At 38.4% G+C, this 57,671-nt stretch carries 60 protein-coding genes and 1 other annotated feature (2 of these 61 cut by a window edge); of the genes, 53 read left to right on the top strand and 7 right to left on the bottom strand.

All coding sequences use genetic code 11. The features are described from left to right. The 7 genes in view from yqeH to D1953_RS02725 are tightly spaced (at most 16 nt apart) and all read left to right on the top strand, a layout consistent with a single transcriptional unit that may run on beyond the window. Positions 1 to 999: the 3' portion of a ribosome biogenesis GTPase YqeH gene (gene yqeH, locus D1953_RS02755; RefSeq protein WP_425454239.1), read on the top strand. It extends 111 nt beyond the left edge of the window; only the last 999 of its 1,110 coding nucleotides appear in the window; its start codon lies beyond the left edge, outside the window; the stop codon is at positions 997 to 999. Between the two features lie 16 nt (positions 1,000 to 1,015). Further along, positions 1,016 to 1,858, top strand: coding sequence for a shikimate dehydrogenase (gene aroE / locus D1953_RS02750; RefSeq protein ID WP_119115602.1), 843 nt, complete (start codon positions 1,016 to 1,018; stop codon positions 1,856 to 1,858). Continuing rightward, positions 1,852 to 2,142, top strand: a complete 291-nt coding sequence (gene yhbY, locus D1953_RS02745) for a ribosome assembly RNA-binding protein YhbY (protein WP_119115601.1) — start codon at positions 1,852 to 1,854, stop codon at positions 2,140 to 2,142. The genes aroE and yhbY overlap by 7 nt, the downstream gene beginning before the upstream one ends. Positions 2,143 to 2,152: 10 nt before the next feature. Continuing rightward, the gene (locus D1953_RS02740; protein WP_119115600.1) at positions 2,153 to 2,725 is read left to right on the top strand and encodes a nicotinate-nucleotide adenylyltransferase; all 573 of its coding nucleotides are present in this window, start codon (positions 2,153 to 2,155) and stop codon (positions 2,723 to 2,725) included. After that, a complete protein-coding gene (gene yqeK / locus D1953_RS02735) occupies positions 2,712 to 3,284 on the top strand; it encodes a bis(5'-nucleosyl)-tetraphosphatase (symmetrical) YqeK (RefSeq protein ID WP_119115599.1) in 573 nt (190 codons plus the stop codon). The genes D1953_RS02740 and yqeK overlap by 14 nt, the downstream gene beginning before the upstream one ends. Further along, a complete protein-coding gene (gene rsfS / locus D1953_RS02730) occupies positions 3,284 to 3,640 on the top strand; it encodes a ribosome silencing factor (RefSeq protein WP_119115598.1) in 357 nt (118 codons plus the stop codon). Before yqeK ends, rsfS begins: the two co-directional genes overlap by 1 nt. After that, on the top strand, positions 3,637 to 4,380 hold the full coding sequence (locus D1953_RS02725) for a class I SAM-dependent DNA methyltransferase (RefSeq protein ID WP_119115597.1): 744 nt from the start codon (positions 3,637 to 3,639) through the stop codon (positions 4,378 to 4,380). Before rsfS ends, D1953_RS02725 begins: the two co-directional genes overlap by 4 nt. Positions 4,381 to 4,458: 78 nt before the next feature. On the opposite strand, the gene comER is transcribed toward D1953_RS02725, so the two are convergent. Further along, positions 4,459 to 5,301, bottom strand: coding sequence for a late competence protein ComER (comER, locus tag D1953_RS02720; protein ID WP_119115596.1), 843 nt, complete (start codon positions 5,299 to 5,301; stop codon positions 4,459 to 4,461). A gap of 100 nt (positions 5,302 to 5,401) precedes the next feature. Here comER and D1953_RS02715 point away from each other — a divergent pair, with 100 nt between their 5' ends. The 3 genes from D1953_RS02715 (at position 5,402) to D1953_RS02705 (ending at position 9,001) form a co-directional block, all read left to right on the top strand. Then, on the top strand, positions 5,402 to 6,043 hold the full coding sequence (locus D1953_RS02715; RefSeq protein WP_119115595.1) for a helix-hairpin-helix domain-containing protein: 642 nt from the start codon (positions 5,402 to 5,404) through the stop codon (positions 6,041 to 6,043). A 74-nt stretch (positions 6,044 to 6,117) separates the two neighbouring features. Further along, positions 6,118 to 6,678, top strand: a complete 561-nt coding sequence (locus tag D1953_RS02710; RefSeq protein ID WP_119115594.1) for a ComE operon protein 2 — start codon at positions 6,118 to 6,120, stop codon at positions 6,676 to 6,678. Between the two features lie 13 nt (positions 6,679 to 6,691). Then, the gene (locus D1953_RS02705; RefSeq protein ID WP_119115593.1) at positions 6,692 to 9,001 is read left to right on the top strand and encodes a DNA internalization-related competence protein ComEC/Rec2; all 2,310 of its coding nucleotides are present in this window, start codon (positions 6,692 to 6,694) and stop codon (positions 8,999 to 9,001) included. Positions 9,002 to 9,102: 101 nt separating this feature from the next. On the opposite strand, the gene D1953_RS02700 is transcribed toward D1953_RS02705, so the two are convergent. Continuing rightward, positions 9,103 to 9,237: a YqzM family protein gene (locus D1953_RS02700; RefSeq protein WP_119115592.1), complete on the bottom strand. Its 135-nt coding sequence runs from the start codon at positions 9,235 to 9,237 to the stop codon at positions 9,103 to 9,105. 364 nt (positions 9,238 to 9,601) lie between these two features. Between D1953_RS02700 and holA the strand changes: the two genes are divergently transcribed. Next, on the top strand, positions 9,602 to 10,618 hold the full coding sequence (holA, locus tag D1953_RS02695) for a DNA polymerase III subunit delta (protein ID WP_119115591.1): 1,017 nt from the start codon (positions 9,602 to 9,604) through the stop codon (positions 10,616 to 10,618). A 138-nt stretch (positions 10,619 to 10,756) separates the two neighbouring features. Here the strand turns inward: holA and rpsT are convergent, their stop codons facing one another. Then, positions 10,757 to 11,023 carry a 30S ribosomal protein S20 gene (gene rpsT, locus D1953_RS02690; protein WP_119115590.1) on the bottom strand — a complete coding sequence of 89 codons (267 nt, stop codon included), beginning with the start codon at positions 11,021 to 11,023 and terminating at the stop codon, positions 10,757 to 10,759. A 269-nt stretch (positions 11,024 to 11,292) separates the two neighbouring features. On the opposite strand from rpsT, the gene gpr reads away from it, so the two are divergent. The 13 genes from gpr (at position 11,293) to deoC (ending at position 26,739) form a co-directional block, all read left to right on the top strand. Continuing rightward, positions 11,293 to 12,411 carry a GPR endopeptidase gene (gpr, locus tag D1953_RS02685; protein WP_119115589.1) on the top strand — a complete coding sequence of 373 codons (1,119 nt, stop codon included), beginning with the start codon at positions 11,293 to 11,295 and terminating at the stop codon, positions 12,409 to 12,411. A gap of 211 nt (positions 12,412 to 12,622) precedes the next feature. Next, positions 12,623 to 13,822 carry a stage II sporulation protein P gene (gene spoIIP, locus D1953_RS02680; RefSeq protein WP_119115588.1) on the top strand — a complete coding sequence of 400 codons (1,200 nt, stop codon included), beginning with the start codon at positions 12,623 to 12,625 and terminating at the stop codon, positions 13,820 to 13,822. A gap of 18 nt (positions 13,823 to 13,840) precedes the next feature. After that, on the top strand, positions 13,841 to 14,164 hold the full coding sequence (locus D1953_RS02675) for a DUF3679 domain-containing protein (protein WP_119115587.1): 324 nt from the start codon (positions 13,841 to 13,843) through the stop codon (positions 14,162 to 14,164). A 297-nt stretch (positions 14,165 to 14,461) separates the two neighbouring features. Then, a complete protein-coding gene (gene lepA / locus D1953_RS02670; protein ID WP_119115586.1) occupies positions 14,462 to 16,297 on the top strand; it encodes a translation elongation factor 4 in 1,836 nt (611 codons plus the stop codon). A gap of 78 nt (positions 16,298 to 16,375) precedes the next feature. Continuing rightward, on the top strand, positions 16,376 to 17,527 hold the full coding sequence (gene hemW / locus D1953_RS02665; RefSeq protein ID WP_119115585.1) for a radical SAM family heme chaperone HemW: 1,152 nt from the start codon (positions 16,376 to 16,378) through the stop codon (positions 17,525 to 17,527). Between the two features lie 114 nt (positions 17,528 to 17,641). Continuing rightward, positions 17,642 to 18,673: a heat-inducible transcriptional repressor HrcA gene (gene hrcA / locus D1953_RS02660; protein ID WP_119115584.1), complete on the top strand. Its 1,032-nt coding sequence runs from the start codon at positions 17,642 to 17,644 to the stop codon at positions 18,671 to 18,673. Between the two features lie 95 nt (positions 18,674 to 18,768). Further along, the gene (gene grpE / locus D1953_RS02655; RefSeq protein WP_281271517.1) at positions 18,769 to 19,350 is read left to right on the top strand and encodes a nucleotide exchange factor GrpE; all 582 of its coding nucleotides are present in this window, start codon (positions 18,769 to 18,771) and stop codon (positions 19,348 to 19,350) included. 29 nt (positions 19,351 to 19,379) lie between these two features. Further along, positions 19,380 to 21,212, top strand: coding sequence for a molecular chaperone DnaK (gene dnaK, locus D1953_RS02650; RefSeq protein WP_119115582.1), 1,833 nt, complete (start codon positions 19,380 to 19,382; stop codon positions 21,210 to 21,212). 441 nt (positions 21,213 to 21,653) lie between these two features. Further along, positions 21,654 to 22,778 (top strand): molecular chaperone DnaJ, encoded by a 1,125-nt coding sequence (gene dnaJ / locus D1953_RS02645; protein ID WP_119115581.1) that lies wholly within the window; start codon positions 21,654 to 21,656, stop codon positions 22,776 to 22,778. A 21-nt stretch (positions 22,779 to 22,799) separates the two neighbouring features. Further along, positions 22,800 to 23,741, top strand: a complete 942-nt coding sequence (gene prmA / locus D1953_RS02640) for a 50S ribosomal protein L11 methyltransferase (protein WP_119115580.1) — start codon at positions 22,800 to 22,802, stop codon at positions 23,739 to 23,741. Between the two features lie 57 nt (positions 23,742 to 23,798). Beyond that, the gene (locus D1953_RS02635; protein ID WP_119115579.1) at positions 23,799 to 24,551 is read left to right on the top strand and encodes a 16S rRNA (uracil(1498)-N(3))-methyltransferase; all 753 of its coding nucleotides are present in this window, start codon (positions 23,799 to 23,801) and stop codon (positions 24,549 to 24,551) included. Between the two features lie 5 nt (positions 24,552 to 24,556). Beyond that, the gene (mtaB, locus tag D1953_RS02630) at positions 24,557 to 25,897 is read left to right on the top strand and encodes a tRNA (N(6)-L-threonylcarbamoyladenosine(37)-C(2))-methylthiotransferase MtaB (RefSeq protein ID WP_119115578.1); all 1,341 of its coding nucleotides are present in this window, start codon (positions 24,557 to 24,559) and stop codon (positions 25,895 to 25,897) included. Positions 25,898 to 26,067: 170 nt separating this feature from the next. After that, positions 26,068 to 26,739, top strand: coding sequence for a deoxyribose-phosphate aldolase (gene deoC / locus D1953_RS02625; protein ID WP_119115577.1), 672 nt, complete (start codon positions 26,068 to 26,070; stop codon positions 26,737 to 26,739). 295 nt (positions 26,740 to 27,034) lie between these two features. Here deoC and D1953_RS02620 read toward each other — a convergent pair whose 3' ends face one another. After that, entirely contained in the window at positions 27,035 to 27,955 is a 921-nt protein-coding gene (locus tag D1953_RS02620; RefSeq protein WP_119115576.1) for a Na/Pi symporter, read from the bottom strand. Positions 27,956 to 28,182: 227 nt separating this feature from the next. Here D1953_RS02620 and rpsU point away from each other — a divergent pair, with 227 nt between their 5' ends. The 26 genes from rpsU to D1953_RS02490 all read left to right on the top strand — a co-directional run bounded on the left by rpsU (position 28,183) and on the right by D1953_RS02490 (position 52,193). Then, positions 28,183 to 28,356 (top strand): 30S ribosomal protein S21, encoded by a 174-nt coding sequence (rpsU, locus tag D1953_RS02615; protein ID WP_119115575.1) that lies wholly within the window; start codon positions 28,183 to 28,185, stop codon positions 28,354 to 28,356. Positions 28,357 to 28,370: 14 nt separating this feature from the next. Continuing rightward, positions 28,371 to 28,814 carry a GatB/YqeY domain-containing protein gene (locus tag D1953_RS02610; RefSeq protein ID WP_119115574.1) on the top strand — a complete coding sequence of 148 codons (444 nt, stop codon included), beginning with the start codon at positions 28,371 to 28,373 and terminating at the stop codon, positions 28,812 to 28,814. Positions 28,815 to 29,017: 203 nt separating this feature from the next. Continuing rightward, positions 29,018 to 30,325, top strand: coding sequence for an NfeD family protein (locus D1953_RS02605; RefSeq protein ID WP_342769208.1), 1,308 nt, complete (start codon positions 29,018 to 29,020; stop codon positions 30,323 to 30,325). A 41-nt stretch (positions 30,326 to 30,366) separates the two neighbouring features. Continuing rightward, positions 30,367 to 31,335: a flotillin-like protein FloA gene (floA, locus tag D1953_RS02600; RefSeq protein ID WP_180319852.1), complete on the top strand. Its 969-nt coding sequence runs from the start codon at positions 30,367 to 30,369 to the stop codon at positions 31,333 to 31,335. Positions 31,336 to 31,357: 22 nt separating this feature from the next. After that, positions 31,358 to 31,858, top strand: coding sequence for a hypothetical protein (locus D1953_RS02595; protein ID WP_119115572.1), 501 nt, complete (start codon positions 31,358 to 31,360; stop codon positions 31,856 to 31,858). Positions 31,859 to 31,995: 137 nt separating this feature from the next. Beyond that, positions 31,996 to 32,280: a sporulation protein YqfC gene (yqfC, locus tag D1953_RS02590; protein ID WP_119115571.1), complete on the top strand. Its 285-nt coding sequence runs from the start codon at positions 31,996 to 31,998 to the stop codon at positions 32,278 to 32,280. Positions 32,281 to 32,296: 16 nt separating this feature from the next. Then, a complete protein-coding gene (gene yqfD, locus D1953_RS02585) occupies positions 32,297 to 33,484 on the top strand; it encodes a sporulation protein YqfD (protein WP_119115570.1) in 1,188 nt (395 codons plus the stop codon). A gap of 3 nt (positions 33,485 to 33,487) precedes the next feature. Then, positions 33,488 to 34,450 carry a PhoH family protein gene (locus D1953_RS02580; RefSeq protein ID WP_119115569.1) on the top strand — a complete coding sequence of 321 codons (963 nt, stop codon included), beginning with the start codon at positions 33,488 to 33,490 and terminating at the stop codon, positions 34,448 to 34,450. A 146-nt stretch (positions 34,451 to 34,596) separates the two neighbouring features. After that, positions 34,597 to 36,753 (top strand): HD family phosphohydrolase, encoded by a 2,157-nt coding sequence (locus D1953_RS02575; RefSeq protein WP_425454238.1) that lies wholly within the window; start codon positions 34,597 to 34,599, stop codon positions 36,751 to 36,753. After that, the gene (gene ybeY / locus D1953_RS02570) at positions 36,750 to 37,226 is read left to right on the top strand and encodes an rRNA maturation RNase YbeY (RefSeq protein ID WP_119115568.1); all 477 of its coding nucleotides are present in this window, start codon (positions 36,750 to 36,752) and stop codon (positions 37,224 to 37,226) included. The genes D1953_RS02575 and ybeY overlap by 4 nt, the downstream gene beginning before the upstream one ends. Further along, complete coding sequence (locus tag D1953_RS02565; protein WP_119115567.1) at positions 37,198 to 37,578, top strand: diacylglycerol kinase family protein; 381 nt, start codon at positions 37,198 to 37,200, stop codon at positions 37,576 to 37,578. The genes ybeY and D1953_RS02565 overlap by 29 nt, the downstream gene beginning before the upstream one ends. Positions 37,579 to 37,603: 25 nt before the next feature. Further along, positions 37,604 to 38,002 carry a cytidine deaminase gene (locus tag D1953_RS02560; RefSeq protein ID WP_119115566.1) on the top strand — a complete coding sequence of 133 codons (399 nt, stop codon included), beginning with the start codon at positions 37,604 to 37,606 and terminating at the stop codon, positions 38,000 to 38,002. Then, a complete protein-coding gene (era, locus tag D1953_RS02555) occupies positions 37,995 to 38,924 on the top strand; it encodes a GTPase Era (RefSeq protein ID WP_119115565.1) in 930 nt (309 codons plus the stop codon). Before D1953_RS02560 ends, era begins: the two co-directional genes overlap by 8 nt. A 100-nt stretch (positions 38,925 to 39,024) precedes the next feature. After that, complete coding sequence (locus tag D1953_RS02550) at positions 39,025 to 39,168, top strand: YqzL family protein (RefSeq protein WP_119115564.1); 144 nt, start codon at positions 39,025 to 39,027, stop codon at positions 39,166 to 39,168. 35 nt (positions 39,169 to 39,203) lie between these two features. After that, positions 39,204 to 39,956, top strand: a complete 753-nt coding sequence (gene recO, locus D1953_RS02545) for a DNA repair protein RecO (RefSeq protein WP_119115563.1) — start codon at positions 39,204 to 39,206, stop codon at positions 39,954 to 39,956. 48 nt (positions 39,957 to 40,004) lie between these two features. Then, positions 40,005 to 40,183 (top strand) — a binding site (T-box leader). A 143-nt stretch (positions 40,184 to 40,326) separates the two neighbouring features. Beyond that, positions 40,327 to 41,223, top strand: a complete 897-nt coding sequence (gene glyQ / locus D1953_RS02540; RefSeq protein WP_119115562.1) for a glycine--tRNA ligase subunit alpha — start codon at positions 40,327 to 40,329, stop codon at positions 41,221 to 41,223. Beyond that, a complete protein-coding gene (glyS, locus tag D1953_RS02535; protein ID WP_119115561.1) occupies positions 41,210 to 43,279 on the top strand; it encodes a glycine--tRNA ligase subunit beta in 2,070 nt (689 codons plus the stop codon). The genes glyQ and glyS overlap by 14 nt, the downstream gene beginning before the upstream one ends. 282 nt (positions 43,280 to 43,561) lie before the next feature. Beyond that, positions 43,562 to 44,206: a transcriptional regulator CcpN gene (ccpN, locus tag D1953_RS02530; protein ID WP_281271519.1), complete on the top strand. Its 645-nt coding sequence runs from the start codon at positions 43,562 to 43,564 to the stop codon at positions 44,204 to 44,206. A gap of 26 nt (positions 44,207 to 44,232) precedes the next feature. Continuing rightward, positions 44,233 to 45,045, top strand: coding sequence for a pyruvate, water dikinase regulatory protein (locus tag D1953_RS02525; protein WP_119115646.1), 813 nt, complete (start codon positions 44,233 to 44,235; stop codon positions 45,043 to 45,045). 436 nt (positions 45,046 to 45,481) lie between these two features. Further along, positions 45,482 to 45,964, top strand: a complete 483-nt coding sequence (locus D1953_RS02520) for a YaiI/YqxD family protein (RefSeq protein WP_245979835.1) — start codon at positions 45,482 to 45,484, stop codon at positions 45,962 to 45,964. Positions 45,965 to 46,012: 48 nt separating this feature from the next. After that, positions 46,013 to 47,821 (top strand): DNA primase, encoded by a 1,809-nt coding sequence (gene dnaG, locus D1953_RS02515; RefSeq protein ID WP_119115559.1) that lies wholly within the window; start codon positions 46,013 to 46,015, stop codon positions 47,819 to 47,821. 36 nt (positions 47,822 to 47,857) lie between these two features. Then, on the top strand, positions 47,858 to 48,988 hold the full coding sequence (rpoD, locus tag D1953_RS02510) for an RNA polymerase sigma factor RpoD (RefSeq protein WP_119115558.1): 1,131 nt from the start codon (positions 47,858 to 47,860) through the stop codon (positions 48,986 to 48,988). A gap of 120 nt (positions 48,989 to 49,108) precedes the next feature. Next, complete coding sequence (locus D1953_RS02505; RefSeq protein ID WP_119115557.1) at positions 49,109 to 49,645, top strand: hypothetical protein; 537 nt, start codon at positions 49,109 to 49,111, stop codon at positions 49,643 to 49,645. 221 nt (positions 49,646 to 49,866) lie between these two features. Further along, positions 49,867 to 50,238 (top strand): cytochrome c550, encoded by a 372-nt coding sequence (gene cccA, locus D1953_RS02500; RefSeq protein ID WP_119115556.1) that lies wholly within the window; start codon positions 49,867 to 49,869, stop codon positions 50,236 to 50,238. A 132-nt stretch (positions 50,239 to 50,370) separates the two neighbouring features. Further along, positions 50,371 to 51,075, top strand: a complete 705-nt coding sequence (locus tag D1953_RS02495) for a tRNA (adenine(22)-N(1))-methyltransferase (RefSeq protein ID WP_119115555.1) — start codon at positions 50,371 to 50,373, stop codon at positions 51,073 to 51,075. Further along, the gene (locus D1953_RS02490; protein WP_119115554.1) at positions 51,075 to 52,193 is read left to right on the top strand and encodes a Nif3-like dinuclear metal center hexameric protein; all 1,119 of its coding nucleotides are present in this window, start codon (positions 51,075 to 51,077) and stop codon (positions 52,191 to 52,193) included. Before D1953_RS02495 ends, D1953_RS02490 begins: the two co-directional genes overlap by 1 nt. 41 nt (positions 52,194 to 52,234) lie before the next feature. Here the strand turns inward: D1953_RS02490 and D1953_RS02485 are convergent, their stop codons facing one another. Both D1953_RS02485 and vrrA read right to left on the bottom strand, forming a co-directional pair. Further along, entirely contained in the window at positions 52,235 to 53,179 is a 945-nt protein-coding gene (locus D1953_RS02485) for a 4-hydroxy-3-methylbut-2-enyl diphosphate reductase (RefSeq protein WP_119115553.1), read from the bottom strand. A gap of 85 nt (positions 53,180 to 53,264) precedes the next feature. Next, entirely contained in the window at positions 53,265 to 53,939 is a 675-nt protein-coding gene (gene vrrA, locus D1953_RS02480) for a VrrA/YqfQ family protein (RefSeq protein WP_119115552.1), read from the bottom strand. Between the two features lie 272 nt (positions 53,940 to 54,211). Between vrrA and D1953_RS02475 the strand changes: the two genes are divergently transcribed. Both D1953_RS02475 and D1953_RS02470 read left to right on the top strand, forming a co-directional pair. Then, positions 54,212 to 55,528, top strand: coding sequence for a DEAD/DEAH box helicase (locus tag D1953_RS02475; protein WP_119115551.1), 1,317 nt, complete (start codon positions 54,212 to 54,214; stop codon positions 55,526 to 55,528). A gap of 36 nt (positions 55,529 to 55,564) precedes the next feature. Next, positions 55,565 to 56,458, top strand: a complete 894-nt coding sequence (locus tag D1953_RS02470) for a deoxyribonuclease IV (protein ID WP_119115550.1) — start codon at positions 55,565 to 55,567, stop codon at positions 56,456 to 56,458. Between the two features lie 188 nt (positions 56,459 to 56,646). Here D1953_RS02470 and D1953_RS21105 read toward each other — a convergent pair whose 3' ends face one another. Beyond that, a complete protein-coding gene (locus tag D1953_RS21105; protein WP_182480472.1) occupies positions 56,647 to 56,907 on the bottom strand; it encodes a DUF2624 family protein in 261 nt (86 codons plus the stop codon). Positions 56,908 to 57,060: 153 nt separating this feature from the next. Between D1953_RS21105 and D1953_RS02460 the strand changes: the two genes are divergently transcribed. Continuing rightward, positions 57,061 to 57,671: the 5' portion of a metal ABC transporter ATP-binding protein gene (locus D1953_RS02460; RefSeq protein WP_119115644.1), read on the top strand. Its footprint extends 151 nt past the window's final position; the window shows 611 of its 762 coding nt (coding positions 1-611); its start codon is at positions 57,061 to 57,063; its stop codon lies off the right edge, out of view.

Genomic DNA, 57,671 nt, shown 5'->3' with positions numbered 1-57,671 from the left:
ATTTGTCAGCGCTGTTTTAAATTAAAGCATTATAATGAAGTCCAAGATGTTTCGTTAACAGATGATGACTTTTTGAAAATTTTAAATAGAGTAGGTGAAACGGATTCATTAATTGTAAAAATTGTTGATATTTTTGATTTTAATGGCAGCTGGCTTCCAGGATTGCACCGTTTTGTTGGTCGGAATGATGTGTTATTAATCGGTAATAAAGTGGATTTATTGCCGAAATCGGTAAAACATAATAAATTAATCAATTGGATGAAGCAATCCTCAAAAGAGTTAGGTCTACAGCCGGTTGATGTATTATTGGTGAGTGCGGAGAAAGGAAAATACATTGCGGAAGCTGCGGAAGCTATTGAGCATTACCGTCAAGGTCGTGATGTGTACGTTGTAGGTTGTACAAATGTCGGCAAATCTACGTTTATTAATCGCTTAATTAAACAAGTAAGTGGGGAAAGCGATATTATTACAACTTCTCATTTTCCGGGCACAACACTTGACATGATTGAAATTCCGCTAGATGATGGACAAGCGATAATTGATACACCAGGTATTATCAATCATCATCAAATGGCTCATTTTGTGGATTCACGTGATTTTAAAATCATCATGCCTAAAAAAGAAATTAAGCCAAAAGTATATCAGTTAAACGAGGAGCAGACGCTCTTTTTTGGCGGCTTAGCACGATTAGATTATGTATCAGGTGGAAGACGTTCTTTAACATGTCATTTATCAAATGAATTACCTATTCATCGTACGAAATTAGAGAAAGCAGATGAATTGTATAAAAATCACGCGGGTGAGTTATTAACGCCGCCGCGGCCGGAACAAATGGGTGAGTTTCCAGAGCTTGTACCGCATGAGTTTTCATTAAAACAACCGAAAATGGATATTGTCTTCTCGGGACTTGGTTGGGTAACAGTAAATGAACCGGGAGCGAAACTTGTTGCTCACGTTCCAAAAGGAGTCAATGTTATTGTTCGTAAGTCGTTAATTTAATAGTAGGGTGATGAAGGTGAAGAAAATATATGGAGTAATCGGAGATCCTATTGCGCATTCCATGTCTCCAGCTATTCATAATGATGCGTTTGACCAAGAACAAATGGATGCGGTGTACCATCATTTTCATGTAACGCCGGAGTGCTTGCAGGATGCAGTAAAAGGGATGAAGGCGATTGGAGTGTCTGGCTTTAACGTCACAATTCCACATAAGACAGCTATCATTCCATTGCTGGATGAAGTGGATGAATTAGCACAAGCAATTGGTGCGGTGAATACGGTTGTCTATCGAGATGGTCGTTATATTGGGTATAATACAGATGGGAAAGGGTTTTATAAAGCTTTAGCTGAAGAGGTCTCTGGAGATTTAGCTTCTAAAAAGACGTTAATCATCGGAGCGGGTGGTGCTGCACGTGCCATTTATTTCACCCTTGTGAAAGAAGGCGTGAAGCAAGTGGACATTGCCAACCGAACAAAGGAGAGAGCGGAGACCCTTATTTCAGAATGCCCATATGAGAAACAGTCTACAGCCTTAACGATGCTTGAAGCAGAAGCAAATATTATGGCGTACGATTTAATTATTCAAACGACATCTATTGGCATGAGTCCAAAAGTTGATGATACACCACTGGATGTTACAGCTATTAAAGCTTCTGCTGTTGTAAGTGATATTATTTATAACCCGTTGAAGACGAAAATTCTTATGGAAGCAGAGCAAAATGGTGCGAAAACGCAAAATGGATTGGGGATGTTTGTGAATCAGGCAGCTCTTGCTTTTCAAATATGGACAGGCGTAATGCCTGATACATCTAGAATGGAACAGATTGTGTTAAATAAATTAGGAGGTCAGACATGCTGACAGGTAAACAAAAAAGATTTTTACGATCAAAAGCACATCACTTGAATCCTATTTTTCAAGTAGGAAAAGGTGGAGTAAATGATAATTTAATTAAACAGATTGGTGAAGCATTGGAAGCGCGTGAATTAATTAAAGTGAGCGTTCTGCAAAATTGTGAGGAAGACCGTGACGATGTGTCAGTAGCCCTTGCAAAAGGTGCAAGAGCAGAGCTTGTGCAAGTTATCGGTAATACAATTGTTTTATATAAAGAATCACGAGAAAATAAGCAAATTCAATTACCATAAGGTGATTGTTATGAAGAAGATTGGAATTTTAGGCGGAACGTTTAACCCTCCGCATATTGGGCATTTAATCATTGCTAATGAAGTGTTAGATGCACTGGAATTAGATGAAATTAGATTTATGCCAAACTATGTTCCTCCTCATAAGGAGCAGACGGAAGCGGTGACCGCTTATGACCGTTTAGCGATGCTTAAGCGTGCACTTTATGATCATCCTTCTTTTAGCATTGAAGGAGTAGAAATTGATAGAAAAGGTACTTCTTATACGTTTGATACGATGAAGCTGTTGACAGAGCAAGAGCCGGACGCGTCCTTCTACTTTATTATTGGTGCGGATATGATTGAGTACTTACCTAAGTGGCATCGAATTGATGAACTGCTTCAGCTTGTTCACTTCGTAGGTGTGAAGAGACCCAATTATAATGAAGAGACAGAGTATCCAATTATTATGGTGGATGTTCCTCAAATGTTCATTTCGTCTTCCGCAATTCGACGGAAGCTGCGGACAGGAAAAACTGTTAAATATTTAATTCCTGATTCTGTCGTAAACTATATAAAAGGGAATGGTTTATATGAATCGAAATGAAGCGTTACAACTTGTGAAAGCACAGCTGACTGAAAAGCGGTATGTGCATACATTGGGGGTAGCGGAATCAGCCGTAGAGCTTGCTGAACGATATGGAGCAGATATAAAAAAGGCAGAGCTTGCCGCCATTTTTCATGATTATGCGAAATTTCGTCCGAAAGAGGAAATGAAGCAAATTATTATGGAGCAAAATATAACAAAAGACTTATTAGATTATCACTCGGAATTGTGGCATGCACCAGTTGGCGCGTATCTTGTTGAACAGGAAGCAGGTATTACAGACCAAGAAATTTTAGATGCCATTGCTTACCATACATCGGGTCGAATTGGAATGACGCTGTTGGATAAAATTGTGTATTTAGCGGATTATATTGAGCCAGGTCGTTCGTTTCCAGGTGTAGAGGAAGTGCGGAAATTGGCTGAACAAAATCTCGATGCAGCTGTCATTCAAGCTGTTCGAAATACAATTAATTTTTTAATGATGAAAAAGCAAGTAATTTATCCAGCTACATTTCATACGTATAATGACCTCATTAAGAATTTGAAGGAGAAGATGTAATGACTGAAAGAGAACTTCTAGTATTAGCAGCAAAAGCAGCAGATGATAAAAGGGCAGAGGATATTGTTGCCTTAAATGTGCAAGGAATTTCATTAATCGCTGATTATTTCCTTATTTGTCATGGTAACTCAGAGAAGCAAGTTCAAGCCGTTGCGCGTGAAATGAAAGAAAAGGCTGAAGAAGCAGGCGTGAATGTAAAGCGACTTGAAGGGTTCGATGAAGCGAAATGGGTATTAGTGGATATGGGAGATGTGGTGGCTCATATTTTCCATCGTGATGAAAGACTGTACTACAATCTTGAACGTTTATGGGGAGATGCCCCTCGAGAAGATGTGCAAAGTGAATTAATGCCATGAGCTATGAACGCTTTGCTTACGTATACGATGAGCTGATGAAAGATGCTCCGTATGAAAAGTGGCTTGCGTTGTTAACAGCAAAGCTTGAGCAATATGGAGTTCAGGAGAAACGGCTGTTAGATCTTGCTTGTGGAACGGGAGAGATGACTATTGAGCTGGCACGAAATGGCTTTGATGTAACGGGTGTTGACTTATCTGATGAAATGCTCCTGGTGGCTCAAGAGAAAGCGTCTAGGCAAGGGGTATCCATTCCGTTTTATCAGCAAAACATGGCCGAACTTGAAGGATTGGGCAGTTATGACTGTATCACCATTTTTTGTGATTCACTGAACTATCTTAAAACGGAAAACGAGGTCCTTCAAACTTTTCGCGGTATATACCACCACTTACGTGAGGGTGGCTTGCTATTGTTTGATGTGCATTCGATTTATAAAATGGAACATATTTTTCATAATAATACGTTTGCAGTTAATGAAGAAGAAATAGCCTATATTTGGAGTTGCTTTCCCGGAGAGGCTCCATATAGCGTTGAACATGATTTGAGTTTTTTTGTACAGGATGCGGAAAATGGCTTGTATGAACGTTTTGATGAGTTTCATTACCAGCGTACGTATATGCCTTCTCAATATACGGATTGGCTAGAAGAGGTGGGCTTTGAAGTGCTGGAGGTTCTTGCTGATTTTGAGGAAGCGTCTGTCGAAGATCAAGCGGAGCGTATTTTATTTGTAGCAAGAAAATGAAACGGAGACTGACTAAATTTAGTCAGTCTCTTTTCTTAGGAGAAAAAATTTTTAAAAATGAGGGCAGGAGTTCGTTAATTAGTTGCGAATATTATAATCATATCGAAATTGTTTTTCGATTTCCTCGATGTCTTCATCAAATTTCTCGTGCGTTGCTTTCAACAATTCGCTAAATACCTCATGTAGTTTTGCTGCTTCTAACACTTTAATCCCTTCGCCTGTAATTCCCCCTTTTACACTCACTTTTTCCTGTAAAGTGGGTAATGTGTAGATTCCTTTACTTAATAAATCTCCAAGCCCCATTAACATTTTTTCTGTTAAAATCGTTGCTGTTTTTCTGTCAATTTCCGTTGATTGGCAAGCAGCGTCAATAAACGACTGTGCGAAAAAACTGAAAAAGGCAGGTCCGCAACTAACGATATCCGAGCTAACTCTTGTAATGTTATTGTTAATAACAACGGGTGTCGAAATCTTTCTTGCTAGTTCATGTAAATAGCTCCTCCACTTTGGCAAACAAGCTTTACTATAGCTTAATAGAGAAACTCCAGAGCAAGCTCGATTAGTGATACTTGGGATAAACCGCGCGCATGAACATGGAACTTCATGTTCAAGTTGAGCGACCGAGAGCGGACTTGTAATAGAAACAAGTAGTTGGTCTTTGTTTATATATGGTTTAATGACCTGTAATAGGTTGTGAATTTGTAAAGGCTTTACACATATGAAGATGACATCTGCTCGTTTTGCTATATCTACAGCTGTTTCGGTGACCTCGATACAGGCATATTTTTCTTGCAGCGCCAAAGCTTTGGAGAGCGTGCGATTTGTAATAAGTAGATTGGCAGGCTCCAATGTCTTGGTTTCGAGCCATGCTTCGATTAAGATCGTCCCCATGTTTCCAGTTCCTATGACACCGATTTTCATACTTTCAACTCCCCTCACGTAAAGCGGAACCACTTCTAAACATTATGTAAAATCTGCTTGTATTATTCCGGATATCCATTTTTATAAGGAGAGATAACCTATGGACATGTTCAGAAAAAAGAAAACGGCGGTTATTGCAGTTGTCATCTTAATGAGTTTTATAAGCTGTTTGATGTTCTTGTTCTCATCGAAACCGCAGCAAGCAGAGCAGGAAAAGATGTTTGTTGAACTGGAACAACAAGAAGAGCAAGAGGTTGCTCAAGAAATAGATGAGCCAGTCGTTATAAAAGTTGATGTAAAGGGCGCTGTTCAAAGTCCAGGTGTATTTATTGCCGAACCAGGTGATCGAGTCATTGATGTGATTGAAGCGGCAGGTAATTTTAAGAAAGACGCCGATTTAGATAAGGTAAATCTTGCTCAGCTCGTAGAAGATCAAATGGTGATTTATGTACCTAATATAGGAGAAGAAGATATAGGTTTACCAGAGAACATAGATGTAATAGGCGGAGGAGCGACAACAGTGTCAGGTAATGGGGGAACGGATGGTAATAAAGTAAACTTAAATACAGCCACGAAGGAAGAACTAGAGACATTATCGGGGATCGGTCCAGCAAAATCGACAGCCATTATTGAATATCGAGAAAAGACGGGGAAGTTTGAACAAATTGAAGACTTAAAAAATATTTCAGGAATCGGGGATAAGACATTTGAAAAACTACAAGATTCGATTACTGTCAAGTAAATGGACTACCCAAATAGACGGGAAGAGAGTAAAATTGAGAGAAAAGATAGTTGGTTAAGGGGAGAATAAACATCATGAATCGAATTAGTTGGGATCAATATTTTATGGCACAAAGTCATCTATTAGCGTTAAGAAGCACATGTAATCGATTAGCGGTTGGTGCAACAATTGTTCGAGATAATCGCATTATTGCGGGAGGTTACAATGGTTCTATTGCTGGTGGGACACATTGTATTGATGACGGCTGTTATGTAATTGATAACCACTGTGTGCGTACGATTCACGCAGAAATGAACGCGATTATTCAATGTGCGAAATTTGGGGTACCGACAGCAAATGCTGAAATTTATGTCACACATTTTCCTTGTTTACAATGCTGCAAGTCGATTATTCAGGCGGGTATTCAAGCTGTTTATTATGCCGAAGATTATAAAAATCATCCATATGCGATTGAATTATTTGAACAAGCGGGCGTGAAAATGGAAAAAGTTAAAATGATTCAGCCGATTGATGTATACGGCAAACAAAAACAGGACTTTGTCCATTCTCTATTACAGCAATTAGAAGCAACGGGTGTTGACCAAGAAGAGCTGAGCAAACTGCAACAAAAAGCGTACCAATTATTTAATGATTAAATAGGAGGTTTGCATGCCGACACACATCCTCTTTTTAGCCGTTTCTGCCACTTTAGGCGTTGCGGCTCATTCTTCTTTTCAAGTGACATTTATTCTCTATATTCTCCTCTTTTTCTGTTTTCTTTTCTATCGTTTTAACGGACAGTTAAATATTTTATTGATGAATGGAGTCGTCTTGTTAGTATTTTACATGGCAGCCTACTTATCAGATATGTACCATCAAACAGGATATACAGGCGAGGAGTCAAGCTTTGAAATTACGTTTAGTAACCAGCCAAGCGTAGACGGTAATCTGTTAAAAGCTGCTGTGACGACGAGTACAAAGGAAATTCTCCAGTTACGTTATACCATTCCCTCTGAAATGGAAAAGAAAGCGATTGAAACTAATCTACAAATTGGTTTAATTTGTCCTGCAACAGGGGCATTACTTGAGCCGGAGCAAAATCGAAATGAAAATAGCTTTAATTATAAACTTTATTTACAACAACAGCATATTTATTGGATTTTAAAAGCGAATTCTATCGTTTGGGCGGATTGTCGTGCAGGAAAAAAATCGATTGTTACAACATTTCAACAGGTGCGGCAAGCGGGCATTACTTATGTGAATGTCCATTTTCCACCTGAAGCGGGCAGCTTTGTTAATGCTCTTTTATTTGGAGATCAAACGTATATTGATGAAGAGGTATTAACGAATTATCAACGACTTGGAATTGTTCATCTGCTTGCGATATCTGGTTTGCATGTCAGCTTTTTAACAGGGCTGCTGTTTTATGGAGGGATTCGAATTGGCATCACTCGTGAGAAAATGATGATGGTTATTCTAGTATGTTTACCCATGTATGCGATTTTATCTGGAGCGGCTCCTTCTGTGTTACGAGCTTGTTGTATGGCTATGTTATTCTTTTTGCTCCTTTTGTGGAAAAAGAAGGTGTCAGCTAGTGGAACGATTGGAGTTGTTTATTTACTGCTGTTATTCATTCAGCCTTCTATGCTCTATAATATCGGCTTTCAGCTTTCATTTGCGGTAACGTTAGCCATTATTATGTCGCTTACGATTGTTCAAAGCTATCCGCACAAAACGATGCAGCTTCTTATTGTTAGTATTGTATGTCAACTAGCAGCTGTCCCTATTTTGCTTTATCACTTTTATGAAGTGTCTGTCCTCGGGGTATTGTTGAATGTGCTTTACGTTCCTTTGTATTCTGCCTTTTTGCTCCCTTTTTCTTTAGTTGCTTTTTTTACACACCTTATTTTCCCCTCCATTGGTCAACTGATGATAGCCTTATTGGACCAAATTTTTCTTCTCTGTAATGAGCTGGCTGCTTATATTTCTCGTTTACCACTGGCGTCGATTGTTTTTGGAAAACCTTTTCCTATTATTATGCTGCTGCTCGTTTTCGTCATTATTTCCTTACTTATTCAATGGGAATCCGTTTCTTTATTTAAAAAGAAAATATCGATCGTGGTTTTAGTATGTATTTTATTCTTTCAATATCATATTCAGAAATTGAATCCTTATGGTGAAGTTGTATTTATTGATATTGGTCAAGGTGATGCAATTTTGATTAAGCTTCCATTTAATCGAGGTAATTATTTAATTGATACAGGTGGAGCGATTACGTTCCCGGTAGCAGATTGGCAAAAGAAGCGTAAAACATATAACACGGGTGAAGATGTTATTCTTCCATTTTTGAAGAGTAAAGGGATTCATGAAATTGATAAGCTGATTTTAACCCATCCTGATGCCGATCATATTGGAGGTGCAGCAGAAATCATTGAACATTTTAACGTGAAGGAGGTAGTAATTGGAGAAGGCGGCGAGAGGATGTATCGGGATAAGGAATGTATTAAATGGGCATTAGCCAAACATATTCCGATTTCTACAGTGAAAAGGGGAGATAATTGGTCGGTTGCGGGTGCTCAATTTTATATTTTACACCCTTATCAAAAGGACAAAGATGTAAATGAATCGTCTATTGTATTAGCTGCTAAAATGGGCGGGTTAACGTGGCTGCTGATGGGAGATGCGGGAGAGGTCACGGAACAAGAGTTATTGAGAGCTTTACCAGGGCTTCGAGTGGATATTTTAAAAGCAGGTCATCATGGAAGTAAAACATCTTCGTCAAAAGGTTTTTTGGAGAAAGTTCAACCGAAAGTGGCGATTATTTCAGCAGGGAAAGGGAATCGGTACGGACATCCGCATCAGCAAGTAATAGAGGAGATGGAAGCATTACACGTGACGATACTGCGAACAGATAAAAAAGGCGCTATATCTTATAAATATCGTCATGAATCAGGAACCTTTCAAACCGTCTTGCCATAGGATGTATCGAGCTGTTAACAGAAAAGCAGGCGGGGTCAGCTATAAAAAAGAGACTGCCATTGCAGCCTCCGCATCATGATTCGAGTGTGCTAGGAGAATACTTAAGATCCGATAGCTTGGATAACAACAGCGATGATGAACATAGTAGCAAAAAATCCAAATGAAACAACGAAACCGATTGCAGAATCAGCTACATCGTCCGTTTTTGATTGGACGTCTTTTTCAAATTCGTTCATTGTTCATCCCTCCTATTTATGGTAATAGTATAAAACATTTCCAAAAATAAATCCACATGGCACAATTTCGATTTCCTATACTGACAAGAGTTGTCACAAATAGTTTGAATGTGTACGGTCAAAATAAATGTACAAACAAGACAGCTTCACCTTTCGCTTTAACCGCTGGATAGGAAAGTAACCCGGGCCTTTCTTAACAGCGTTAATATAGATTGGGCAAACGGCTCTAATGGCAGAGCCGTTCCCTTATAGCTTGTCAAATCGCTCTTTCAGCTATACCATAAGGAATAGAATACATAGAAAAGCGGAATGCCTTGTCAGCTAGGCGTTAGAGCTAGATATAGAAAAGCGAGGACGAGTTCTATTGGTATTAGACGTTTGGAAGAATATAAAAAAAGGGCAATTTTCCCCTGTTTATCTTCTGTATGGAACAGAGGCGTATTTAATAAACGAAACGAAGCAATTATTGCTTGAACACGCATTGCATGAGGATGAGATTGATTTCAATTTTTCACAATTTGATTTGGAGGAAACGCCGATAGAAACCGCTCTTGAGGATGTAGAGACGCTCCCCTTTATGGGAGAGAGGCGTCTTGTTTTCATGCAAAATCCTTTTTTTCTTACAGCAGAAAAGACAAAGTCTAAAGTGGAGCATAACGTGAAGCGGTTAGAAGCCTATTTAGCAGACCCTGCTCCGTATTCCATTGTTGTTTTTACAGCACCATATGAAAAACTTGATGAGCGAAAGAAAATTACGAAAGAATTAAAGCGGAAAGCAACTGTTGTAGAGGCGAAAAAATTAAACGAACATGAATTAAAAAAATGGATTCGGGAACGAACAACTGCAGCTCATGTTGAAATGGAAGAAGCGGCAATTGAACGATTGCTAGAGCTCGCGGGAACAAACTTAATGATGCTTACGAATGAAATTGATAAATTAGTACTATATGTAGAAGAGACGAAACGAATTAATGAAGACATTGTTGAGGAATTAGTCGCTAAATCGTTAGAACAAAATATTTTTACCCTTGTGGATTCAGTGTTGCAGCGGAATGTAGAACGCATGATGACAATTTACCGTGACCTAATGAGACAAAATGAGGAACCGATTAAAATTTTAAGTGTGATGGCTGGACAAGTTCGTCTGATGTATCAGGTAAAAGAGCTTTCACGCCAAGGGTATAGTCAGCAAAAAATAGCGACTGTATTAAAGGTGCATCCATTTCGGGTAAAATTAGCGCAAGAAAAAGTCAATCAATTTCATGAGGGAGAGTTATTACAGTTGATTCGGGAGCTTGCTGATGCAGATTATAAGATGAAAACGGGTCAGGGAGATAAAGTCATGACGCTTGAATTATTGCTCTTGAAAATGAAAAGGTAATGCATAGTTATAATCTTTTTCATATAGAAGGCTAGCGGTGTTTGGTTCATTTCCGTACGGGTGAAATGAACTGAACATCGTTTAATTTGCAAAGAAAAAAGCACCTTGGTATCCAAGGTGCTTTAATTTCTTATTTCATTACGCGTTTAGAGCGTTAAGTCTTTTCGCTAAACGAGATTTTTTACGGGCTGCCGCATTTTTATGGATTAATCCTTTAGATGCAGCTTTATCTAATTTCTTAGACGCCGTTAATAAAGCTTCTTTAGCAGCTTCAACGCTTTCACCAGCTAGTGCAACTTCAGCAGTTTTCACAGCAGTACGCATAGTAGATTTTACTGTAGCGTTATGAGCGCGGTTTTTATCGTTTACTTTTACGCGTTTAATAGCAGATTTAATGTTTGGCATTCCGTTCACCTCCTACACAGAAATCGAGATTATATGAACTCGACTTTTCAAATCCATACCAAATAGCACAAGTGATATTGTATCAGACTGTCCTACATTATGCAATACTCAGATTGAGAATCGAAAAGGAATTATAGTATCCAAAAAGATTTATCTCGTTATACATGATTGTACCAAAAAAATGAATAATACAAAAGATAAATCGGGCACAATGTTTATAGAGATGATGGAAAATACTAGAGTGAATACAGCAACACGAGGAGGAAGTCATGAAAAATGAACTAGATTTAAGTCAATACAGTGTGCGAACAGATTTAGCAATTGAAGCCCGTGAACTAGCGCTTGAACATAAAGGGGTTGAAGGAGAAAAAAATATTTCGCAAATAGAAGGCGTCATTATTAAGGAAAGAGAAATCGATGATATAAAAGTGGCATTAGTAGAAGTGACAGAAGCAGGGGAGAAGGAAATTGGCAAGAAAAAAGGGAGTTATTTAACAATTGAAGTACAAGGTATTCGTGAGCAAAATACAGAAGTGCAACAAAAGGTTGAAAAAGTATTAGCAACTGAATTTTCTCATTTTTTAACAAGGAATAATATTTCGAAGGAGAGCAGCTGTCTAGTTGTAGGGCTGGGAAATTGGAATGTGACGCCGGATGCACTGGGACCGGCAGTTGTTGAAAATCTAGTAATAACACGGCATTTATTTGAGTTGCAGCCGCATGCTGTAGAAGAAGGTTTTCGTTCGGTCAGCGCAATTTCTCCAGGAGTTATGGGTATTACGGGCATTGAGACGAGCGATATTATTCTTGGTGTGATTGAAAAAAGTAAGCCTGACTTTCTCATCGTTATTGATGCGCTGGCAGCTCGTTCTATTGAAAGAGTAAACTCAACGATTCAAATTTCAGATACTGGCATTCATCCTGGCTCCGGTGTAGGTAATAAGCGGAAGGAATTGAGTCAGGCAACACTTGGTATTCCTGTCATTGCAATAGGCATTCCAACTGTGGTCGATGCCGTTTCTATTACGAGCGATGCAATTGATTTTATTTTGAAGCATTTCGGCAAAGAGTTAAAAGAAGGAGATCGTCCATCCCGTTCGCTTGCACCAGCGGGTTTTAGCTTCGGTAAACGAAAGAAACTGACGGAGGAAGATTTACCAGGCGAACAAGAACGTCAAACATTTTTAGGGATTGTCGGCGGCCTGTCGGATGAAGAAAAACGAAAGCTCATTTATGAAGTGTTGTCACCTATTGGTCATAATTTAATGGTTACTCCAAAGGAAGTGGATGTATTTATAGAAGATATGGCTAATTTAATTGCCAACGGTTTAAATGCAGCGTTGCATGGATCTGTTAATCAAGACAATGCAGGTTATTATACACGTTGAATCTGCCTTTTTGTCGAACTCCAGGCGTCGTCTGTTCAAGGCCGGCATCAATCGCTTCGGAAGGCAAAGAACATATCTGCCAGCCGCGTGCCTTATGCTTGTTGCCGATAAGCAGGTGCCCTACGCTTTTTTAATCTGCCGAAAAATGGTGTTCTACCCTCTCTAGTAAAATCATATTTATGAAGTAGCAAGCGATAGAGAGGGTGAAAGAATGAAAAGAAGATATTCGACAGAAATCATTACCGTAATTCATGGTTCAACAATTATAAAAAGCTTTCTCATTGTATTTTCCTTACTTCTTTTTGTTTTTTCCTTAAGTGCGGTGATGACTTCGTTAAAGCCGGAATATCGACTATCCTCGAAGTCTGTTCATACTGTCACCAATCAGTTTACTGGTAAAATGTTATTTATCTTATTGGCGAATGAGAATCATTATTTTTTTTCTGTGCTACCGAAAGAAAAAGAATCATCAGGTCTTTCTAAGGGCTTGTTAAAACTATCCACGAATATTTCCCTTGATGATCCACGAAGCTTGCTTGGACGAGAATTGCCAGGCTTCTCTATTTTTGATAATGAAATTTTAGTAGCAGGTGAAGGAACGGATTATACAAATATGCCGTATGAATCGTCTCCTCCTAGTGATGTCTTGAATGAAGAGCGAGAGGCGGACTTGCAAAATGTCGATAGAATCAAAGAGCCGCAAGCAGATGCGAAAGAAACACCTGCTCAGACAACTAAAGGTAGAAAGGTTGTTCATATTTATCACAGTCATAACAGGGAATCTTTTTTGCCTTATTTAAAAGGAGTTACGGATCCTAATTTAGCCCACCATTCCCAAATTAATATTACGAAGCTGGGGATGAAATTACAGGCCGATTTAGTGGACAAGGGTGTCGGGGCTTTCCATGATACAACGGATATTATGGCTAATTTAAATAAAAAGGGGCTGACGTATCCTAAATCCTATCAAGAATCGCGACTAGCCATTCAAGCAGCTAAAGTGGAAAATAAAGATTTAGAGTACTTTATCGATATTCATCGAGATTCCCGCAGAAAGAAAGATACGACTATCACTTTAAAAGGAAAATCGTATGCCAAAATCGCCTTTGTTGTTGGGCGGAACAATCCAAATTACGAAAAAAATGCAGCGCTTGCAACAAAACTTCATAACGCATTGCAAAAAAAATATCCAGGAATCTCTCGGGGGGTTATGAAACAAGGCGGTGCTGGGCATAACGGAGTATATAACCAAGATATTTCTTCAAATGCAATGCTGATTGAAATAGGCGGAGTAGATAATACATTTGAAGAGATGTATTTAACCGTAGATGCTTTTGCGGATGTGTTTAGTGAATATTATTGGGAGGCAAAAGCAGTGGATAATGTGAAAGGTAATTCAGAAGCGCAGTAACAGAAAGGAGCTCCACTTATGGTTCGATTTACATTAAAATGTACGTTTGTTCTACTTGTCTTATTTTTAGGGGTCCTAATTGGCATGCAGACAGCAAACGATGGGATTAAGAAAATGAAAGGATACGATGATCCTGCGTTGGCAAGTGCTTTTGAAGTAAATCAATCCGACCAAGGTGAGATGGAGGCATCGGTTCTCGGTGAAAAAGTAACAAGTCATGATTTAGAAAAGAAAAAGGAACGATTAGAAGAAATGAAAGCTTATAATGTCTTCTCTGCAATTGGAAAAAAGCTTGGAGACGCTTTAACGAGTTTTGTAAACAATATAATCGATTTGCTGTAAGGGAGCAGAAAAAGAAAATGATATCTAAAAAACAAGCATTCGGCATAAACTGTAGAGATTCAAGCTGAATTCAACAATCCCCCATGTTGAGTTCGGCTTTTTTTAATGGCTTTATTATATTTTTAATTCACCATATTCTATTACATAGATTTATGTAGAGGTAAAAGGGGATTTTATTAGCAACTCAACAAATTTCTTCAAGAAGAAGAGTTGTTGTCACTCTTTTATTGAATCTTGCATTTTCTATTGATATAATTAAAATTAGTGTATTGTGTCGATAAGTAGGAGTGAAACGTTATGAATAGAGAAGAAAAATTAAAAAGACAATCGAAAATTCGTAACTTTTCCATCATTGCTCACATTGACCATGGTAAATCAACTTTGGCGGATCGTATTTTAGAAAAAACGAACGCATTGCAGCAACGCGAGATGAAGAATCAGTTGCTAGATTCTATGGATTTAGAGCGTGAACGGGGAATTACGATTAAATTGAATGCTGTTCAATTAAAATATAAAGCGAAAGATGGAGAAGAGTATATTTTCCATCTTATTGATACACCGGGACATGTCGATTTTACCTATGAGGTATCGCGAAGCCTAGCTGCATGCGAAGGGGCGGTTCTTGTTGTGGATGCGGCTCAAGGGATTGAAGCGCAAACATTAGCGAATGTATATTTAGCGCTCGATAATAATCTTGAAATCCTTCCGGTTATTAATAAAATTGATTTACCAAGTGCTGACCCAGAGCGAGTTCGTAATGAAATTGAAGAAGTAATTGGTTTAGACGCTTCTGATGCGGTACTAGCTTCGGCAAAAGCGGGTATTGGAATTGAAGATATTTTAGAGCAAGTTGTTGAATTAGTTCCACCGCCGCAAGGAGACCCTGATGCTCCGCTAAAGGCGCTTATTTTTGACTCGTTATTTGATGCGTATCGTGGAGTTATCGCCTATATTCGAGTTGTTGAAGGCTCTGTTAAAGTGGGCGATAAAATTAAAATGATGTCTACAGGAAAAGAGTTTGACGTAACAGAAGTCGGGGTATTCAATCCGAAAACTCAGCTTCTTGATGAGTTAAACGTTGGGGATGTAGGATTTTTAACTGCTTCAATTAAAAATGTGAGTGACACAACAGTCGGGGATACAATTACAAGTGCGAAGAATCCAGCGAGTGAACCTTTAGCTGGTTACCGTAAAATGAACCCGATGGTATATTGTGGTTTATATCCAATTGATGCATCGAAATTTAATGATTTACGTGATGCACTAGAAAAATTAGAATTAAATGATTCAGCGCTGCAGTTCGAACCGGAGACATCACAAGCGTTAGGTTTCGGCTTCCGCTGTGGTTTCCTAGGACTTCTTCATATGGAGATTATCCAAGAGCGAATTGAACGTGAATTCAAAATCGATTTAATTACAACAGCACCAAGTGTTATTTACGATGTGATTAAAACAGATGGTACACTGGTGAAAGTGGATAATCCTTCTAATATGCCAGATCCTCAGAAAATCGAGCGTGTGGAAGAGCCTTACGTGAAAGCTACGATGATGGCACCGACAGAGTTTGTAGGAGCTATTATGGAGATTTGTCAAAACAAACGAGGAAATTTCATTGATATGCAATACATTGACGAAACACGTGTGAGCATTCATTACGAAATTCCACTATCAGAAATCGTTTATGACTTCTTCGATCAATTGAAGTCGAACACAAGAGGGTATGCGTCATTTGACTATGAGTTAATTGGTTATCAGCCTTCGAAGCTTGTGAAGATGGATATTTTATTAAACGGTGAAACAGTCGATGCTCTAAGCTTTATCGTGCATAAAGATTTTGCGTATGAACGTGGTAAAGTCATTGTAGATAAGCTAAAAACGTTAATTCCAAGACAGCAATTTGAAGTGCCGATTCAAGCGGCAATTGGACAAAAAATCATTGCACGTTCAACGATTAGTGCGATGCGTAAAAACGTATTGGCGAAATGTTACGGCGGTGATATTTCCCGTAAGCGTAAATTGTTAGAAAAACAAAAAGAAGGTAAAAAGCGGATGAAGCAAGTAGGTTCCGTTGAAGTACCGCAAGAAGCTTTCATGGCTGTATTAAAAATGGATGATACGACTCCAAAAAAATAAATGATAGATAGAAAAAAGAGGATAGATTCGGTTCTAGCCTCTTTTTTCTATCCGAACATGATAAAGGTAGTGAACGTAATGATTAAGAGTGCCTATATTCATATTCCGTTTTGTGAGCATATATGCCACTATTGCGACTTTAATAAAGTTTTTTTACAAGGTCAGCCGGTAGATGAATATATACAGATGTTAAAGGAAGAAATGAGGCTTCAGCTTGCGGTCTATCCTACAGATGAATTAAAGACAATTTTTGTTGGTGGAGGTACCCCGACGTCGCTTAACGAAAAACAACTAGCGATTCTTTGTGAAACGATTGATGAGATGCTGCCGCTAAACAAACCATTTGGAGAATATACATTTGAAGCAAACCCTGGAGATTTATCAAGAGAGAAATTGGAGATTTTATATAATGCTGGAGTGAATCGTCTCAGTTTTGGGGTGCAAAGCTTCAATGATCAATTATTGCAGAAAATTGGTCGTACACATCGCGCTGCTGATGTGTATGAAACGATTGAACTGGCTCAAAAAGTAGGATTCTCGAATATTAGTATCGATTTAATTTATGGATTGCCGGGACAAACGATGGAAGATTTTCAAGATACGCTGAATCGAGCATTAGCTCTTGATTTACCTCATTATTCTAGCTATTCCTTAATTGTTGAACCTAAGACGGTTTTCTATAATCTAATGCAAAAAGGGAGGTTAAATCTGCCTCCGCAGGAACTTGAGGCATCCATGTATGAGCAAGTGATGGAAGTGATGGAACGCCATGGATTGCATCAATATGAAATTAGTAATTTTGCTAAAACTGGTTTTGAAAGTCAGCATAATTTAACCTATTGGAATAATGCTGAATATTACGGGATTGGTGCGGGTGCACATGGATATACGCAAGGAAAAAGAATAGCCAATTACGGTCCGTTAAAGAAGTATATAACACCCCTTCAAGCAGGTAAGCTTCCTGTTTTAGAGGAGCACCTTGTTTCATTAGGTGAAAAAATGGAAGAGGAAATGTTTTTAGGATTAAGAAAAACAGAAGGTGTTGCACTTGAGTTGTTTAAAGAGAAGTATTTTGTCGAAATGGAAGAGGTTTTCTCGCAACCCCTTAAACAGCAAGTGGAGAAAGGGCTGCTCACAATTGAGGATGGCTTCGTCCGGTTGACGAAACAAGGCAGGCTACTTGGGAATGAAGTATTCCAGGCTTTTTTAGGAATTGTTGAAAATTCCTAATCGAATTTATCTCGCTCTAAACGGTTTTTTTTCGTTGACATCAATAGCTTCATTTGATAATTTATTAATATATTAGCACTCATTGATGTAGAGTGCTAACAGAGGTGATCATATATGCTAACTGATCGTCAATTATTAATTTTACAAGTAATTATCGAAGATTTTATCCAATCTGCACAACCAGTTGGATCACGAAGTTTGTCGAAAAAAGAAGAAATTTCTTTTAGCTCAGCGACGATTCGCAATGAGATGTCCGACCTTGAGGAACTAGGGTTTATCGAAAAAACACATACGTCTTCAGGGCGTGTACCATCTGAATTAGGGTACCGTTACTATGTGGATCACCTGCTTTCACCTCAAGCGTTAAAGAAAAATGAGATGCAGTTGTTAAAGTCTGTCTATGCTGGGCGTATTTATGAGCTGGAAAAGGTCGTTCAAAAAGCGGCGAAGATTCTTTCTGAATTAACGAATTATACGGCCATTGTTCTCGGTCCAAAAGTAAAGGATCATAAGCTTAAAAAAATTGAAATTGTTCCTTTGAATTCAGAAACAGCTATTGCCATTATTATTACAGATACAGGGCATGTTGAAAATCAGTTAATTACTTTACCATCATCGATTGATATGAGTGAAATCGAGAAAATGGTTAATATTTTGAATGATCGTTTAACAGGTGCTTCTATGTCTGATTTAAAAGATAAGATTTATAAAGAAGTGGCTGTTTTGCTAAGTCAACATATTCGTAACTACGGAGCCCTTGTATCTACCCTTGCGGAGTCTTTAACATCGACGAGGCCTGAAAAGTTATTTTTCGGCGGGAAAACGAATATGTTTCGACAGCCAGAATTCCATGATATTCATAAAATTCATTCGTTGATGTCAATGATTGAGCAAGAACAAGGGTTTTACGAGTTGATTAAACAAAACCCGGCAGGCATTAATGTTAAAATTGGACGTGAGAATCAAATATCGGCTCTTGAGGATTGTAGCTTAATTACAGCAACTTATTCCATTGGAGCGGATCAAGTGGGGACTTTGGCTGTCTTAGGACCAACACGAATGGAATATTCGAGAGTCATATCCTTGCTATCTACGTTTTCTAATGATTTAACTGCTTTGCTTACAAAGTTGTATCAAAAACCATAACAACGGCAATATTGATAGAGGGCAAGAGGGGTTTTGTGCCCTCTATGATTGCGCGATTTGAAACATGTAAATACTCTTTTAGGGAGGTGAAATTTGTGACAGAAAACAAAAATACTGAGCAAACGATAGAAAAGGAAACAGCTGAAGAAACAGTCGTTGAGGAGGTTTTTGCTGAAGAGGCAGAACAAACTCCTGAGGAAACGGAAGTAGATGAACTTCAAGCTGCACAACAAAAAATCGCTGAACTAGAAGCTAAGATTGAAGAAATGGATAACCGTTATCTTCGTCTTCAAGCGGATTTTGATAATTCACGCCGTCGTGCCAAGTTAGATATGGAAGCGGCTCAAAAATATAGAGTTCAAAGTCTTGCTACAGATTTACTGCAAGCTCTTGATAACTTTGAAAGAGCGACAAAAATTGAAGCAGACAATGAACAAACAAAGTCTTTACTTCAAGGTGTAGAAATGATTTATAACGGAATTGTCGAAGCGTTGAAAAAAGAAGGCGTTGAGGCGATTGAAGCTGTCGGTCAAGAGTTTGATCCACACTTACACCAAGCCGTTATGCAAGTTCAGGATGAAAACTTTGGTTCTAATATTGTTGTAGAAGAGTTCCAAAAAGGATATAAACTGAAAGACCGCGTCATTCGTCCAGCGATGGTAAAAGTAAACGAATAAACGCTTACATATAGTAGGAGGTAATAAAAATGAGCAAGATTATTGGTATTGACTTAGGTACAACAAACTCATGTGTATCTGTACTCGAAGGTGGAGAACCGAAAGTAATTCCAAACCCAGAAGGTAACCGTACTACTCCATCTGTTGTTTCATTTAAAAATGGTGAAAGACAAGTTGGGGAAGTAGCGAAACGTCAAGCAATCACAAACCCAAACACGATTATCTCTATTAAACGTCATATGGGTACAAATCATAAAGTAACAATTGAAGGAAAAGAATACTCTCCACAAGAAGTATCTGCAATCATCCTTCAATATTTAAAATCTTATGCAGAAGAGTATCTTGGTGAAAAAGTAACGAAAGCGGTTATTACAGTACCTGCATACTTTAATGATGCTGAGCGCCAAGCAACTAAAGATGCTGGTCAAATTGCTGGTCTTGAAGTAGAACGTATTATCAACGAGCCAACAGCTGCTGCTCTTGCATACGGTTTAGATAAAACGGAGGAAGATCAAACAATTCTTGTATTCGACCTTGGTGGTGGTACGTTTGACGTATCTATCATGGAACTTGGTGATGGTGTATTTGAAGTTAAGTCAACTGCTGGTGATAACCGTCTAGGTGGGGATGACTTTGACCAAGTGATTATCGACTACTTAGTAGCTGAATTCAAAAAGGAAAATGGAATTGATCTTTCACAAGACAAAATGGCTGTTCAACGCTTGAAAGATGCAGCTGAAAAAGCGAAGAAAGATCTTTCTGGTGTAGCTTCTACACAAATTTCATTACCATTCATTACAGCAGGAGAGGCTGGTCCACTTCACTTAGAAGTAACGTTAACTAGAGCGAAATTCGATGAATTATCTGCTGGATTAGTAGAACGTACAATGGGTCCAACTCGTCAAGCATTAAAAGATGCTGGTCTTTCTGCATCAGATATTGATAAAGTGATTCTTGTCGGTGGGTCAACGCGTATCCCTGCTGTACAAGAAGCAATTAAAAAAGAACTAGGCCAAGAGCCATCTAAAGGTGTAAACCCTGATGAAGTTGTAGCAATGGGTGCAGCAATTCAAGGTGGTGTGTTAACAGGAGATGTAAAAGACGTTGTTCTTCTTGACGTAACACCACTTTCTCTTGGTATTGAAACAATGGGCGGCGTATTTACAAAATTAATCGATCGTAATACAACAATCCCAACAAGTAAATCACAAGTCTTCTCAACAGCTGCTGATAACCAAACAGCTGTAGATATTCATGTGCTTCAAGGGGAACGTCCAATGGCGAACGACAACAAAACACTTGGTCGTTTCCAATTAAGCGACATTCCACCAGCACCACGCGGTATTCCGCAAATTGAAGTATCATTTGATATCGACAAAAATGGTATCGTAAGTGTTCGTGCGAAAGATCTTGGTACAAACAAAGAGCAAACAATTACGATTAAATCATCTTCAGGTTTATCTGAGGAAGAAATCGAACGTATGGTACGTGAAGCAGAAGAAAATGCTGAAGCAGATCAAAAACGTAAAGAAGAAGTAGAGCTTCGTAACGAAGCGGACCAACTTGTCTTCCAAACAGAAAAAACATTAAAAGACTTGGAAGGAAAAGTGGACGAAGCGGAAGTTGCAAAAGCAAATGAAGCGAAAGATGAGTTAAAAGCTGCAATCGAGAAAAACGAATTAGAAGAAATTCGTGCGAAAAAAGACGCGCTTTCTGAAATCGTTCAAAACTTAACGATGAAGCTTTATGAAGAGGCAGCAAAAGCGCAGCAAGCAGCTCAAGAAGGCGGAGCACAAGATTCTGCTGACGACAATGTCGTAGATGCTGAATTTACAGAAGTTAAAGATGACGATAAAAAATAATTAAGCTTTACTAAAGGCAATGTATTATTTGCCTAAGTGTACGAAAAAAGTCAAAGTCAGGTTTTCTTGACTTTGGCTTTTTTTGAATCGGAAAAGTGAATGAAGCCGGTTACGCTTTTCTTATTGTCTAGCTCCGGTGGCTAGCTCGCTGTGAAAAAGATAAGAGTCACCAAAAGGCAAAGACCGCCTTTATGGGCCTCTTCCTATTTTCTTCACGAGCTGTTCGAGCCACCTGCGCTTTTCTTATTGTCTAGCTTCAGGCGCCATCGGTTCGAGGTCATAAGTCAATCAATCTGATGGGAAGAAGTTCACTTCCCATTCAGCTTGCTCGCCTTATGCTTGTCACCGATAAACGGGCGCCCTACGCTTTTCTTATTGCTTTACAGCTTGAATCAGTGATAATATAAAATTTATGTGAAACGAATCGGGAGTGGATAAACTATGAGTAAACGCGATTACTACGAGGTGCTTGGTGTTTCCAAAAGCGCATCGAAAGACGAAATTAAAAAAGCGTATCGAAAACTCTCCAAACAATATCATCCTGATATTAATAAGGAACCAGATGCGGCGGATAAGTTTAAAGAAATTAAGGAAGCTTATGAAGTATTAAGCGATGAACAGAAAAAAGCGCATTACGACCAATTTGGTCATACGGATCCTAATCAGGGCTTTGGCGGGTTTGGAGGCCAAGATTTTGGTGGTTTCGGCGGGTTTGAAGATATTTTTAGTACGTTTTTTGGCGGTGGCGGACGTCGACGTGACCCTAATGCTCCACGTCAAGGAGCCGATTTACAATATACGATGACGTTATCTTTCGAAGAAGCGGCTTTTGGTAAAGAAACGGAAATTGAAATTCCACGTGAAGAAAATTGTGGAACATGTAGCGGTACGGGAGCTAAACCGGGAACGAAAGTTGAGACATGCTCACAATGTCATGGCTCAGGTCAAATTAATATAGAACAAAACACTGCTTTTGGCCGTGTTGTGAATCGTCGAACATGTAACGTTTGTGGAGGAACAGGTAAACATATTCCGAATAAATGTACGACTTGCAGTGGAACGGGTAAAGTTAAGAAACGTAAAAAAATTCAAGTTAAAGTTCCAGCAGGAATCGACGATGGTCAACAACTTCGCGTATCAGGTCAAGGGGAGCCAGGTGTTAATGGTGGTCCAGCCGGTGATTTATATGTTGTCTTCCATGTTCGAAATCATGAATTTTTTGAGCGCGATGGAGACGATATTTATTGCGAAATGCCAATTACGTTTGCACAAGCTGCACTAGGTGATGAAATAGAAGTACCGACTTTACATGGTAAGGTGAAATTGAAAGTTCCAGCAGGTACACAAACAGGAACCCGTTTCCGTTTAAAAGGAAAAGGTGTTTCGAATGTAAGAGGGTACGGGCAAGGCGATCAACATGTGGTTATACTAGTCGTAACGCCGAAAAAATTAACAGAAAAACAAAAACAGCTTCTTCGTGAGTTCTCTGAAATTAGCGGTGGATCACCAGATGAGCAAGAAGATGGTTTCTTTTCAAAATTAAAAAGGGCCCTTAAAGGCGAGTAATAGAATTGGGAGTTGGTAGATATGAAGTGGTCGGAAATTGCAATCCATACAACAAATGAAGCGGTTGAACCTGTTTCGAATATTCTTCATGAGGCAGGTGCAAGCGGTGTTGTCATTGAAGATCCTCTAGAATTAATCAAAGAACGGGAAAATGTCTTTGGTGAAATCTACCAGCTGAATCCAGCTGATTATCCAGACGAGGGTGTGCTTGTAAAAGCATATTTGCCGGTCAATAGCTTTTTAGGTGAAACAGTTGAAGAGATTAAATTAGCGATTAATAACTTGCTTTTATTTGATATTGACCTTGGTCGAAATGCGGTTTCTATTAGTGAAGTAAATGAAGAAGAATGGGCAACGGCTTGGAAAAAGTACTATAATCCGGTTAAAATTTCAGAGCGTTTTACGATTGTTCCGACATGGGAAGAATATGAACCAGTAAGCAGTGATGAGCTGATTATCGAACTAGACCCAGGTATGGCCTTCGGTACGGGCACGCATCCAACAACGGTTATGTGTATTCAAGCATTAGAACGGACGGTGCAAAAAGGCGATTTAGTAGTGGATGTTGGAACAGGATCAGGAGTATTGAGTATTGCCGCGGCATTATTAGAAGCTAAACAAGTTCAGGCACTTGATTTAGATGAGGTAGCGGTTCGTTCTGCGAACATTAATGTGAAATTAAATAAAGTGCAAGATCGTGTGCATGTTTCACAAGGTAATTTATTAGATGGAGTAGAAGAACAAGCAGATGTTGTCGTTGCTAATATTTTGGCAGAAGTCATTATGCGTTTTACAGACGATGTAGCAAAAGTTGTAAAGCCGGGTGGTTATTTCGTTGCTTCGGGAATTATTCAACCTAAGAAAGATGATGTGAAACAAGCGATTGTAGCATCAGGTTTTACGATTGAAGAAACGATTCAAATGGAAGACTGGGTTGCAATTATTGCCAAAAGAAATGCATAATATGAGGAAGTGGCGCTGTTACAGCGCCATTTTCTTAAGAGTTAGAGGTGTTGGAGTGTGCAGCGATATTTCCTTGAAAATAAACAAGTTAATGAGCAGAACATTATAATCACAGGTGATGATTACCATCATATTACACGAGTTATGCGAATGGAGCCTGGTGCAGAAATTATCGTTGTGAATAATGATGGACAAACAGCTATTGCGAAAATTTCAGAAATTACCAATGATGCAGTAGTTGGAGCTGTTATAGAATGGAAGGATGAAGAAAAGGAATTACCGATTCACGTAACCATCGCGAGCGGTCTGCCGAAAGGGGATAAGCTAGACTATATTGTTCAAAAAGGAACTGAATTAGGTGCCCTAGAGTTTATCCCTTTTATTGCGGCTCGTTCAGTGGTAAAATGGGACAGCAAAAAGGCTAGTAAAAAAATTGAACGCTTGCAAAAGATTGCGAAAGAAGCAGCAGAACAGTCACATCGCTCTGTATTGCCTGCTGTCAAAGAACAAATGACAGTTTCGCAATTAATTCAGTATGCGACAAGCTTTGATTATAAACTTATTGCTTTTGAAGAAGAAGCCAAACGTGGTGAAACAGCGCGGCTTGCGAAAGTATTAACGGAAGCAAAACCAGGACAATCTATTCTTTTTGTTTTCGGTCCTGAAGGTGGACTGACTACAGAGGAAGTAGATAAACTAAGCGCGGCAGGATTTACTGCTTGCGGTTTAGGTCCAAGAATTTTAAGGACAGAAACAGCACCATTGTATGCTCTTGCTGCTGTTTCTTATCATGTAGAATTATTGAGGTGATGAAAATGTCTTCGGTCGCTTTTCATACATTAGGATGTAAAGTAAACCATTATGAAACAGAAGCCATTTGGCAATTATTTAAATCAGCAGGTTATGAACGGGTGGAGTTTGAAAGCATGGCAGACGTATATGTAATCAACACATGTACGGTTACGAATACAGGGGATAAGAAAAGTCGCCAAGTAATTCGTCGCGCCGTTCGTAAAAATCCAGACGCAGTCATTGCTGTAACAGGCTGTTATGCGCAAACGTCTCCAGCTGAAATTATGGCCATTCCAGGTGTAGATATTGTAGTAGGTACTCAAGATCGTGTGAAGATGCTTGACTATATTGAACAATATAAAGAAGAACGTAAACCGATTAATGCAGTCGGTAATATTATGAAAAACCGTGTGTACGAAGAATTAGATGTGCCAGCATTCACAGATCGTACACGTGCGTCGTTGAAAATTCAAGAAGGCTGCAATAACTTCTGTACATTTTGTATTATTCCTTGGGCGCGTGGTTTAATGCGTTCACGCAATCCAAAAGAAGTTATTCATCAGGCACAACAGCTTGTTGAGGCGGGGTATAAAGAAATCGTCTTAACAGGGATTCATACAGGCGGTTATGGTGAAGATATGAAAGACTATAACTTAGCCATGCTTTTACGTGAATTAGAAGAACAAGTAGAGGGATTAAAACGTATTCGTATTTCTTCTATTGAAGCAAGTCAAATTACAGATGAAGTAATTGAAGTGTTAGCGAATTCGAAAAAAGTTGTAAATCATTTGCACATTCCAATTCAATCTGGTTCTGATACAGTATTGAAACGAATGAGACGTAAATATACAATGGAATTCTTTGCAGATCGCCTAGTGAAGCTGAAAAAAGCATTACCTAATCTTGCGGTAACATCTGATGTCATTGTAGGCTTCCCCGGTGAAACAGAAGAAGAGTTTATGGACACATATAACTTTATTAAAGAACACAAATTTTCTGAGCTTCATGTTTTCCCATATTCAAAGCGAACAGGTACTCCCGCTGCAAGAATGGACAATCAAGTAGATGAAGAAATCAAAAATGAACGAGTACATCGCCTTATAGAGCTTTCGAATCAGCTAGCTAAAGAATATGCATCGCAGTTTGAAGGAGAAGTGCTTGAAGTGATTCCTGAAGAACAGTTAGAAAACGGCTTGTTTGAAGGATATACAGACAACTACTTAAAAGTTCAGTTTGAAGCAACAGAAGAAATGGTTGGACAAATTGTGAAAGTAAAAATCACAAAAGCCGGCTATCCATATAATGAAGGACAATTTGTAACGGTTATCAAAGATCATCCCATTCAACAAGTAGTAAATGGGTAAGACAGCGATTTTTCGCTGTCTTTTTATATGTCAGTTTTTTGTGAATGGAATTATATAATTCGCCTTCTTAAAAAGTTATTTCAATTCAGCGTATAGCTTCTATGTGACTGAAGTATGTTATGATAAAAGATAGTATAATGAAGGCGCTTTAATTGAAAGGAGAATCACTTATGACGGTTGAAATAGCTGGTCTTATTGATCATACATTATTAAAAGCAGATGCTACAAAAGAACAAATAGAGGTATTATGTGAAGAGGCAAAAGAGTATAAGTTTGCTTCTGTTTGCGTGAATCCTACTTGGGTGAAGTATTCAAGTGAGCTTCTTCAAGGTTCAACTGTAAAAGTATGTACGGTAATCGGTTTTCCATTAGGTGCGAATACGCCAGAAGTAAAGGCTTTTGAAACAGCAAATGCTATTGAAAATGGTGCGCAAGAAGTGGACATGGTGATTAATATTGGGGCGTTAAAAGGTCAAAATGATGAATTAGTTGAACGTGATATTCGGGCTGTTGTAGAGGCGGCGAAAGGCAAAGCGTTAACGAAAGCAATTATTGAAACATCGCTATTAACGAAAGAAGAAAAAATACGCGCGTGTCAGCTTGCGGTGAAAGCAGGAATCGATTTTGTGAAAACATCGACAGGTTTTTCAACAGGTGGAGCAACTGTTGAGGATGTTGCGTTAATGAGAGAGACTGTCGGACCCGATATTGGCGTTAAAGCATCAGGCGGCGTTCGGAATACAAAGGATGCCCAAGCCGTCATTGCAGCAGGGGCAACACGTATTGGCGCAAGTGCCGGTGTTGCTATTGTGAATGGATTAACAGCTGAAACGGATTACTAAGTGAGTATGTTTTTGAATATCATATAAAAAAGGAGAAGAAAGCGTTAACGGCCTTTTCTCCTTTTTCTTTTTAACAGGAGATTGTGAAATCCTTGTAAATTGGGGTGAATGTCTCGACCTGAACGTAAGTGTCTAGTCCCCCGATGTCGCCATTTGCTCGCCCAGTGAAGTCAAGAAACAACTGCACGTTTTGGTTTGTGATTCATTTTCCAATTAAAATGCGATGTTATCTGCATTTTAATTGGAAAATGAAAAATAAGTAAATTGATTATAAAAAATTCATTATAATCAATTGTTAACGGTGATGTAAAAATAAAATGAAGTTTGCAAAATGTTTAGCAAAAGGGAGCACAATTATAGATGTTATCACATTAAATAGGACGCTAGCATGCGCAAGCTGGGTTGCTGGATCTGGTGTAAAATAGGCAGCGAGTTGTTCTAATTGATTAACCAATGGAAGAAAGGCAAAAACACCTAAGACATTTAGCCATATATGAGCATAGGCGGTGAAGGTTGCTTCTTTGCCTGAACCGATGCTGGCCATGTAGCCTGTAATACACGTGCCGATATTCGAGCCGAGCATAATAATAATGGCTGACGAAACGGATAGCTCTCCGCTTGCTAAAAAGCTCATCGCCATGCCGATAACGGCTGAGCTAGAATGAATGCAAGCTGTTAATACAATCCCCACTAATAAGCCGATAATCCAATGCTCCTTCATCTCTATTAGGAGGGTTTGAACAATTGGATAGTTTGCAATCGGTGATGATAAATATTTAAAGCCGCTCATGGCCGCAAATATGGCACTTAGGCCGATGAAGGCAATTCCGCTGCTTCGTAAGGCCAGATGAGGAATACACGTTAAACAGGCTCCGCAAATAAGGCCAGGAATGATGAGGGAATCTAGAGAGAATGTTAAAAACTCCGTAATGAAGGTTGAACCAATGTTTGTCCCAAGGATAATTCCGATTGTTTGTGGGAACGTTAAGCTGCCAGCGGATACGAAGCCGACTGTCATTACCATTACAGCGGAACTACTTTGTAACAATCCGGTAAAGCCGATCCCAGTAAGAAATCCTTTCCACGGTTTATTTGTTAGTTTTAATAAGAGAGCTTGTAAGGCTTCTCCGGATAAGTGGAATAAACCCATTCGAAGTACAGCCATTCCAGCTAAGAAGATCCCAATAAATAAAAGAAATAAAAATAAATTGTACATGCCTCCACCTCCTTATCATGTTATGGCTAAGTAAATGAGGAAATAACTTCTAAATAGGAAAAATTTCAAAAGATGCATAGCGGTCTATTTAAGTTCTGTTTGCGCTTTTGAAATAAGTTTTGTTTTATTGGTTGACCTGTCAAAAATGATATATTATAATTGTTTAGTACATGTATAACATGTTGCGAATATAAGTTAGTGTGTTGTTTTCGGAGGGAGGGAAAGAGATGTCTAAAACCGTTGTTCGTAAAAACGAATCGCTTGAAGATGCTCTTCGTCGTTTCAAACGTACTGTATCTAAATCAGGATCGCTTCAGGAAGCTAGAAAGCGTGAATTTTATGAAAAACCAAGCGTAAAACGTAAGAAAAAGTCTGAAGCTGCAAGAAAACGTAAATTCTAAGAGAGGGTGGAATGATGAGTCTTCTCGAGCGTTTAAATAATGATATGAAACAAGCGATGAAGAACAAAGAAAAGGACAAACTCTCTGTTATTCGCATGTTAAAAGCTTCGCTTCAAAATGAAGCATTAAAGCTAAGACAAGAATTAACAGAAGAAGAAGAATTGACAGTGCTCTCTCGCGAATTAAAACAACGCAAAGACTCCCTCAATGAGTTTGCAAATGCAGATCGTACCGATCTCGTGGATAAAATCCGTATCGAAATAGGTTACGTTGAGGCATATATGCCGGAGCAACTTTCAGCAGAAGAAATAACTTCAATTGTTAAACAAACAATTGAAGAAGTAAATGCCACATCTAAAGCAGATATGGGGAGAGTTATGAGTGCTTTAATGCCTAAAGTAAAAGGCAAAGCAGATGGTTCTCTGGTTAATAAATTAGTACAACAACATCTATCTTAAAATCAAAACCTAAGCCGCAGGCGTATGCCTGTGGTTTTTTGCTGTATACAGGAGAAACTGTGGGGCTGCTTCTTTAAAGAAATTCTTCTTTGTTTGGTAATCCCGAAAAAACTTTATATTTTGAAACTTTATTTGAAACTTTTTTAAAAGTAAATCGTACTGTTAAGTATAGAAATTCAAAAAACGGGAAAGGAGGAGTCTCGTTGAGAAGTTGGCGTGTTGTTTTTCTTTTTTGTCTTATGATATTTTTACTAGTGCCCTTTGCATCTGCAAAAGACAAGGTCGTGTATGTTGTGCCGGTGGAAGCAACCGTTGAGAAAGGCTTGGCTGCTTTTTTAGAAAGAGCTTTAGATACAGCGGAGTCAGCTCAGGCGGATCTTGTTATTTTTGAAGTGAATACGCCAGGTGGTGCGGTAGATGCTGCTGGGGAAATTGCAAAGTTATTAACCGATACATCAGTCAAGACGGTTGCTTATGTGAATAATCGTGCTTTATCTGCTGGGGCGTATATCTCGCTAAGTGCGGATGAAATTTATATGGTGCCAAGTGCGACAATGGGGTCAGCTGCTGTGATTGATTCAGCTGGAAATGCAGCGGACAAGAAAGCGCAATCATATTGGTTAGCGGCTATGGCTACAGCTGCTGAACAAAATGGACGTGATCCCATCTATGCAAAAGCGATGGCGGACGAAAGTATTGATTTGCCGGAGTATGGAGCCGAGAAGGGAAAACTGTTAACCTTCACAGCTAAACAAGCAAAAAAGGCTGGATATAGTGAGGGTACGGTTTCAGGGAAAGCGGAACTGTATAGTATACTAGGAATAGAGGATGCAGATATTCGTTCAATTGAAGAAAGTTTCCCTGAAAAGCTTGCTCGTTTTTTAACGAATCCGTATGTTATCCCTCTTTTATTAACGCTTGCTGGTATAGGGATTGTGATTGAGATATTTTCTCCAGGATTAATTTTTCCTGGGCTTATAGGTGTGCTTTCGTTAGTCTTGTTCTTTTATGGACATCTTGTTGCCGGGCTAACAGGTTATGAAACGCTCGTACTGTTTATACTTGGTATAGTTCTAGTTATATTAGAATTCTTCATTCCAGGAGGGATTGCAGGTTTATTAGGCCTTACTGCGGTTGTTGGAAGCTTATTTTTGGCAGCGGGTGATCCAGTCCATATAACAATTTCGTTGTTAATTGCGCTGACAGTGTCTATTTGTTTATCCATTCTATTAGTAAAGGTGTTTGGGAAAAAGATGAAATTTTTTAGAAAAATGATATTAACTGATTCAACGAACACGGAACAAGGGTATGTAAGTAATCCGAATCGAACAGAATTGATTGGGATGCAAGGGAAAGCGGTAACGGATTTAAGGCCTGCTGGTACGGCAATTGTCAATGAAGAAAGACTAGATGTCGTGTCTGAGGGAAGTTTTATTTTAAAAGGTTCTAGTGTGAAAGTGGTGAAAGTGGAAGGGTCTCGAATTGTCGTTCGGGAAGTTTCAGAAAATTAAAGAACGCAGAGGAGGATGAAATAGTGTTAGGAGCAGATACAATCTTTTTAATCGTGGCTGTTATTGCAATTATTGTGGTATTGGCTGTATTTTTTACATTTGTACCAGTGATGCTTTGGATTTCAGCGTTAGCAGCTGGTGTTAAAGTGAGTATTTTTACATTGATTGGGATGAGGTTGCGTCGCGTTATTCCAAGCCGTGTTGTGAATCCGTTAATTAAAGCACACAAGGCGGGTCTTGGAGTAAAGACGAATCAATTAGAAAGTCATTATTTAGCTGGTGGGAATGTAGACCGAGTCGTGAATGCGTTAATTGCCGCTGAACGTGCAAATATCGTACTGCCTTTTGAACGAGGTGCGGCCATTGATCTTGCAGGTCGTGATGTATTAGAAGCTGTGCAAATGAGCGTTAATCCAAAAGTAATTGAAACGCCATTTATTTCTGGTGTTGCGATGGATGGAATTGAGGTAAAAGCAAAAGCGAGAATTACTGTTCGAGCGAATATTGAGCGCTTGGTCGGTGGTGCTGGTGAAGAAACGATTATTGCCCGTGTTGGTGAAGGGATTGTTTCAACAATCGGTTCATCTGACAATCATAAAAAGGTGTTGGAAAACCCGGATTTAATTTCGAGAACGGTTTTAACTAAAGGGTTAGATGCTGGTACAGCGTTTGAAATCTTATCGATCGATATCGCGGATGTAGATATCGGAAAAAATATCGGAGCGATTCTTCAAACAGACCAAGCGGAGGCGGATAAAAAAATCGCTCAAGCGAAGGCCGAAGAACGTCGTGCAATGGCTGTAGCCTTGGAACAAGAAATGGTTGCTCGGGTTCAGGAAATGAGAGCGAAGGTAGTAGAATCTGAAGCGGAAGTACCTCTTGCTATGGCAGAAGCATTAAAAACAGGAAATCTTGGTGTGATGGATTATATGAATATCCAAAATATCACAGCTGATACGAGTATGCGTGATTCAATTAGCAATATTTCTAAAGATCAAAAAGAAACATAATAGGGGAAATGGAGGAGTGTAAATGTTCGAGTTTTTATTCGAGAATCCATTTCTACTGATTATTTTAATTGGTATCCTCTCTTCGATGTTTAAGAAAAGGAAAGAGCCGAATCGAACTTCACCGCGTCAACCTGAGGCACCGAAGAAGAAATGGCAAGAAGTGATTCAAGAGATACAGGAAGAGTGGGAAGAGAAGACGACTGCAAAGCCTATTCAAGAAGCGAAGCCAGTTCAGTCTGCCGAAGCTGTAGAAATACAGGAAGAGGATGAAAGAAGAATTGCTGAATTAAAGCGTCTTCAACAGGCATATGAGGAACAACAGAAGCGAGAAAGGGAATCCGAGACGGTTATTTCTACACCGTCTATTGCCTCTGCTGCTGCGAAGGTCATTTCAGATGATCGAAGCCCTGTGTATCATAAGGAGCTTTCATTTGGGAAACGAGAATTAATCAATGGTATTATTATGTCTGAGGTGCTTGGGCCCCCAAGAGCGAAGCGAAGCTTGCGGCAATCTCGCCGTTAGTACCGTGTTACCTTAGGCTCTGGTACTATGAGATTGCGGATGTTCAATAATAATTATTTAACATCCGCAATCTAAAAAAGAGTGCTAGAACCCCTTTTCATTTCATACATTTGAGATGAAAGGGGGTTCTTTTTTTTATGGCGCGTAAATGGGGGCAACAATTAAAACAGCTCATTGTCAAAAAAGCAGACCTTCCAGAAGATGTCATAATGGACCTTCCACGAATCACGATGATTGGGCAATTGCATATTTATATTGAAAACCATCGGGGGTTGTTAGCTTTTACTGATCGTGAAGTAAGGCTGATGCTTAAACATGGTCAACTGTTAATTAAAGGCTCAGCCTTTGTTATAAAAACGATTTTACCTGAAGAGATTATGCTCGAAGGACAGGTTGAACAAGTTCTTTTTATTAATGAATGAGTCCTGGGAGGTACCGATGAAAAACCAATGGACAAACTATTATACAGGCTATGTAAAAGTAAAAGCATTCGGGAGAGGGACGGAACGTTTGATTAATAGCTTAACAAGAAGAGGGCTTTATGTGTGGGATGTCAAGCGCATAAGCACTGAGGCCCTTGTTTTTTATATGGAGATAAGCGATATTCCAAAGCTACGTCAAATCGTTCGCAAAAGTGATTGCAAGGTTACTTTTTTACATGGAAAGGGCGTTCCGTTCTTATGGAAGCGAGTTTTAAAGAATAGCGGTTTTTTAGTGGGCTTATTTGCTTTTTTGTTTTCTATTTTTATTCTCTCTAATATGGTCTGGGGGATTGAAGTCCACAATGCTAAGCCTGAAACGGAGCATGCGATTCGTAAAGAGTTAGAGAGGATGGGCGTGAAAGTAGGAAAGCTGCAGTTCTACCTTGATGATGTGGATACGATTCAGCGTAAACTATCAGATGAAATTGAGGAGTTAACATGGGTTGGTGTGGAATTAAAAGGGACGACCTTTCATTTTCAGGTCGTTGAGAAACAACAACCGAAAAAGGTGGAAGCGACATCGCCGCAGCATCTTGTTTCTAAGAAAAAGGCCATTATTACTGAGATGTTTGTTGAAAAAGGAAAATCGATTGTTAAAGTGAATGATTATGTCGGAAAGGGACAACTGCTTGTTTCAGGTATTATCGGTACAGAAGAGAAACCAGAAATTGTGCCAGCGAAAGGCGTTATTAAAGGACAAACATGGTATAAAGCGAATGTGGAAGTGCCGCTTGAAACGAAATTTTCAGTTTATAATGGTGATGAAAAAACAAAACATTATTTAAAATTTTGGAATGTATCTATCCCGATTTGGGGATTTATAAAACCGGACTATTCAGATTATGAAGAGGAAGTAACAATCCGACCGTTGTACTTTTTACAGTGGAAATTACCGGTGAGTTATAAAGAGAAGACATGGAGAAGTAAGGAGGAAATAAAGCGAGTCTATACCAAGAAGGAAGCTGTTGCAGAAGGAAAGAAAATGGCAAGGAGTAATCTTGAAAAACGAGTAGAAGAGGATGCGGAAATCATTGGCGAAAAAATTTTGCATCAATCGATAGAGAATGGTAAAGTTAAATTATCGATACATTACCAAGTTATAGAAGATATAGCAACAGGACAATCAATCATTCAAGGAGACTAACGAATGTCAGAAGATGTAAAAGTGTTAAACTTAGAACTTGAATCAACGAATGAAGCTTATGCTCTATTAGGGAATGCTGATTCGAATGTAAAAGTACTCGAAGAAGAGCTGCACGTTTCTGTCATCACACGTGGTGAAGCAATTTGTGTGGCAGGGAGCCTTGAAGAAGCTGAAGTGGCTCAGGATATTTTAAAGGCGCTATTATCTGTTGTACGTAAAGGAATCACCATTAACTCTCGTGATGTTGTATATGCGATTGAACTGGCTAAAAAAGGAACATTAGAGTATTTCCGTGATTTATATGAAGAAGAAATAGCGAAGACAGCAAGAGGGAAATCAATTCGCGTTAAAACAATTGGTCAAAGACATTATATCCAAGCGATTAAAAGACAAGATTTAGTGTTTGGTATCGGTCCTGCGGGAACGGGAAAAACGTATCTTGCTGTTGTAATGGCTATCAATGCATTAAAAGATGGACGAGTTAAGCGAATTATTTTAACAAGGCCAGCTGTTGAAGCGGGGGAAAGCTTAGGCTTCTTACCAGGCGATTTAAAGGAGAAAGTAGATCCGTATTTACGTCCATTATATGATGCTCTGCATGACTTATTAGGAGTAGAGCAAACGCAAAGAATGATTGAACGAGGTACAATTGAAATTGCGCCGCTTGCCTATATGCGTGGACGTACATTAGATGATGCATTTGTCATCTTGGATGAAGCGCAAAATACAACAGAAGCGCAAATGAAAATGTTTTTAACTCGTCTCGGTTTTGGTTCTAAAATGATTATTACAGGTGATCGAAGTCAAATTGATTTACCAAAAGGTATAAAATCCGGTTTGATTCGGGTAGAAGAGATTTTAAAAAATGTTAAAGGTTTAAGTTTTGTATATTTAGAGCAAAGTGATGTAGTGAGGCACCCGCTTGTTGCACGAATTATTACCGCATACGAGCAGGCGAATGAATAGACCAAAGCAATCCGCCATGTGAAACTGGCGGATTTTTTAAACGAAGGTGAAACTTTGATGAAAAACTGTTATCATTTTACATAACTTATTACTTCATTTGAATCCGCACATCAAAAGTATGTTTTTTCTTGAAAGGAGAGTCTTCTTTGAGTCAGATTCAGAAGTTTTTTGCAAAATTAAAAGAGCTAATGGTCCATCGGCTGTTTCAAGTGTTATTATTTATTGTGGTTGGTACGTTTGCTTATGCATTAATGTATTCTAATGTGAAACCTGAGAAGATTCATATCGAGCTTTTTAAACCAGCTGAACAAACAATTCGTGCGACTAAAACGGTTGAAGATACATATAAAACAGAGCAAGAAAAAGAAGAAGTTTTAAAGCAAGTGGCCGATGTATATACGCTGAAAAAAGAGTATGCCAAGAATAAGGTGGACTTAATTGCTTCGATTTTTGACTCGGCGATTGAAGTGCATGAGGAAACGAGCGAAGAGGCATTAAAGGAAGACGAGAAAGCTATTGCTAAGACGGACGCACAGAAGGTTTCTATTTTAAAAGAAAAGCTGACAGATGAAGTGAATAAAGACATTGAAGAATCTGTTTTTTTAGCATTAATTCAAGCTGATGAGGACGAATTAAACATTACAAAAGATTTAACGATTACAGCTGTTAATAATGTGATGAGCTCAAGAATTGCAGCGGGCGATGTGGAGAATGCCAAAAAACGAGCTGAAGAGGAATTGCGCTATACAAGTATTAGCAATGATATGAAGAAGGCTGCTATTTCGTTAGCTCGTTCGGCTATTATTCAAAATGTATTTTTTGATAGCGAAAAAACGGAAGAACAGCGAACAAAAGCCGTTGAAAATGTAGAGCCGGTGCGTATTCTTCAAGGCCAAGTTATTGTAAAGGAAGAACAGCTTGTCGATCGCGAAATTTATCGTCAACTTGAATTAGCCGGGTTTTTAAATACGGAAAAAACGATATATCCATATCTGGGCTTATTATTATTTATTGTGCTAACTTTGATAGCCTTTTATTATTTCTTTTATTCTTCTACTTCAAAGAAGGAACAGCAGCATAATCAGCTGTTAATTTTTAGTCTCGTCTTTGTCATTGCGTTATCAATGATGAAAATCTTTAGCATACTTGCTGGTTTTCAACATTCTGATTTAGTATATTTCTTTCCAGGAGCAATGGCAGCGATGATTAGTAAAATGCTCTTAAATGATCGCTTGTCTGTAGCAATGACGCTTTTACTAAGTTCATATGGAACGATTATTTTTAATGGAGAAACTCCGAGTAATTTAGATTATTCGATGGGATTATACATTATGTTTAGCGGTTTCGCTGCGATTATTATTTTATCTCGTGATAATTTTAAAGCAAAGGTGTTATCAGCAGGCAGCCTATTGTCGGTAGTGAATGTGGCGTTTTTATTCTCATTGTTATTTATTATGGATGGGCATTATTCAAAAATGGAGTATGTATATTACAGTATTGCAGCTATTGTATCTGGCCTTAGTTCAGCTGTTTTAACGATGGGGCTGTTACCATTTTTTGAAGCTGGCTTTGGTGTATTATCGACAATTAAGTTATTAGAGCTATCTAATCCTAATCATCCATTGCTTCGAAAGATTTTGACGGAATCACCGGGAACCTACCATCATAGCGTTATGGTAGCTAATTTGGCGGAGTCTGCTTGTGAAGCAATTGGGGCGAACGGTTTACTTGCCCGGGTAGGTTGTTACTATCACGATATTGGTAAAACAAAACGACCTCAGTTCTTTATTGAAAATCAAATCACGGGAAGCAATCCGCATGACCAGTTGCCGCCGAGAACAAGCAGGGATATTATTATTGCGCATGCAAGTGATGGCGGTGAGTTGTTGCGCAAGCATAAGTTTCCTAAGGAAATTATCGATATTGCCGAACAGCACCATGGTACAACTTTATTAAAGTTCTTTTATTATAAAGCGTTAAAACAAGATGAGACCGTACAGGAATCAGAGTATCGTTATCCCGGCCCAAAAGCACAAACGAAGGAAGTAGCCGTGATTGGCATTGCTGACAGCGTGGAGGCTGCTGTAAGGTCGATGCAACAGCCGACTCCTGAAAAGATTGAAGAGCTCGTGATTCAAATTATTAATGACCGTATTCAAGATCACCAATTTGATGAATGTGATATTACGATGAAGGAGTTAAGTATCGTGAAATCTTCACTCTGTGAATCGTTAAATGGGATTTTTCATTCACGTATTGAGTATCCTGAGTTTAATAAATTAGAACAGAAGGTGGAAGCATGAGATTAGAGCTTGATTTTATTGATGAAACAAATGAAATTTCCGAAGAGGTGCAAAAGCTGGTAGAAAGTGTTTTGCAGTTTGCCGCTCAAAAGGAAGATATTGAGGAAGGGACAGAGCTTTCCGTTACGTTTGTCGATAATGCTAGAATCCGGGAGATTAATAAAGAGTACCGTAATAAAGATGCGGCAACGGATGTCATTTCTTTTGCACTTGAAGAAATGGGGGAAGAAGAGGTTGAAATTATTGGTGCGGATATGCCTAGGGTTCTTGGAGATATTATTATCTCTATTGAGCGTACGAAAGAACAGGCGGAGGAATACGGGCATTCCTTTGATCGCGAACTAGGCTTTTTGGCTTTGCATGGCTTTTTGCATTTGCTTGGCTATGATCATATGACCGAAAGTGATGAGCGGGTCATGTTTACAAAACAAAAGGATATCCTAGATGAGTACGGACTATCGAGAGAAGCGTAAATATCCTTTCGTTAAGAGCTTTTATTTTGCTCTAAGAGGGATTTGGGAAGGTGTTAAAACAGAGCGAAACATTCGAATTCATAGTATGATGACAGTAGTGGTCATTTTATTAGGGACGTATGTTTCACTTAATTGGATAGAATGGCTCTTTGTTCTGATTGCTGTTACGGGGACCGTTGCGCTTGAACTAGTCAATTCAGCGCTTGAACGAGTAGTCGATTTAGTGACAGAAGAGTATCATCCGCTAGCACGTCAAGCAAAGGATATGGCAGCAGCAGCTGTCTTATTATATGCTGTATTCTCTGTGATTGTTGGAATTGTCATCTTTTTGCCGAAGCTGATCAGTACGTAAATATCTATTGGAAGGATGATGTTAGATGAATCAGCAACAATTAATAGAAGAAGCAAAATTAGCAAGAGAGAAGGCTTATGTGCCATACTCCAAATTCAAGGTAGGTGCGGCTGTTTTAACGAAAGATGGAAAAGTTTATCATGGGTGTAATATTGAAAATGCAGCTTATAGCATGTGCAACTGTGGGGAAAGAACGGCTTTGTTTAGTGCGTATGGGCATGGAGACCGCGAGTTTCAAATGCTTGCGGTTGTAGCGGATACGGATGGTCCTGTGTCTCCTTGTGGAGCATGCAGACAGGTTATTGCAGAACTTTGTGATAAAGATATGAAAGTACTATTAACGAATTTAAAAGGCGATGTGAAGGAAATAACGGTTGAAGCCTTACTTCCAGGCGCTTTTTCAGCGGAGGATTTACATGAATAAATTATTTGACGATAGACAAGTGCAAGGTCATAAATCTGGATTTATCTCGATTATTGGTCGACCGAATGTAGGGAAGAGTACGTTTTTGAATCGTGTGATTGGGCAAAAAATTGCCATTATGAGCGATAAGCCTCAAACAACGAGAAACAAAGTACAAGGTGTATTAACATTGAATGATTCCCAAATGATTTTTATAGATACGCCAGGTATTCATAAGCCAAAGCATAAGCTTGGCGATTTTATGATGAAAGTTGCAACTAATACACTAAAGGAAGTCGATTTGATCTTATTTATGATTAATGCGACAGAAGGTTATGGTCGCGGTGATGAGTTCATTATTGAAAAATTAAAAAATGTGAGTACACCTGTTTTTTTAGTTGTAAATAAAATTGATGCAGTTCATCCTGATGAATTGCTGCCGCTTATTGAGCGTTATCAGAGTTTATATCCTTTTGCATCTGTTGTACCGATTTCAGCTTTAGAAGGAAATAATGTGGAAACGTTGTTAGATCAAATTAAAGAACATCTACCAGAAGGACCGCAGTTTTATCCAGCTGATCAAGTGACTGATCATCCGGAGCGGTTTATTATTTCTGAGTTAATTCGTGAAAAAGTGCTTCACTTAACACGTGAAGAAATCCCTCATTCTGTTGCTGTTGTTATCGATTCGATTAAAAAAATGGACAACAATGAAACGATTAATGTCATGGCGACCATTGTAGTCGAACGAGACTCACAAAAAGGAATTGTCATTGGCAAACAAGGAAAGATGCTGAAGGAAGTCGGAAGTCGTGCGCGAATGGACATTGAAAATTTATTAGGCTCAAAAGTGTTTTTGGAGCTATGGGTCAAAGTGCAAAAGGATTGGCGCAATAAAGCAGGCCAGCTTCGTGATTACGGATTTAATGAGGACGAGTATTAATTAGCAAATTTTACGCTTCATGAAAGTAGAAAATTAGGTCAAGCTATTCGTAAGGTTGGAAATGAACATATGCTAGTTAACATGAAAGGTGGGCTTTATGATGTTGGAATTCACCTGGAAATTATTTACCGAAACAGGTAATGTGGACACTTATCTTCTTTTTAAAGAGATGGAGGTCGAAAAACAGGAAAGAGCCGAGCAGTCAACTGAAGAGCTAGCAAATATTGATTTTCCTGTTTCCTAACGTTTAGTTAGGCAAGAATTGGTGGTGTCTTTATTATGTTTCAAAAATGTGAAGGCATAGTCATTAGGCGATCCGATTATGGAGAGAACAATAAAGTCATCACGATTTATACACGTGAATTTGGAAAAATAGGTGTTATGGCAAGAGGAGCAAGCAAGCCTAATAGCAGGCTTGCTTCTGTTACGCAATTATTTTGTTATGGGTATTTTCTTGTAACGCCTTCAACAGGCCTTGGCAGCTTGCAACAAGGTGAAATGGTAGATTCTATGCGTTTTATACGCGAGGACTTATTTGCGACAGCTTATGCCTCTTATATTATTGAATTATTGGATCGAAGCGTCGACGATAAAAAGGCGAATCCATACTTATTTGAGCTTCTATATCAAACGTTACATTACATAAATGAAGAATATGATCCAGAAGTGTTAAAGTTTATTTTTGAAATGAAAATGCTCCCGGTTAATGGAATTCATCCTGTATTAAATCAATGTGCACTCTGTGCAGAAACAGAAGGTGTGTTTGCTTTTTCTCTTCGCGAGGCAGGGTTTATTTGTCATCGCTGTTTTGATAAAGACCCTTACCATTTAAAACTATCGCCAGCTGCTGTTAAGTTGCTGCGTCTGTTTTATTATTTTGATTTATCCCGTCTGGGTAATATTTCTGTCAAGCCGGAAACAAAGAAAGAGCTGCAAAAGATTATCGATGCCTATTATGAAGAGTATTCTGGACTTCACTTGAAATCGAAAAGATTTTTAAAGCAGTTGGATTCAATGAAAGATTTGCTTTAAGGTTGACTTTTTTTACTCTGTTAGATAGAATACAATCATCTAAAATATGAAATTGCGTTGATGGAAAGGAGTACCTGTCTTTCTCCATAAAAGCGAACCTGGGATAGTGGAAGCCGGGATATGGACATTCAGGGAAGGGCGTTCCGGAGCATGATATTTAACAAAAGAGGTCATTTCCTTAGAAATGACAATTAGGGTGGAACCGCGGGTAAACTCTCGTCCCTATGCTTACATTTTGGCATAGGGACGGGAGTTTTTTGTGTTACGTAGGATACGGCAGGTAATCTCTTAAAATTGGCAAGTAAATAGCCAAACTCAGCAGGGAAGGCGAAAAATTTAATTTTTGCTTTGAAAATTTGGAGGTGCAGGAATGAATATTCAAGATATGATTTTAACGTTACAGAAACATTGGTCTGAACAAGGCTGTATTTTAATGAATGCTTATGATGTGGAGAAAGGTGCAGGCACAATGAGCCCTTATACATTTTTACGAGCGATTGGACCAGAGCCGTGGAATGTAGCATATGTGGAGCCATCACGTCGCCCTGCGGATGGACGCTATGGTGAAAACCCAAACCGTCTGTATCAGCATCATCAATTCCAAGTGATTATGAAGCCATCGCCAGACAATATTCAAGAGTTATATTTAGATTCTTTAAAAGCTCTTGGAATTGACCCGCTTGAGCATGATATTCGTTTCGTTGAAGATAACTGGGAAAACCCTTCATTAGGTTGTGCAGGTCTTGGTTGGGAAGTATGGTTAGATGGAATGGAAATTACACAATTTACGTATTTCCAACAAGTGGGTGGACTTGAATGTAAACCTGTTTCAGTCGAAATTACATATGGAATTGAGCGTCTAGCTTCTTATATTCAGGAGAAAGAAAATGTATTTGAACTAGAGTGGACAGACGGTTTTACTGTACGCGATATTTTTGGTCAGCCAGAATATGAACATTCTAAATACACGTTTGAAACATCGAATTTAGATATGTTATTCCAACTATTTACGATGTATGAAGCAGAAGCACATCGTCAAATGGAAGAGGGACTTGTTCATCCAGCTTATGATTATGTGTTGAAGTGTTCTCATACATTTAATTTATTAGACGCAAAAGGGGCTATTTCGGTTACAGAAAGAACAGGATATATCGCTCGCTGCCGAAATTTAGCGCGTAAGGTTGCGAAAACCTTCTACGAAGAGCGGGAAAAATTAGGCTTCCCGATTTTAAAAGTGAAAGGGGAGAATACAAATGAGCAAGCGTAATTTATTATTGGAAATTGGTTTAGAAGAATTACCAGCACGTTTTGTGACATCATCAATGAACCAATTGGCGGATAAGGTCCAAAAATGGTTCACAGAAAAAGCAATCGAATTCGGTGATGTTCAAGCTTTTTCAACACCTAGACGTTTAGCGCTTCTTGTTACGGATGTGGCAGAAGCACAAAAGGATATTGAAGAGGAAGTAAAAGGACCAGCTAAAAAAATTGCCATGGATGCGGAAGGCAATTGGTCAAAAGCAGCAATTGGTTTTACAAAAGGTCAAGGACTGACAACCGACGACATTTATTTTAAAGAAATTAAAGGCGTTGAATATGTTCATTTAAATAAATTTATTAAAGGACAACCGACGAAAGAGTTACTAGTGGAGTTGCAGAATCTTATTACAAGCATGACATTTGGTAAAAATATGCGCTGGGCAAACCAAGAGCTTCGTTTTGTCCGTCCGATTAAATGGTTAATTGCATTATTTGGTCAGGAAATTGTACCTTTTACCATTGCTGATGTAGATACAAACCGTATAACAAAAGGCCATCGCTTCTTAGGGGAAACAATCACAATTGAAGATCCTGCCGAATATGAAGCACGTTTAACTGAGCAATTTGTTATTGCGAACCCGGATATACGTCGCAATATGATTTTGACACAAATTAAAGAGCTAGAAGCAAAAAATAATTGGGTAATTCCAGTTGATGAAGAGTTGCTTGAGGAAGTCAACAACTTAGTTGAATATCCAACGGTTTTATTTGGTCGTTTTGAAGAAGAATTTTTAGAGCTGCCAAGTGAAGTATTAATCACATCTATGAAAGAACATCAACGTTATTTCCCTGTAAAAGATCAAGCTGGCAACTTGCTTTCTTTCTTTGTTACTGTTCGAAATGGGGATGAGCGTCATTTAGAAACGGTATCGAAAGGAAATGAGAAAGTATTGCGTGCGCGTCTTTCCGATGCTGCGTTCTTCTACAAAGAAGATCAGAAGAAAGACATTGCAGATGCTTTGAAAAAGCTTGAAACAATTGTTTACCATGAAGAAATTGGTACGTTAGCAGAGAAAACAGAGCGTGTTACAGCTATTACAGGAGCGTTAGTCGATGCACTTGAAGTATCTGTTAATAAAGAGTTAGCCCTTCGTGCAGCACGCATTGCTAAATTTGATTTAGTCAGTCATATGGTGTACGAGTTCCCGGAATTACAAGGCTACATGGGAGAAAGATATGCCCTTTTAAAAGGAGAAGAGAAGGAAGTGGCGGCGGCAATTCATGAACATTATATGCCAAAGTCTGCTGACGATAGCGTACCGCCTTCAACGATTGGCGCCATCTTAAGTGTTGCTGAAAAAATGGATACTATCGCATCATTTTTTGCAATCGGGATTATTCCTACCGGCTCCCAAGATCCGTATGCATTAAGAAGACAAGCGAGCGGAATTGTCCAAATTTTAGCGGAGAAGAAGTGGAATATTTCTCTAGAAGCAATCATCGCTTTAGCATTGCACGAAGTAGAAGCGAAAAATATTGTGAAGCGTGAGCTTGCCGATGTGCAGGAAGATATGCTTACTTTCTTTAAAGCTCGAATTAAGCATATGCTGCAGGAACAGCATATTCGCTATGATTTAATTGATGCGGTTTTATTAGGTGAAATTGGCTATATCTCATCTCTTGTAGAGCGTGCTGGCGTGTTGGAAGCTAAGAAGAACGAAGCAGGCTTTAAAGAAGAGCTAGAAGCACTAAGTCGTGTTATGAATATTGCTGGTAAATGTGAACATCAAGTATCTGTGGATGCTGCTAAATTTGAAAATACTCAGGAAACAGCACTTTATGAGAACTATCAACGTGTGTCTGTTGCTTATCAACAAGCAGATAATGAAACAGAGCGCTATGAATTATTAGCTTCTCTTCAAACGGATATTGAACAGTATTTCGAGCATACAATGGTTATGGCAGACGACTCATCTATCCGTAATAACCGTCTATCACTCATGAAAGAGATTAGTGATTTAGTGGCTACTTATGCAGCGATGAATAAAATTATTGTATCGTAATAATGATACAAAAGAACGGATACTGCTTCAGACGATGTTTGTATAGTGGTATCCGATTTTCTTTTTCGCTATGTTAAACAAGATGATTAGTTGAAATGAACAGTACGATCTAATAAGAGTCTTTTAGTAGGATGCAGTTTTGATAAAGGATGATGTGAGTAGATGGAAGTTTCCTGAAAATATATAAACAAGCAGGAGATAACAATTTTATGTCTATTTACGATATAATAATGGAATATACTAATCATTATAAAAACAGATATCCTTTTTCTCTCTTAACGCATTAGGGTGGTGATTAAAATCGAATTGAATAAGCGTCAAGAACAGATACTACAAATTGTGAAAGAAAATGGGCCAATCACGGGTGAAAATATTGCTGATCGATTGAATCTGACAAGAGCAACACTTCGACCAGATTTAGCAATTTTAACGATGGCAGGCTTTCTTGATGCGAGACCGCGTGTTGGGTATTTTTATTCTGGCAGATCGGGGACTCAACTTTTGACGGATAGTTTAAATCATATTTTTGTAAAGGATTATCAATCGATACCGGTCGTTGTTAACGAGAGTATTTCCGTATATGATGCAATAGTCATGATGTTTTTAGAAGATGTAGGTACGTTATTTGTTGTTGATAAGCAATCCGTATTAGTAGGAGTTCTTTCACGGAAAGACTTATTACGAGCAAGTATCGGGAAGCAGGAGTTATCATCCATTCCTGTTAATGTTATTATGACGAGAATGCCGAATATTACGATGTGTACAAAAGAAGATTTAATGATTGATGTAGCTAAAAAGCTGATTGATAAGCAAATTGATTCGTTGCCGGTCGTGAAGGAGACGGAAAAGGGCTACGAAGTGATTGGTCGAATTACAAAAACGAATATAACAAAAGCTTTCGTAGCTTTAGCAGACGAAAAGTTTTAGGGGGGCTCGCAAAAGGCATGACAGGAATGAACGGTTCAATCATATATGTTGTATCGGACTCAGTAGGAGAAACAGCGGAATTAGTAACAAAAGCAGCGGCGAGCCAGTTTATGGGGGCTTCTTTTGCAATCAAGCGAATACCATACATAGAAGATGAACAAAATGTTGATGAAGTCATTTCGCTTGCTAAATTAAATGATGCGGTTATTGTGTATACGCTCGTAAAGCCAGACATTCGAGCATATATGGAACAGCAAATTAAAAAGGAAAATCTACCTGCTCATGATATTTTAGGTCCGCTTATGGACTTGCTTCAACAACGAGCGACGTTTAAGCCTTTAAATGAGCCAGGTTTAGTACGCAAGCTTGATGATGATTATTTCAAGCGTGTAGAGGCGATTGAATTTGCTGTGAAATATGATGACGGACGTGATCCACGAGGGATTTTACGGTCGGATATTGTGTTAGTTGGTGTGTCTCGAACATCTAAAACGCCACTTTCGCAATATTTAGCTCATAAGCGTTATAAGGTAGCGAATGTGCCGCTCGTTCCGGAAGTAAAGCCTCCAGAAGAATTATTTTTAGTGTCGCCGGAAAAGATTATTGGTCTGAAAATTAGCCCAGAAAAACTCAATCATATTCGGAAAGAACGCTTGAAATCACTTGGACTAAATGACCATGCTATCTATGCGAATATGGAAAGAATTAAAGAGGAACTAACCTATTTTGACTCTATTGTTTCGCGCCTTAAATGTCCAATCATTGATGTAACAAATAAAGCTGTTGAAGAAACAGCTAATTTAATCATTAATATTCTTCAAAATCGAAGCGTGAACTAACCATTTTTATGACGAATTCATACATGATGATGGACGATAAGCTAACATATAATGTATAGCTTATTGTTCCATCCGCTTTTTTGTGTACACGGCTATAAAAAAGTGGATGGAGAAACAAATTTTTTAGCTTGAAATGATGGCAACTTTTAAAAAAATAGATTATAATAAAAAAATGCGAGAAATTGTATTATAAAGGTTTAGAGTTCCTTAATAAGGAATAAACTAGTGATTAACGAGAAGTCAAGGTTTACGTTATACATTCATTCACCTATTCATGAACGAGAGAAAGTAAAATGTCCATTTACGGAAGAGGTAACTGCGACATAATCAAAGTCTGTACAGGTAGTTGTTCTCTTTTTATCGCTTTCTCTCGATTTCTAAGTAGGCGTTTATTGCCTGTTAATTTGCGATAAAGATTCAGTGGAGAAAAAGGATTATGGAGAAAGATGTAGAATTTAATGTTATGGACGATAAACCATCAATCTACGTTGATGCAGATGCATGCCCTGTGAAAAAAGAAATTTTGGATGCTGCTTCATTATTTAAGGTGGACGTTATATTCGTTGCTTCCTACAAAAATATGATGAGTAATCCGGAAGGAAAATGGGTATATGTTGATGCAGATAAGGAAGCGGCGGACTTATATATCGTTAACGCAGTAAAAAAGGGTGATATTGTTATAACAAATGATATTGGATTGGCTGGAACATTACTCCCTAAAGCTGTATATGTTCTTTCTTCAAAGGGAAAAGAATATACCGAAGAGAATATTTCGATGCTTTTAGATATGCGTTACCTTTCCGCTAAAATGCGCAGAGCTGGTAAACATACAAAAGGGCCAAAAGCATTCTCGAAGGAAGATCGCATTAAATTTGCACAAGTACTTGCAAAAATTTTGTCGAACCTTGAAGGAATTTAGCCGTACATATCGAATAATAAACAATCACCTAAATTATAAGGTGAGAATATGACAAATGCCCGAATAGAAGATGAAAAAATTAATGAAATTCGCGAATCGGTCGATATCGTCGAGTTAATTGGCGAATATGTTCAATTGAAAAAACAAGGTCGAAACTATTTTGGTCTATGTCCTTTTCATGGTGAAAATAGTCCTTCATTTTCCGTTTCTGCTGAAAAGCAAATTTTCCATTGCTTTGGTTGCGGAGCAGGTGGTAATGTTTTTACTTTTTTAATGGATATAGAAGGATATAGCTTTGTTGAAGCGGCTAAGATTTTAGCGGAAAAAGGAAATGTTTCTTTAGATGTTGAAATCAATAAAGGACAATCACGCTCCAATTTGCCGGCTGGTTCAGAGCAAATGCTTGAAGCGCATGATTTATTACGAAAATTTTATCACCATCTTCTAGTTCATACAAATGAAGGTCAAGAAGCGTTAGAGTATTTATTAAATCGTGGGTTTACTGAGGAGACAATTGAACAATTTCAAATCGGTTATGCGCTAGATTCATGGGATTTTGCAGCTAAGTTTTTAAAGAAAAGAGGATTTTCTTCAGAATTAATGGAGCAAGCAGGTCTCATTATTTTTAGAGAGAAAGGCGAATCTTATTTTGACCGTTTTCGTAATCGGGTAATGTTTCCGATTATGGATCATCAAGGAAATACGATTGCGTTCTCGGGGAGAGCGTTAGGTGAGGATCAACCTAAATATTTAAATAGTCCTGAAACGCCAATCTTTAATAAAAGCAAAACCTTATATAATTTTCATCAAGCAAGGCCGCATATTCGAAAAAAGGGGCAGGCGGTTATTTTTGAAGGCTTTGCTGACTGTATTTCAGCTGTTCGTGCAGGCGTTGAACATTCGATTGCTACAATGGGAACAGCTTTGACAGAACAGCATTTGCAACTTTTAAAACGGAATACAGATCAAATTATTATTTGTTATGATTCTGATTCGGCTGGGTTACACGCGGCAAATCGTGCAGCTAATATGCTTCATGAAAACGGTTTTGGGATAAAAGTGGCGCTCATGCCAGACCACCTTGACCCCGATGACTACATAAAGAAATTTGGTGAAAAAAGCTTTGTTTCTGAAGTAATAGGGGCTAGTCACACCTATATGGCTTTTAAGCTTCACTATTTACGTTTAGGAAAAAATCTAAATAGTGAAGGAGATAGGATTCAATATATTGAAGAAGTGTTAAAGGAAATTTCGCGCTTACCAAATGCTGTTGAGCGAGATTATTATCTGCGCCAGCTATCAAGCGAATTTTCACTTTCTTTAGATGCCCTAGAGAAACAGCAACGGCAAATTTTTTTCAATGAACGAAAGAAAGGAACATTGCCACAACCTTCTTTGCAAAAAACAGTAACTTTACAATATGAGCATAAGCTAAGACCCGCGCATCAGAATGCGGAAAGATATTTAATTGCTCATATGTTAAAAAGTAAAGAAACTGCTTATAAAATTCAACAAATGTTAGGAAACAATCGTTTTCATTTGGATGAACACCAAGCAATCATTACGTATCTATACGCTTATTATGAAGATGATCATGAGCCGGATACCAGTTTTTTTCTAACATATTTACCTGATCAAAACTTGAGAAGAATTGTTTCTGAAATAGAAATGATGTCAGTAAGTGAGGAAGTATCTGATAAGGAACTGACAGATTATATAAATCAAGTGTTGAAATATGAAAAAATGTTAAAGATAAAAGAAAAACAAGAAGAAGAAAAGGAAGCGGTGAGACGTAACGATACACAAGCGGCTGCCCGGATTGCGATGGAGATTATTCAATTGAGAAAAATGTTGTAAGAATGGTAAGTGTAAGTTTTGGAAGGAGGGGAACTAATGGCTGAGAAACCAGCACGTTCCAAAGAGGTTGATAATGAATTAAGTCTTGATCAAGTAAAAGAGCAGTTACTAGAGTTAGGGAAAAAACGAGGCTCATTAACATTAGAAAAAATTGCTGCTAAAATTGGCGGCTTTGAATTAGACTCTGATCAAATGGATGAGTTCTATGAATATTTAGGTGAACATGGCATTGAAATTCTCACAGATGGTGAGGAAGAAGATGAAGATGATCCGAATGGGAAAGAACTGGAAAAAGAAGAAGAGTTTGATTTAAATGATTTAAGTGTTCCTCCAGGTGTAAAAATTAATGATCCTGTCCGTATGTATTTAAAGGAAATTGGACGAGTAGATTTATTATCTGCTGAAGAGGAAATTTCTTTAGCAACACGTATTGAAGAGGGAGACGAAGAAGCAAAGCGCCGATTAGCTGAAGCGAACTTACGACTTGTTGTTAGTATTGCGAAGCGCTACGTAGGGCGAGGTATGCTATTTTTGGATTTAATCCAAGAAGGTAATATGGGACTGATTAAAGCTGTTGAGAAGTTCGATTATCGTAAAGGCTTTAAATTCAGTACATATGCAACTTGGTGGATTCGTCAGGCTATTACTCGTGCTATTGCTGACCAAGCAAGAACAATTCGAATTCCAGTTCATATGGTAGAGACGATTAATAAATTAATACGCGTGCAAAGACAGCTTTTGCAAGATTTAGGACGTGAACCGACTCCAGAAGAGATTGCGGAAGATATGGATTTAACTCCAGAAAAAGTTCGGGAAATCTTGAAAATTGCTCAAGAGCCTGTTTCTCTTGAAACGCCTATTGGGGAAGAAGATGATTCGCATTTAGGTGACTTTATTGAAGACCAAGATGCAACATCTCCTTCAGAGCATGCAGCGTATGAACTTTTGAAAGAACAGCTTGAAGATGTACTAGATACGTTAACAGATCGTGAAGAAAACGTTCTACGTCTTCGATTTGGGTTAGACGATGGTCGCACTCGAACATTGGAAGAAGTAGGGAAAGTGTTTGGTGTTACTCGTGAACGTATCCGACAAATAGAAGCAAAAGCATTGCGTAAGCTGAGACATCCAAGTCGAAGCAAACGTTTAAAAGACTTTTTAGAATAGAAAAAACACTCTGAGAGCCGGCTTGATGTATATCAAGTTCGGCTCTTTCTTCCTTCTCAATAGTTCCTTCTTTTTGCCGATATAGTAGGTAAGAAGGAATTTGAAATTGAGGGTGGGAATATGAATGAAACACGTAAAAAAATTATTTTACAGGAAATCAAGTATTGGAAGCAAACGAACCTTTTACCTGAGCAATATTGCGATTATTTATTGACTTTATATAGTTGCGGTGAAGAACAAATTATATCACCGCAAAAAAAGAGCAGCAGGTCCCTAGCCATTCCATTATGGATATTTACATCCCTTTTTTTTCTAACCTTATTTGTCAATTATTTTACTGAAATTAACAAGGGATTGCAAATTACAATTACAGCATTTTTCATTATTATGTTTGGTTCCTTTATTTATCGTTATATTCAAAGTTCATGGTTATTGCAGTTAGCTTTAGTTGGTTTAGCATTAACCGTTCTTATGGAATCGGTTCATATTGTTGACCTGGTATTTCCGAATAGTACTGGTGCTCTGTATATAGTCTTGCTAGTTCAATGTGTTGTTTGGTTTGTAGTAGGCCGCCGATTAAAATTATTGTATTTTTCTATCTCTGGAGTCATTGGAGCTTTCATTATTGTCTATTTTTTAGCAAGGTTATTTTTTTAATGGTTTTTTATGGAAAAAAATTGGTAATTGTTGTACTATATAATAGTAGTGGTAGTTGAGACAAACCTTGAGAAAGTGCATAAATATTTGTTAAATTTAACAAAATAGAATATATCTGTTTATTTTTTACTCTTTTCCTTAACCATGTTTAAGTAAATTAATAGTTGTTTGGACAGAATAATCTGATTCAAACAGTCTAGGTTCTATGGGGGGTTAATTCTATGAAGCGTAATCCAGTTGTACCATTTATTGTGATTATGGTGTTTGGAATTGCACTTATGTTTATGCTTTCTTTCAAAGGTTTAAGTGATTCTAAACAAATGGCTAAGGAGCAAGAAAACGGTGGCAAGACTGAAGAATCTACTGAAAATGCAGCGGCAACCCCTGAAGATATTTATAAACAAAACTGTATTAGCTGTCATGGTGACGCGTATCAAGGCGGTGTCGGTCCTGCTTTAAAAGGTGTAGGCGACCGATTATCTGCAGATGAAATTAAAAATATTTTAACGAATGGGAAAGGTCCTATGCCTCCTGGATTAGTACAAGAAGATCAGCTGGATGGAATGACTGAATTTTTACAAGGGTTAAAATAATGAAAAACCACTGAGTTGTCCGTATGAGACAATTCAGTTCTTTTTTGTATAGATAAATTTCGCTGAACAAGTAAAGTTTTGTTATAATCTTAGAGAAAATGATTTGAAATACATATAAGAGAGTTGATTTAGATGAATCATGAAAAACTATCGATGCGTTTGCAGCGTGTCGCCTCATATATTCCAAAAGGAAGTGTTCTAGCGGATATTGGTTCGGATCATGCTTACCTTCCTTGTTATGCGATTAACAATCAGTTGTGTGTGAAAGCAATCGCTGGGGAAGTCGTAGAGGGACCTTATCAATCGGCGCTAAAGCAAGTACTAGAAACCGGTTTACAGGATAAGATTGATGTCCGTAAAGGGGACGGGCTAGATGTTCTCGAAATTGGCGAAGCAACGGCTGTCACGATTGCTGGCATGGGAGGTACATTGATTGCAAGCATTTTGGAAAGAGGTAAAGCGAAATTAACAAAAGTAGAGCGTCTTATTCTTCAGCCGAATGTAGGTTCCAAAAACGTTCGAACATGGTTAATAGAGAATGGATGGGAATTGAAAGCGGAAGAAATTCTTGAAGAAGACGGGAAAATCTATGAAATTTTACTGGCTGAAGTAGGGGAGCCGCTTAAGCCTTATCAAAATAAGCATGAAACAGGTCTTCAGTTTGGCCCGTTTTTGCAAGCGCAGCGCAGTCCTGTTTTTATAAAAAAATGGATGCAAGAAAAGGATCATTTATTAAATGTAATTGCGCAAATGGATGCAAGTGGAAACACTAATTTAGAAGAAAAACGAAATGAATTATTGAAGCAAATTAAGGTTATTGAGGAGGTGTTGGCATAATGAAAAAAGCGAATGGATATCAAATTATTGAATTGTTTGAGCAGTTTTCTCCGAAGCATTACGCAATGGAGGGAGATCCAATTGGTCTTCATATTGGCTCTTTAAATAAGCCTGTTTCAAAAGTAATGATTGCTTTAGATGTACTGGAGGAAGTAGTAGATGAAGCGATTGAAAATGGCGTGGAGCTCATTATTGCCCATCACCCGCTTATTTATCGTCCGCTCAAAAAAATTGATACAACGAGTACAGCTGGTAGAATTGTTGAGAAATTGATTAAGCATGATATTGCCGTGTATGCTGCTCATACGAATTTAGATGTTGCAAAGGGTGGTGTGAATGATTTACTAGCGGAAGCCCTGCAATTACAGCAAACGGAAGTATTAGCTCCAACGCATGAAATCGCTTTGAAAAAGCTCGTTGTGTTCGTTCCTGTTGAGACCGAGGGTCAAGTAAGAGAAGCGCTTGGAAAAGCTGGAGCTGGTGCAATTGGAAATTATAGCAATTGCTCATTTTCTGCTGAAGGAATCGGAAGATTTTTACCGGGAGAAGGTAGTGAACCGGCAATCGGTATGCAAGGCACATTAGAATCGGTATCAGAAGTGCGAATTGAAACGATTTTTCCAGAAAATATCGAGAAAAAAGTGCTGTCAGCTATGATTAAGGCACACCCATATGAAGAGGTCGCTTATGATTTGTATTGCTTAGATAACAAAGGAGAAGTATTAGGCCTCGGAAAAATTGGTTCTCTTGCTGATGAAATGACACTTGAACAGTTTGCTGAGCATGTGAAGCGTACATTAGACGTGGATCGAGTGCGTGTTGTAGGGGATTTGAATACAACAGTTAAAAAAGTAGCCGTACTCGGTGGAGATGGTAATAAATATTTTACAACTGCTAAATTTAAAGGGGCAGATGTCTATGTGACGGGTGATATGTATTACCACACTGCACATGATGCGATGATGATCGGTTTAAATATTGTAGACCCAGGACATAATGTGGAAAAGGTAATGAAGCAAGGTGTGGCAACGGTGTTATCGAATATGTGTCAGGAACGAAAGCTAGATGTGACCTTTATTCCGTCTAAATTAAATACAGACCCGTTTACATTTATTTAATAACAGAAAAAGTCGTCCATGGACGACTTTTTCTGTTATTGTTATTTAGGTACTTTAATTTTCGGTAAAATTTTATTTAATGGTGTTTTCTTTTCTGTATTCCATGTAGATTCATCATTTGGATTATATTTTTCTAAGAAGGTAATAACCTCTTTGGTAATTGGTGTTGGCGTTGAGGCACCTGATGTGACCGCTACGGTTTCGATATCTTTTAACCAATCAAGATTTAACTCAGAAATATCCGCAATTCGGTATGCTTTCGTCCCAGCAATTTCCTCTGAAACTTGAGCTAAACGATTCGAGTTATTACTTTTTGGATCACCGACAACAATGAGAACGTCCGCTTCACCGGCTTGCTGTGCAACGGCTTCTTGACGAACTTGAGTTGCCAAGCAAATTTCTTTGTGTACTTCAGCATGCGGATACTTTTCTTTTACTTTTTCCATAATATCTAAAACATCCCATTGGCTCATTGTTGTTTGATTTGTAACGATAATTTTATCGCTTTCAATGGTTAATGCTTCTACATCTTCAGCATATTGGACAAGGTGAACGATATCTGGCGCAACACCAATCGCTCCTTCTGGCTCTGGATGTCCTTTCTTGCCGATATAAATGACTTGATAGCCTTCTTTTTGTTTGGCACGAATTAAGTCATGAGTCACTGTTACATCCGGGCATGTGGCATCAAGCGTCACGAGCCCTTTTTCCTCTGCAATTTTACGGATCTCTGGTGAGACACCATGAGCAGTAAAAATCACGGTTCCTGAATCAACCTGCTCAATAATTTCTTTTCGATTTTTGCCATCAAGTGTGATGATACCATCTTCTTCAAAGGCATCGGTCACATGCTTGTTATGCACAATCATGCCTAAAATATAAATGGGGCGAGGCAATGTTTTATCTAAAGCCGCATTTCTAGCGATAACCATGGCATCGACAACGCCATAGCAATAGCCGCGCGGTGATATTTTGATTACTTTCATCTATATGTCCTCCTTATAAAAGCAAAAAAACGATTAATTTTATTATATAGGAGGAATGAGCATAATACAAAACATCAAATGGTTATTAAATGTATAGTTTCGGCCCGGATGTCTTTTTCTTTTTTGGCTTCGGTTTTGGTTTTCTGTCCATTTTTTGTTGTGCGGTTTGTTCAGTGGGTGATTTAGGAGATTCTTCTGTAGGAATCTCGGTTACTGTTTCTTTTGATATGTTTTCTTCTTGTTTGGGTTCTTTCTTTTTATCATTGTCGTTAGAACTAAAGGCCCGAATAATGTTCCACATGGACGGTAAATTTTTAATCATCGGACCATATTGTTGAACGATTGGGGTAAATTGTTCTGCTGCTTGAAGTACTTTTTGCGTATTGTTGAGCATGCTTGTAATACCTTCAGGGTTTCTAAGCTTTTCTATGATGCCGCCGCTATTATTGCTCCTTGTGTCTTGTTTTCCTTGTGATGGTGGTGCGAATAAGTTTTGGGGAGCAGCCTTTTGTTTAGACTTACCGAGTAACCTTCCAATCAGACCTTCCTTTTTAGGTTGTTGCTGCATCATGCCTTGTTGATGGAAAGGTGTATTTGCCCTTGGTTGATTGATATGAGGTTGTTGTGGAGCTTTTTGGAAAAAAGGGTTCGGTCTTGAATGTGTAGGCATTCCTCTTTGAAAGTTTGATGGCGGATACATATTTCGTCGATTGGGTGGCGGAAAGTTTGGCCCTGGACCAGGGTATCGTCCTTGAATCATATTGTTTCCCTCCTTATCAGGGGAAATTTATTTTTTCTATATTAGTATGCAAAATAAGAAAAAAGGTTTGATTGAACAATGGCAAAACTAGAACGATTTGTTGTGAAGTTGGTGGAAAGAGGGTAAGATGGTAACGATAGTTTGTTTGTAAGCAGTCCATGATGCTTATATCAATACTTAACAAAATCAAGTGCCTTGCGCTTTTCTTCATAATTATTTTATAATCATAGGATATGTGAACGATTTGACCCATAGGATAAAGGAGTTTTTTGATGAAACAAAATCAATTTGAACGTTTTAATTTGCAGAGCCATATAGTTGATGCAGTTCAGAATTTAGGGTTTAAAAAGCCGACAGAAATTCAAGAACGTGTGATTCCTGCTATTTTAAACGGTCATAGTTTAATTGGCCAATCGCAAACAGGAACGGGAAAAACCCATTCATACTTGTTGCCGATTATGGAAAAAATGAATCCAGCTAAACAAGAAGTTCAAGCGATTATTTCTGCGCCAACTAGAGAATTAGCTAATCAAATTTATAAAGAAGCTCTAAAAATTGCTGATTATTTTCCGGAAGAGGCTCCCATTCAAGTTCGCTGTTTTATTGGCGGAACGGACAAGCAACGGACGATTGAAAAGCTAAAAACACAACCGCAACTTGTAATTGGGACTCCAGGTAGAATTAAAGATCTTGTGGAAGAGCAAGCTTTGCAAGTATATGGAGCAACGATGCTTGTTGTGGATGAAGCTGATTTAATGCTAGATATGGGCTTTATTGAAGATGTTGATAAATTTGCTGCAAGAATGGCTGAAAAAATCCAAATGCTCGTCTTCTCAGCAACGATTCCAGAGAAGTTAAAACCATTTTTGAAAAAGTATATGGAAAATCCGAAATATGTTCAAGTGAATCCGAAGCAAGCAACAGCAGCGAAGATTGAACACGTACTGATTCCACTTCGTCACCGTAACAAAATTCAACTATTACATGATATCGCTGTTCGCTATAATCCATATTTAGCGATTATTTTTACGAATACGAAAAAAATGGCTGACACTGTTGCGGATGAATTAATAGCTAAAGGATTGACGGTTGGACGTATTCATGGTGACCTTTCACCGCGTGATCGTAAACGAATGATGAAGCAAATTAATAACCTAGATTATCAATTTATTGTGGCGACAGATTTAGCTGCGCGTGGAATTGATATCGAAGGTGTTAGTCATATCATTAACTATGAGCTGCCATCAGATTTAGACTTCTATATTCATCGTACAGGCCGAACAGCACGTGCAGGTCAATCGGGTATTGCGGCAACAATTTATGATCAATCCGATGAAGATGCATTAATTCGTCTTGAGAAAATGGGTGTCACTTTCCGCGATGTGGATATTCAAAATGGTGATTGGATTGAAATCGACGAACGAAATAAACGAAAACGTCGTAAAAAGCAAGCTTCTGAAATCGATGTAAAAGCAAAAACAATGGTTAGAAAATCGACTAAAGTCAAACCAGGATATAAAAAGAAACATCAACGTGAAACGGAAGAGTTTAAGAAACGTCAACGCCGCATGGCTAAAAAACAGAAATAAAGAGTGAACCTTTTGAGGAGAGAGGAGGAAGTTAGAATGTTGAAAATTGGATCTCACGTATCGATGAGCGGGAAAAAGATGCTGCTCGGTGCAAGTGAGGAAGCAGCTTCTTATGGAGCTAATACCTTTATGATTTATACAGGGGCTCCGCAAAATACGCGCCGTAAAAAGCTGGAAGAGTTAAATATTGAAGCGGGAACAAAACATATGGCTGAACACGGAATGACAGATATTATTGTTCATGCTCCTTATATTATTAATATTGGAAATACAACAAAGCCAGAAACATTTGAACTTGGTGTCAATTTTTTAAGAAGTGAAATTGATCGTACAGAAGCGATTGGTGCGCGTCAAATTGTTCTTCATCCAGGAGCGCATGTTGGGGCTGGTAGTGAAGCGGGAATTAAGAAGATTATTGAAGGATTGAATGAAGTGCTAACAGCTGAGGATCAAGTGCAAATTGCCCTTGAAACGATGGCGGGCAAAGGAACCGAATGCGGCCGCTCGTTTGAAGAGTTAGCAATGATTATCGATGGTGTTACACATAATAAACAACTGTCTGTTTGTATGGATACTTGTCATATTCATGATGCGGGATATAATGTCGTTGAAGATTTTGATGGCGTGCTAAATGAGTTTGACAAAATTGTTGGCATTGACCGTATTAAAGTGCTTCATATTAACGATAGTAAAAATGTACGCGGAGCGCGTAAAGACCGTCATGAAAACATTGGGTTTGGTCACATTGGGTTTGATGCTTTAAACTATATTGTCCATCATCCACAGCTTTTATCCGTTCCTAAAATTTTAGAAACACCATTTGTTGGTGAAGATAAAAATGATAAAAAAGCACCGTATCAATTTGAAATTGAAATGCTAAGAAACAAGAAGTTTGATGATAATGTGCTAGAGAAAATTAAAAATAGCTAACCTTAAAAAGGGACATCTCATCGAATTAGATGAAACGTCCCTTTTTGGTTTACCATTCATAACAATGTATAACTAAGCTTTTTTGATTTTTTATAGTTTTGGCTTCTAGCTGCATCTGCTATGAAAAAGATGAGAGTCCTCAACATTCCATTTTCTACATATACATAAATGAGCCCATTCCCCTGTTTTTAATAAGAACCAGTTAGTTGATAGAAAATATTTTCGATTTGCTTTGCTTTATTCATACCAGTGATGCCGGCAATTCGACCAATGACCGTTTGTCTTTGACGAGGATCAAAAATGTTAATGTTTTGTCCTGCAAGCAGCCTTGTAATACCTATCGCTTCTTGCTGGGTTAAAGATACTTGATACTGTGACGCTAGAGCGAGCAGCTCATCTGGTTTAATTTGATTAATCTTATGATTGACCATCATTTCAAATAATTTCATAGTCGTTTTCCCTCCTTTTTTAAAACATATGAAGAGGGGAAGAAGATGTGAACGAAAACTACAAGCGCGGTTCTTTACTTCTTCTTCTTTTTTCGATATACTTCTCTTTATCAAATCGTAATGATTCTTAAAAAAAGGTGATGTAATTTGGAAATCCAGGATAATCATCCAATTATTAAAGTGAAAAATCTTTCTTATAAATACACAAAAGATAAAGTGTTAGAAGATGTGTCTTTTGAAGTACCGCGTGGAGCTTTTTTAGCTATCGTAGGTCCAAATGGATCAGGTAAGTCGACTTTATTAAAGCTAATTCTTGGGTTGTTAAGAACACAAGAAGGTACAATTAAACTGTTTGATGAAAATATTCGTTTATTTAAAGAGTGGCAACAAATTGGTTTTGTTTCACAAAAAGCGAATTCATTCAATTCAGGTTTTCCGGCAACGGTGTTCGAAGTCGTTCAAAGTGGATTAACGAAGAAATTAGGTTTATTTAAATTTCCTAAAAAAGCGGATAAGCAAAAAGTGAAAAAAGCTCTAGAGGCTGTCGATATGTTATCCTTTCAACATCGAAATATTGGTGAGTTATCAGGCGGGCAACAACAACGGGTGTTTATTGCACGGTCGCTTGTAAGTGAACCACAATTGTTAATTTTAGATGAGCCGACCGTTGGAGTGGATTCTAAGCATGTGCATCAGTTTTATGAAATGCTTGAAATGCTGAATAAACAATTAGGCATTACACTTATTTTAGTTACACATGATGT

The organism is Peribacillus asahii (assembly GCF_003570725.1).
Taxonomy (GTDB): Bacteria; Bacillota; Bacilli; order Bacillales; family DSM-1321; genus Peribacillus; species Peribacillus asahii.
Note: the sequence above shows the minus strand (reverse complement) of the source record. Positions and strands in the feature narration are given on the sequence as shown.

Excerpts from the sequence above, each read along its gene's own strand:
- yhbY (WP_119115601.1), top strand. The coding sequence starts at position 1,852 with ATGCTGACAGGTAAACAAAAAAGATTTTTACGATCAAAAGCACATCAC.
- D1953_RS02740 (WP_119115600.1), top strand. The coding sequence starts at position 2,153 with ATGAAGAAGATTGGAATTTTAGGCGGAACGTTTAACCCTCCGCATATT.
- yqeK (WP_119115599.1), top strand. The coding sequence starts at position 2,712 with ATGAATCGAAATGAAGCGTTACAACTTGTGAAAGCACAGCTGACTGAA.
- rsfS (WP_119115598.1), top strand. The coding sequence starts at position 3,284 with ATGACTGAAAGAGAACTTCTAGTATTAGCAGCAAAAGCAGCAGATGAT.
- D1953_RS02725 (WP_119115597.1), top strand. The coding sequence starts at position 3,637 with ATGAGCTATGAACGCTTTGCTTACGTATACGATGAGCTGATGAAAGAT.
- comER (WP_119115596.1), bottom strand. The coding sequence starts at position 5,301 with ATGAAAATCGGTGTCATAGGAACTGGAAACATGGGGACGATCTTAATC.
- D1953_RS02715 (WP_119115595.1), top strand. The coding sequence starts at position 5,402 with ATGGACATGTTCAGAAAAAAGAAAACGGCGGTTATTGCAGTTGTCATC.
- D1953_RS02710 (WP_119115594.1), top strand. The coding sequence starts at position 6,118 with ATGAATCGAATTAGTTGGGATCAATATTTTATGGCACAAAGTCATCTA.
- D1953_RS02705 (WP_119115593.1), top strand. The coding sequence starts at position 6,692 with ATGCCGACACACATCCTCTTTTTAGCCGTTTCTGCCACTTTAGGCGTT.
- D1953_RS02700 (WP_119115592.1), bottom strand. The coding sequence starts at position 9,237 with ATGAACGAATTTGAAAAAGACGTCCAATCAAAAACGGACGATGTAGCT.
- rpsT (WP_119115590.1), bottom strand. The coding sequence starts at position 11,023 with ATGCCAAACATTAAATCTGCTATTAAACGCGTAAAAGTAAACGATAAA.
- gpr (WP_119115589.1), top strand. The coding sequence starts at position 11,293 with ATGAAAAATGAACTAGATTTAAGTCAATACAGTGTGCGAACAGATTTA.
- spoIIP (WP_119115588.1), top strand. The coding sequence starts at position 12,623 with ATGAAAAGAAGATATTCGACAGAAATCATTACCGTAATTCATGGTTCA.
- D1953_RS02675 (WP_119115587.1), top strand. The coding sequence starts at position 13,841 with ATGGTTCGATTTACATTAAAATGTACGTTTGTTCTACTTGTCTTATTT.
- lepA (WP_119115586.1), top strand. The coding sequence starts at position 14,462 with ATGAATAGAGAAGAAAAATTAAAAAGACAATCGAAAATTCGTAACTTT.
- hemW (WP_119115585.1), top strand. The coding sequence starts at position 16,376 with ATGATTAAGAGTGCCTATATTCATATTCCGTTTTGTGAGCATATATGC.
- hrcA (WP_119115584.1), top strand. The coding sequence starts at position 17,642 with ATGCTAACTGATCGTCAATTATTAATTTTACAAGTAATTATCGAAGAT.
- dnaK (WP_119115582.1), top strand. The coding sequence starts at position 19,380 with ATGAGCAAGATTATTGGTATTGACTTAGGTACAACAAACTCATGTGTA.
- dnaJ (WP_119115581.1), top strand. The coding sequence starts at position 21,654 with ATGAGTAAACGCGATTACTACGAGGTGCTTGGTGTTTCCAAAAGCGCA.
- prmA (WP_119115580.1), top strand. The coding sequence starts at position 22,800 with ATGAAGTGGTCGGAAATTGCAATCCATACAACAAATGAAGCGGTTGAA.
- mtaB (WP_119115578.1), top strand. The coding sequence starts at position 24,557 with ATGTCTTCGGTCGCTTTTCATACATTAGGATGTAAAGTAAACCATTAT.
- deoC (WP_119115577.1), top strand. The coding sequence starts at position 26,068 with ATGACGGTTGAAATAGCTGGTCTTATTGATCATACATTATTAAAAGCA.
- D1953_RS02620 (WP_119115576.1), bottom strand. The coding sequence starts at position 27,955 with ATGTACAATTTATTTTTATTTCTTTTATTTATTGGGATCTTCTTAGCT.
- rpsU (WP_119115575.1), top strand. The coding sequence starts at position 28,183 with ATGTCTAAAACCGTTGTTCGTAAAAACGAATCGCTTGAAGATGCTCTT.
- D1953_RS02610 (WP_119115574.1), top strand. The coding sequence starts at position 28,371 with ATGAGTCTTCTCGAGCGTTTAAATAATGATATGAAACAAGCGATGAAG.
- D1953_RS02595 (WP_119115572.1), top strand. The coding sequence starts at position 31,358 with ATGTTCGAGTTTTTATTCGAGAATCCATTTCTACTGATTATTTTAATT.
- yqfC (WP_119115571.1), top strand. The coding sequence starts at position 31,996 with ATGGCGCGTAAATGGGGGCAACAATTAAAACAGCTCATTGTCAAAAAA.
- yqfD (WP_119115570.1), top strand. The coding sequence starts at position 32,297 with ATGAAAAACCAATGGACAAACTATTATACAGGCTATGTAAAAGTAAAA.
- D1953_RS02580 (WP_119115569.1), top strand. The coding sequence starts at position 33,488 with ATGTCAGAAGATGTAAAAGTGTTAAACTTAGAACTTGAATCAACGAAT.
- ybeY (WP_119115568.1), top strand. The coding sequence starts at position 36,750 with ATGAGATTAGAGCTTGATTTTATTGATGAAACAAATGAAATTTCCGAA.
- D1953_RS02565 (WP_119115567.1), top strand. The coding sequence starts at position 37,198 with ATGAGTACGGACTATCGAGAGAAGCGTAAATATCCTTTCGTTAAGAGC.
- D1953_RS02560 (WP_119115566.1), top strand. The coding sequence starts at position 37,604 with ATGAATCAGCAACAATTAATAGAAGAAGCAAAATTAGCAAGAGAGAAG.
- era (WP_119115565.1), top strand. The coding sequence starts at position 37,995 with ATGAATAAATTATTTGACGATAGACAAGTGCAAGGTCATAAATCTGGA.
- D1953_RS02550 (WP_119115564.1), top strand. The coding sequence starts at position 39,025 with ATGTTGGAATTCACCTGGAAATTATTTACCGAAACAGGTAATGTGGAC.
- recO (WP_119115563.1), top strand. The coding sequence starts at position 39,204 with ATGTTTCAAAAATGTGAAGGCATAGTCATTAGGCGATCCGATTATGGA.
- glyQ (WP_119115562.1), top strand. The coding sequence starts at position 40,327 with ATGAATATTCAAGATATGATTTTAACGTTACAGAAACATTGGTCTGAA.
- glyS (WP_119115561.1), top strand. The coding sequence starts at position 41,210 with ATGAGCAAGCGTAATTTATTATTGGAAATTGGTTTAGAAGAATTACCA.
- D1953_RS02525 (WP_119115646.1), top strand. The coding sequence starts at position 44,233 with ATGAACGGTTCAATCATATATGTTGTATCGGACTCAGTAGGAGAAACA.
- D1953_RS02520 (WP_245979835.1), top strand. The coding sequence starts at position 45,482 with ATGGAGAAAGATGTAGAATTTAATGTTATGGACGATAAACCATCAATC.
- dnaG (WP_119115559.1), top strand. The coding sequence starts at position 46,013 with ATGACAAATGCCCGAATAGAAGATGAAAAAATTAATGAAATTCGCGAA.
- rpoD (WP_119115558.1), top strand. The coding sequence starts at position 47,858 with ATGGCTGAGAAACCAGCACGTTCCAAAGAGGTTGATAATGAATTAAGT.
- D1953_RS02505 (WP_119115557.1), top strand. The coding sequence starts at position 49,109 with ATGAATGAAACACGTAAAAAAATTATTTTACAGGAAATCAAGTATTGG.
- cccA (WP_119115556.1), top strand. The coding sequence starts at position 49,867 with ATGAAGCGTAATCCAGTTGTACCATTTATTGTGATTATGGTGTTTGGA.
- D1953_RS02495 (WP_119115555.1), top strand. The coding sequence starts at position 50,371 with ATGAATCATGAAAAACTATCGATGCGTTTGCAGCGTGTCGCCTCATAT.
- D1953_RS02490 (WP_119115554.1), top strand. The coding sequence starts at position 51,075 with ATGAAAAAAGCGAATGGATATCAAATTATTGAATTGTTTGAGCAGTTT.
- D1953_RS02485 (WP_119115553.1), bottom strand. The coding sequence starts at position 53,179 with ATGAAAGTAATCAAAATATCACCGCGCGGCTATTGCTATGGCGTTGTC.
- vrrA (WP_119115552.1), bottom strand. The coding sequence starts at position 53,939 with ATGATTCAAGGACGATACCCTGGTCCAGGGCCAAACTTTCCGCCACCC.
- D1953_RS02475 (WP_119115551.1), top strand. The coding sequence starts at position 54,212 with ATGAAACAAAATCAATTTGAACGTTTTAATTTGCAGAGCCATATAGTT.
- D1953_RS02470 (WP_119115550.1), top strand. The coding sequence starts at position 55,565 with ATGTTGAAAATTGGATCTCACGTATCGATGAGCGGGAAAAAGATGCTG.
- D1953_RS21105 (WP_182480472.1), bottom strand. The coding sequence starts at position 56,907 with ATGAAATTATTTGAAATGATGGTCAATCATAAGATTAATCAAATTAAA.